The sequence below is a fragment of the Ornatilinea apprima genome, from assembly GCF_001306115.1.
Classification (GTDB): domain Bacteria; phylum Chloroflexota; class Anaerolineae; order Anaerolineales; family Anaerolineaceae; genus Ornatilinea; species Ornatilinea apprima.
The window spans coordinates 1-57,671 of record NZ_LGCL01000002.1 but is presented as its reverse complement, the minus strand read 5'-3'; the positions used below and the strand labels follow the sequence as shown (position 1 = coordinate 57,671).

At 50.3% G+C, this 57,671-nt stretch carries 58 protein-coding genes and 1 tRNA gene (1 of these 59 running past the window's edge); 27 read left to right on the top strand and 32 right to left on the bottom strand.

Annotated elements, in window-relative coordinates; translation table 11 throughout:
* The 4 genes in view from ADN00_RS00315 to ADN00_RS00300 are tightly spaced (at most 8 nt apart) and all read left to right on the top strand, a layout consistent with a single transcriptional unit that may run on beyond the window.
* Positions 1–482, top strand: partial view of a DEAD/DEAH box helicase gene (locus tag ADN00_RS00315; RefSeq protein ID WP_160317442.1) — the end only. 1,963 nt of this gene lie to the left of the window's left edge; only the last 482 of its 2,445 coding nucleotides appear in the window; its start codon lies beyond the left edge, outside the window; the stop codon is at positions 480–482.
* An 8-nt stretch (positions 483–490) separates the two neighbouring features.
* Positions 491–1,741 carry a ribonuclease H-like domain-containing protein gene (locus ADN00_RS00310; RefSeq protein WP_075060959.1) on the top strand — a complete coding sequence of 417 codons (1,251 nt, stop codon included), beginning with the start codon at positions 491–493 and terminating at the stop codon, positions 1,739–1,741.
* Positions 1,734–2,315, top strand: a complete 582-nt coding sequence (locus ADN00_RS00305; protein ID WP_075060958.1) for a class I SAM-dependent methyltransferase — start codon at positions 1,734–1,736, stop codon at positions 2,313–2,315. The genes ADN00_RS00310 and ADN00_RS00305 overlap by 8 nt, the downstream gene beginning before the upstream one ends.
* Positions 2,312–2,575, top strand: a complete 264-nt coding sequence (locus ADN00_RS00300; RefSeq protein WP_075060957.1) for a putative signal transducing protein — start codon at positions 2,312–2,314, stop codon at positions 2,573–2,575. The genes ADN00_RS00305 and ADN00_RS00300 overlap by 4 nt, the downstream gene beginning before the upstream one ends.
* Here the strand turns inward: ADN00_RS00300 and ADN00_RS00295 are convergent.
* The 10 genes from ADN00_RS00295 to ssnA form a co-directional block, all read right to left on the bottom strand.
* Positions 2,572–3,414 carry an aminotransferase class IV gene (locus ADN00_RS00295; RefSeq protein WP_075060956.1) on the bottom strand — a complete coding sequence of 281 codons (843 nt, stop codon included), beginning with the start codon at positions 3,412–3,414 and terminating at the stop codon, positions 2,572–2,574. The genes ADN00_RS00300 and ADN00_RS00295 overlap by 4 nt on opposite strands.
* A gap of 92 nt (positions 3,415–3,506) precedes the next feature.
* Positions 3,507–4,151, bottom strand: coding sequence for a nucleotidyltransferase family protein (locus tag ADN00_RS00290; RefSeq protein ID WP_075060955.1), 645 nt, complete (start codon positions 4,149–4,151; stop codon positions 3,507–3,509).
* 40 nt (positions 4,152–4,191) lie between these two features.
* Positions 4,192–6,411, bottom strand: a complete 2,220-nt coding sequence (locus ADN00_RS00285) for a xanthine dehydrogenase family protein molybdopterin-binding subunit (RefSeq protein WP_075060954.1) — start codon at positions 6,409–6,411, stop codon at positions 4,192–4,194.
* Positions 6,412–6,447: 36 nt separating this feature from the next.
* Entirely contained in the window at positions 6,448–6,813 is a 366-nt protein-coding gene (locus ADN00_RS00280) for a hypothetical protein (RefSeq protein ID WP_075060953.1), read from the bottom strand.
* On the bottom strand, positions 6,814–8,229 hold the full coding sequence (locus tag ADN00_RS19450) for an FAD binding domain-containing protein (protein WP_082389758.1): 1,416 nt from the start codon (positions 8,227–8,229) through the stop codon (positions 6,814–6,816).
* 162 nt (positions 8,230–8,391) lie between these two features.
* On the bottom strand, positions 8,392–9,390 hold the full coding sequence (locus tag ADN00_RS00260; protein WP_075060952.1) for an LLM class flavin-dependent oxidoreductase: 999 nt from the start codon (positions 9,388–9,390) through the stop codon (positions 8,392–8,394).
* A gap of 62 nt (positions 9,391–9,452) precedes the next feature.
* Positions 9,453–9,992 (bottom strand): 2'-5' RNA ligase family protein, encoded by a 540-nt coding sequence (locus ADN00_RS00255; RefSeq protein WP_082389757.1) that lies wholly within the window; start codon positions 9,990–9,992, stop codon positions 9,453–9,455.
* On the bottom strand, positions 9,989–10,759 hold the full coding sequence (gene cofE, locus ADN00_RS00250) for a coenzyme F420-0:L-glutamate ligase (RefSeq protein ID WP_075060950.1): 771 nt from the start codon (positions 10,757–10,759) through the stop codon (positions 9,989–9,991). Before cofE ends, ADN00_RS00255 begins: the two co-directional genes overlap by 4 nt.
* 57 nt (positions 10,760–10,816) lie before the next feature.
* A complete protein-coding gene (gene npdG, locus ADN00_RS00245) occupies positions 10,817–11,500 on the bottom strand; it encodes an NADPH-dependent F420 reductase (RefSeq protein ID WP_075060949.1) in 684 nt (227 codons plus the stop codon).
* Entirely contained in the window at positions 11,500–12,864 is a 1,365-nt protein-coding gene (gene ssnA / locus ADN00_RS00240) for a putative aminohydrolase SsnA (RefSeq protein WP_075060948.1), read from the bottom strand. The genes npdG and ssnA overlap by 1 nt, the downstream gene beginning before the upstream one ends.
* Positions 12,865–13,294: 430 nt before the next feature.
* On the opposite strand from ssnA, the gene ADN00_RS00235 reads away from it, so the two are divergent.
* From ADN00_RS00235 to ADN00_RS00200, 8 genes are all read left to right on the top strand, one after another.
* Positions 13,295–14,665 (top strand): dipeptidase, encoded by a 1,371-nt coding sequence (locus tag ADN00_RS00235; protein WP_075060947.1) that lies wholly within the window; start codon positions 13,295–13,297, stop codon positions 14,663–14,665.
* A gap of 22 nt (positions 14,666–14,687) precedes the next feature.
* Complete coding sequence (locus ADN00_RS00230; RefSeq protein ID WP_075060946.1) at positions 14,688–15,581, top strand: DUF1385 domain-containing protein; 894 nt, start codon at positions 14,688–14,690, stop codon at positions 15,579–15,581.
* A gap of 164 nt (positions 15,582–15,745) precedes the next feature.
* Positions 15,746–16,303, top strand: coding sequence for a helix-hairpin-helix domain-containing protein (locus ADN00_RS00225; RefSeq protein ID WP_075060945.1), 558 nt, complete (start codon positions 15,746–15,748; stop codon positions 16,301–16,303).
* 50 nt (positions 16,304–16,353) lie between these two features.
* On the top strand, positions 16,354–16,800 hold the full coding sequence (locus tag ADN00_RS00220; protein WP_075060944.1) for a GatB/YqeY domain-containing protein: 447 nt from the start codon (positions 16,354–16,356) through the stop codon (positions 16,798–16,800).
* A 109-nt stretch (positions 16,801–16,909) separates the two neighbouring features.
* Positions 16,910–18,979, top strand: a complete 2,070-nt coding sequence (locus ADN00_RS00215; RefSeq protein WP_152966194.1) for an HD family phosphohydrolase — start codon at positions 16,910–16,912, stop codon at positions 18,977–18,979.
* Complete coding sequence (gene ybeY, locus ADN00_RS00210; RefSeq protein ID WP_075060942.1) at positions 18,963–19,445, top strand: rRNA maturation RNase YbeY; 483 nt, start codon at positions 18,963–18,965, stop codon at positions 19,443–19,445. Before ADN00_RS00215 ends, ybeY begins: the two co-directional genes overlap by 17 nt.
* Complete coding sequence (locus ADN00_RS00205) at positions 19,438–19,815, top strand: diacylglycerol kinase family protein (RefSeq protein WP_075060941.1); 378 nt, start codon at positions 19,438–19,440, stop codon at positions 19,813–19,815. The genes ybeY and ADN00_RS00205 overlap by 8 nt, the downstream gene beginning before the upstream one ends.
* A gap of 21 nt (positions 19,816–19,836) precedes the next feature.
* Positions 19,837–20,685 carry a TIM barrel protein gene (locus ADN00_RS00200; RefSeq protein ID WP_075060940.1) on the top strand — a complete coding sequence of 283 codons (849 nt, stop codon included), beginning with the start codon at positions 19,837–19,839 and terminating at the stop codon, positions 20,683–20,685.
* 20 nt (positions 20,686–20,705) lie between these two features.
* On the opposite strand, the gene ADN00_RS00195 is transcribed toward ADN00_RS00200, so the two are convergent.
* Positions 20,706–21,362, bottom strand: coding sequence for a response regulator (locus ADN00_RS00195; protein WP_236691452.1), 657 nt, complete (start codon positions 21,360–21,362; stop codon positions 20,706–20,708).
* Between the two features lie 118 nt (positions 21,363–21,480).
* On the opposite strand from ADN00_RS00195, the gene ADN00_RS00190 reads away from it, so the two are divergent.
* Positions 21,481–22,038, top strand: coding sequence for a hypothetical protein (locus ADN00_RS00190; protein WP_075060939.1), 558 nt, complete (start codon positions 21,481–21,483; stop codon positions 22,036–22,038).
* Here the strand turns inward: ADN00_RS00190 and ADN00_RS00185 are convergent.
* Positions 21,971–22,762 (bottom strand): exodeoxyribonuclease III, encoded by a 792-nt coding sequence (locus ADN00_RS00185; RefSeq protein WP_075060938.1) that lies wholly within the window; start codon positions 22,760–22,762, stop codon positions 21,971–21,973. The genes ADN00_RS00190 and ADN00_RS00185 overlap by 68 nt on opposite strands.
* Before the next feature lie 68 nt (positions 22,763–22,830).
* On the opposite strand from ADN00_RS00185, the gene ADN00_RS00180 reads away from it, so the two are divergent.
* From ADN00_RS00180 to ADN00_RS00130, 11 genes are all read left to right on the top strand, one after another.
* Positions 22,831–23,226 (top strand): response regulator transcription factor, encoded by a 396-nt coding sequence (locus ADN00_RS00180; RefSeq protein WP_236691451.1) that lies wholly within the window; start codon positions 22,831–22,833, stop codon positions 23,224–23,226.
* Complete coding sequence (locus ADN00_RS00175) at positions 23,226–23,600, top strand: DUF192 domain-containing protein (protein WP_075060936.1); 375 nt, start codon at positions 23,226–23,228, stop codon at positions 23,598–23,600. Before ADN00_RS00180 ends, ADN00_RS00175 begins: the two co-directional genes overlap by 1 nt.
* Positions 23,572–24,975: a LysM peptidoglycan-binding domain-containing M23 family metallopeptidase gene (locus tag ADN00_RS00170; protein ID WP_075060935.1), complete on the top strand. Its 1,404-nt coding sequence runs from the start codon at positions 23,572–23,574 to the stop codon at positions 24,973–24,975. Before ADN00_RS00175 ends, ADN00_RS00170 begins: the two co-directional genes overlap by 29 nt.
* A 78-nt stretch (positions 24,976–25,053) precedes the next feature.
* Entirely contained in the window at positions 25,054–26,646 is a 1,593-nt protein-coding gene (locus ADN00_RS00165) for a hypothetical protein (protein ID WP_075060934.1), read from the top strand.
* Positions 26,647–26,648: 2 nt separating this feature from the next.
* Complete coding sequence (locus ADN00_RS00160) at positions 26,649–27,083, top strand: hypothetical protein (protein WP_075060933.1); 435 nt, start codon at positions 26,649–26,651, stop codon at positions 27,081–27,083.
* A gap of 7 nt (positions 27,084–27,090) precedes the next feature.
* Positions 27,091–27,163: transfer RNA gene (locus ADN00_RS00155), tRNA-Arg, on the top strand.
* A 167-nt stretch (positions 27,164–27,330) separates the two neighbouring features.
* Positions 27,331–27,756 carry an Hsp20/alpha crystallin family protein gene (locus ADN00_RS00150; protein WP_075060932.1) on the top strand — a complete coding sequence of 142 codons (426 nt, stop codon included), beginning with the start codon at positions 27,331–27,333 and terminating at the stop codon, positions 27,754–27,756.
* Positions 27,757–27,784: 28 nt separating this feature from the next.
* A complete protein-coding gene (gene lon / locus ADN00_RS00145) occupies positions 27,785–30,334 on the top strand; it encodes an endopeptidase La (protein ID WP_082389754.1) in 2,550 nt (849 codons plus the stop codon).
* A complete protein-coding gene (locus ADN00_RS00140; protein ID WP_075060931.1) occupies positions 30,309–30,665 on the top strand; it encodes a response regulator in 357 nt (118 codons plus the stop codon). The genes lon and ADN00_RS00140 overlap by 26 nt, the downstream gene beginning before the upstream one ends.
* Before the next feature lie 2 nt (positions 30,666–30,667).
* Positions 30,668–31,186: a MogA/MoaB family molybdenum cofactor biosynthesis protein gene (locus ADN00_RS00135; protein WP_075060930.1), complete on the top strand. Its 519-nt coding sequence runs from the start codon at positions 30,668–30,670 to the stop codon at positions 31,184–31,186.
* The gene (locus tag ADN00_RS00130) at positions 31,179–31,382 is read left to right on the top strand and encodes a CDGSH iron-sulfur domain-containing protein (protein WP_075060929.1); all 204 of its coding nucleotides are present in this window, start codon (positions 31,179–31,181) and stop codon (positions 31,380–31,382) included. Before ADN00_RS00135 ends, ADN00_RS00130 begins: the two co-directional genes overlap by 8 nt.
* A 20-nt stretch (positions 31,383–31,402) precedes the next feature.
* On the opposite strand, the gene ADN00_RS00125 is transcribed toward ADN00_RS00130, so the two are convergent.
* The 7 genes from ADN00_RS00125 to ADN00_RS00095 form a co-directional block, all read right to left on the bottom strand.
* Complete coding sequence (locus ADN00_RS00125) at positions 31,403–32,683, bottom strand: DUF58 domain-containing protein (RefSeq protein ID WP_075060928.1); 1,281 nt, start codon at positions 32,681–32,683, stop codon at positions 31,403–31,405.
* Between the two features lie 2 nt (positions 32,684–32,685).
* Positions 32,686–33,657 carry an AAA family ATPase gene (locus ADN00_RS00120; RefSeq protein WP_152966193.1) on the bottom strand — a complete coding sequence of 324 codons (972 nt, stop codon included), beginning with the start codon at positions 33,655–33,657 and terminating at the stop codon, positions 32,686–32,688.
* Between the two features lie 98 nt (positions 33,658–33,755).
* Positions 33,756–34,247 (bottom strand): pyridoxamine 5'-phosphate oxidase family protein, encoded by a 492-nt coding sequence (locus ADN00_RS00115; RefSeq protein ID WP_075060927.1) that lies wholly within the window; start codon positions 34,245–34,247, stop codon positions 33,756–33,758.
* Positions 34,248–34,302: 55 nt separating this feature from the next.
* Positions 34,303–36,648 carry a YfhO family protein gene (locus tag ADN00_RS00110; protein ID WP_075060926.1) on the bottom strand — a complete coding sequence of 782 codons (2,346 nt, stop codon included), beginning with the start codon at positions 36,646–36,648 and terminating at the stop codon, positions 34,303–34,305.
* 2 nt (positions 36,649–36,650) lie between these two features.
* Positions 36,651–38,255 (bottom strand): hypothetical protein, encoded by a 1,605-nt coding sequence (locus tag ADN00_RS00105; protein ID WP_075060925.1) that lies wholly within the window; start codon positions 38,253–38,255, stop codon positions 36,651–36,653.
* Entirely contained in the window at positions 38,245–40,362 is a 2,118-nt protein-coding gene (locus tag ADN00_RS00100; RefSeq protein WP_075060924.1) for a glycosyltransferase family protein, read from the bottom strand. Before ADN00_RS00100 ends, ADN00_RS00105 begins: the two co-directional genes overlap by 11 nt.
* On the bottom strand, positions 40,359–41,909 hold the full coding sequence (locus tag ADN00_RS00095) for a hypothetical protein (protein ID WP_075060923.1): 1,551 nt from the start codon (positions 41,907–41,909) through the stop codon (positions 40,359–40,361). The genes ADN00_RS00100 and ADN00_RS00095 overlap by 4 nt, the downstream gene beginning before the upstream one ends.
* Here ADN00_RS00095 and ADN00_RS00090 point away from each other — a divergent pair.
* Together ADN00_RS00090 and ADN00_RS00085 are read left to right on the top strand one after the other, a co-directional pair.
* Entirely contained in the window at positions 41,860–42,660 is an 801-nt protein-coding gene (locus ADN00_RS00090) for a zinc ribbon domain-containing protein (RefSeq protein WP_456238510.1), read from the top strand. The two genes, ADN00_RS00095 and ADN00_RS00090, sit on opposite strands and share 50 nt — an antisense overlap.
* 198 nt (positions 42,661–42,858) lie before the next feature.
* On the top strand, positions 42,859–45,150 hold the full coding sequence (locus ADN00_RS00085; protein ID WP_160317441.1) for a HEAT repeat domain-containing protein: 2,292 nt from the start codon (positions 42,859–42,861) through the stop codon (positions 45,148–45,150).
* Positions 45,151–45,173: 23 nt separating this feature from the next.
* On the opposite strand, the gene ADN00_RS00080 is transcribed toward ADN00_RS00085, so the two are convergent.
* The 12 genes from ADN00_RS00080 to ADN00_RS00025 all read right to left on the bottom strand — a co-directional run bounded on the left by ADN00_RS00080 (position 45,174) and on the right by ADN00_RS00025 (position 54,744).
* Positions 45,174–45,497: a DUF167 domain-containing protein gene (locus tag ADN00_RS00080; protein ID WP_075060920.1), complete on the bottom strand. Its 324-nt coding sequence runs from the start codon at positions 45,495–45,497 to the stop codon at positions 45,174–45,176.
* A 9-nt stretch (positions 45,498–45,506) separates the two neighbouring features.
* Complete coding sequence (locus tag ADN00_RS00075) at positions 45,507–45,770, bottom strand: YggT family protein (protein ID WP_075060919.1); 264 nt, start codon at positions 45,768–45,770, stop codon at positions 45,507–45,509.
* Positions 45,771–45,782: 12 nt separating this feature from the next.
* Entirely contained in the window at positions 45,783–46,508 is a 726-nt protein-coding gene (locus ADN00_RS00070; RefSeq protein WP_160317440.1) for a YggS family pyridoxal phosphate-dependent enzyme, read from the bottom strand.
* Positions 46,505–47,302 carry a peptidoglycan editing factor PgeF gene (gene pgeF, locus ADN00_RS00065; RefSeq protein WP_075060917.1) on the bottom strand — a complete coding sequence of 266 codons (798 nt, stop codon included), beginning with the start codon at positions 47,300–47,302 and terminating at the stop codon, positions 46,505–46,507. The genes ADN00_RS00070 and pgeF overlap by 4 nt, the downstream gene beginning before the upstream one ends.
* 1 nt (position 47,303) lies before the next feature.
* Positions 47,304–48,299, bottom strand: a complete 996-nt coding sequence (locus ADN00_RS00060; protein WP_075060916.1) for a DUF2085 domain-containing protein — start codon at positions 48,297–48,299, stop codon at positions 47,304–47,306.
* The gene (locus tag ADN00_RS00055) at positions 48,296–48,841 is read right to left on the bottom strand and encodes a TlpA family protein disulfide reductase (protein WP_075060915.1); all 546 of its coding nucleotides are present in this window, start codon (positions 48,839–48,841) and stop codon (positions 48,296–48,298) included. Before ADN00_RS00055 ends, ADN00_RS00060 begins: the two co-directional genes overlap by 4 nt.
* Before the next feature lies 1 nt (position 48,842).
* Positions 48,843–49,559, bottom strand: a complete 717-nt coding sequence (locus ADN00_RS00050; RefSeq protein WP_075060914.1) for a cytochrome c biogenesis CcdA family protein — start codon at positions 49,557–49,559, stop codon at positions 48,843–48,845.
* A 14-nt stretch (positions 49,560–49,573) separates the two neighbouring features.
* A complete protein-coding gene (locus ADN00_RS00045; RefSeq protein ID WP_075060913.1) occupies positions 49,574–50,656 on the bottom strand; it encodes a L,D-transpeptidase in 1,083 nt (360 codons plus the stop codon).
* A 62-nt stretch (positions 50,657–50,718) separates the two neighbouring features.
* Entirely contained in the window at positions 50,719–52,245 is a 1,527-nt protein-coding gene (gene hutH, locus ADN00_RS00040) for a histidine ammonia-lyase (protein ID WP_075060912.1), read from the bottom strand.
* Between the two features lie 11 nt (positions 52,246–52,256).
* Entirely contained in the window at positions 52,257–52,970 is a 714-nt protein-coding gene (locus tag ADN00_RS00035) for a diacylglycerol/polyprenol kinase family protein (protein WP_075060911.1), read from the bottom strand.
* Positions 52,971–52,978: 8 nt separating this feature from the next.
* Positions 52,979–53,434 (bottom strand): SsrA-binding protein SmpB, encoded by a 456-nt coding sequence (gene smpB, locus ADN00_RS00030; RefSeq protein WP_075060910.1) that lies wholly within the window; start codon positions 53,432–53,434, stop codon positions 52,979–52,981.
* A gap of 17 nt (positions 53,435–53,451) precedes the next feature.
* The gene (locus ADN00_RS00025) at positions 53,452–54,744 is read right to left on the bottom strand and encodes an MFS transporter (protein WP_075060909.1); all 1,293 of its coding nucleotides are present in this window, start codon (positions 54,742–54,744) and stop codon (positions 53,452–53,454) included.
* A 93-nt stretch (positions 54,745–54,837) separates the two neighbouring features.
* On the opposite strand from ADN00_RS00025, the gene ADN00_RS00020 reads away from it, so the two are divergent.
* Positions 54,838–55,557, top strand: a complete 720-nt coding sequence (locus tag ADN00_RS00020) for a hypothetical protein (protein WP_075060908.1) — start codon at positions 54,838–54,840, stop codon at positions 55,555–55,557.
* Positions 55,558–55,604: 47 nt separating this feature from the next.
* Here the strand turns inward: ADN00_RS00020 and typA are convergent, their stop codons facing one another.
* A complete protein-coding gene (typA, locus tag ADN00_RS00015) occupies positions 55,605–57,455 on the bottom strand; it encodes a translational GTPase TypA (RefSeq protein ID WP_075060907.1) in 1,851 nt (616 codons plus the stop codon).
* Positions 57,456–57,671 lie beyond the last annotated feature (216 nt).

Sequence of the window (57,671 nt, the reverse complement as noted above, 5' to 3'; positions counted from 1 at the left end):
TTTGCGGCGCCAAAGAAACCATCAGCAAGCATCATGTGCACCACAAAATTCCCTTTCGACGCTTTACAGACGCGCAGGCAGCCAACCAACTTGATAACCTCATCACGTTATGCCCGGCCTGTCACCGCCGCGCCGAAGTCAATGTGATGGTGAAATCGGGAATGAGTGGGCTAAAGTATGCTCTCCACCACCTTGCTCCGCTAGAAGTTCTTTGCGATTCCAATGACCTTGGGGTATTGTATGACCCCAACTGCCAATTCGCGGATGGATTGCCAACCATCATTTTTTACGATCAATTTCCCGATGGGGTTGGGCTTTCTGCCCAACTATATGACCAGTTCTATCCGCTCCTGCTGGCGGCTCAAGAAGTGATAACCAACTGTTCCTGCACGGAAGGCTGCCCGGCTTGTGTTGGGCCGCTCCTAACTGATGGCGAAAGCAGCAAAGCAGAAACGCTAGAGATATTGCATAAGCTACTATAATTGAGAACATGGAATCGATATCCGACAGACTAAAATCGCTGGGCGTTCAAAAGGGATTTGCAAAGAAAAGCGAATCACGCGATTCTCGCGCGCAACAAGGCCAACGAACACTTCAATCACTGCTGAATGGAGAAGTTCAGACCAATTTCTACGGTGAATCTCTTTCTATCAGAGAGGTATACCCACCAGAATACCGGCATGGTGTAACCAACCTTTCACATCCCATCGACACGGATGTGATTTGCAAGGTATCCCGGTTGGCATCAGACATCAATCTACAGTTGGATGAAATCCTGTTCCTGGATACAGAAACCAGCGGCCTGGGTGGCGGCACTGGAACCTTTGCATTTTTGATTGGCCTTGGGTTTTATACCGGGCAGGGATTTCAGGTGCAGCAGCTCTTTATGCGTGATCCATCAGAAGAACCCTCCATGCTGGCAGAATTGATCAAAATTACTACCAGATTCAAAGCAGTTCTGACTTATAATGGCAAATCCTTTGATATTCCCCTCTTGAACAACCGTTATATTCTCAACGGGCTAACCTCACCTTTCATCCAGTACCCCCATATTGATTTGCTGCAAATTACGCGTAAAATCTGGTCAAACCGGTTCGACAATCGTTCACTCGGCCATCTGGAAAACCAATTGCTCGGTTTTTTCCGCAGCGGAGAAGAGGTTCCCGGCTGGATGATTCCGCAAATCTACTTTGACTTCCTGGCCGATCATAATCCAATCCCACTCTCGGGCGTTTTCTATCACAACAAAATTGATATTCTCTCCCTGGCCGGGCTGACGCTGCTGGCCGGAGAAACGCTATCTTACCCAAACTCAACCGATATTCACCAACTAGACCAGTTGAGTGTGGCCAAAGTCTATCAAACCCTGGGCAGAACTGAAGAAGCCCTGTCTATCTACGATCAATGTATTCAGAAAGACCTGACACCACCGCAACAATTACAGGCGATCATGAACTCAGCCGAGATGTGTAAACGAGACAGAAAGTGGGACCTGGCCTTGCCGCTTTGGAAGGAAGCGTCGCGCTTGGGTTCCATTGAGGCTTGTATTGAAATAGCAAAATATCTGGAACATACCACTAAAGAATATGATGACGCGCTGGCCTGGACTGAGAAAGCCAGAATGCTCATTCTGAATCAAACCAGTTATTACTATCAACAGATGAAGCTGGCAGAAGTGGAAAAAAGAAGCCGGCGCATCCAACAAAAAACCCAACGCGAGAAATCCACCAACAATGACTGAAGCGGCAAAAAAGTGGAACCAACGGTATTCCGGCGAAATCCAGGAGGGGTTAAAAACTCCCCGCCAGTTGCTCCTGGATTATGAATACCTTCTGCCGCGCCGGGGGTACGTTTTAGATCTTGCAATGGGGCTGGGCGCCAATGCGGGCTATCTGCATCAACGCGGCCTGAACGTGGTTGGGGTAGACATTTCCACCACAGCTGCTCTCAACGCCCGGGAGTCTTTCTCTGACCTGCCTATTTTTGTCGCTGATCTCGAAAACTGGCGATTCACTACGACCTTCGACGTTATTCTCAATTTTTATTATTTCCAGCGGAATTTGGCCGCGCAATTCTCTTCCATGCTGAATCCCGGCGGATGGTTGTTGGTTGAGACATTGCATTGGGATATACTGGAGGTAAAGCCAGATATTAACCCCGATTACCTGGTGCAACCCCGCGAGCTGCTTGACCTTGCCTCTGGCTTTGATGTGCACCATTACTTTGAGGGTTGGATTCAGAACAGCGCAGGGCGCAAAAAATGGGTTGCTCAATTGGTGGCAAAAAAAAGAAATAACGGTGGGAGAAAATCATGACGACGTTCAACTATGTTGATGTATATGAAGCCCAGGGTTTTCTAGCCGCAGAAATGATCCGCTTATATTTGGAATCGGCGGGGATTGACGCGAAAGTTGCTCAAGAGAGCGCCGGTCTGGCAATAGGCCTGACCGTAGGCCCATTAGGGTTGGCAAAAGTCCTGGTGCGCGCTGATCAGGCAGATGAAGCCGTGCGTCTTATTATGGAGATGGAATCATCCACAAATGATCTGGTGGATGATTCTGATGAAGAACTTTAAATTTCTTCGTATTCCGAAACGATTCGTCTCTTTAGTAATTCTATTAATTTCTTTGTCACCACGCCCGGGATGCCGTTACGAATCGGCTGTTGGTCAATCTCCCGAATGGGCAGAACTAGACGGCTGGTGCTGGTGATAAAAGCCTCTTCAAGCCGCGGCAGTTCATCCACGCGGACAGGCTTGTAAACAATTTCAAATCCAAACTTCTGAGCTTCTTCAATCAACGCAGACCGGGTAATTCCCAATAAAACTCCTTCTTCAGCTGTGAATATTTTATTATCCAACACACCAAAAAAGTTGCTGGTTAACCCTTCTGTGATTTCGCCACTGCTGTTAACCATCAGAATTTCTTGCAAATCCTGATTTAGGCGGCTCTTCAATTCTTGTGAACGAATAATAAAGTCGGTCAGCTTCGCTTTAGGATTATCGCGCTCCAACAAAGTCGTTTCAGCACTAGCGCCAGTTTCATACAGCTCTTTTGCCGGTGTTACTAGCGGCTCATAAGATAGATAGATCAGACCTGGATTCTCTTGCAGGTCGAGGGTAATGCGAATGCGCAATTCCCTTGTCAATTCACGATGTACAATTTCGCGGATGGTTCCGCGTAATTTCTCATAATCAAGCTGGATTGGTTTACCGGCTAACGCGGCCGTCTCTTCCAGGCGCAGAAAATGATTTTCAAGCGAAACGATTTTGTAATGATCGTAAGTTCGAAAAGTTGTATAAGCCCCACCCGGCAGCAGCTTGGATATCTGATCCAGATTGGCGTCTGGTGAGATCGGAAGCTCACCTTCGGATAGAATCTCGTATTTACCGTTTAGTTTCCATACTTGTGCCATGATAATTGACTCCATTAATAATCGGAGATTATAGCATTGATTTTGTAGATAATTATGATGACAAGTTAAGAATATTTTTTGACTACACGCATTTATATTAAATTTGTTAAATCATCCAAATCCGCGCGCTGGTCAACATCATCAAAAACGTGTTCATCGGCCCACTGCACAAGCTTTACTTTCGCGCTCGCAAATAACGTCCGCGCACCTGCATCGCCTCGCAAACTCATTACTCGCGCAAACACTTCCCGATTGACCAAAACCGGATTCCTTAACTGGCCGTTGGACTGTGGAACAATAAAATCAAACCCGGCATCAAATTGTGCCAATAATTCGCGAATCAATACTGCCGGAAGCCTGGGTTGATCGCTCATCAGGATTATCGCCCCACCCACATCCACAGGCAGGTTGGCAAGTCCCATCCGGATCGAGGTGCTGATCCCTGAAGGCCAATCTGCATTGTAGTGAATGGTAATTGGATAGTTGCGCAGTAAAATCTCAATTTCATCATGATACGCTCCGGTGATCAGCAACACGGGCTCCAAGCCACATTCCAGCGCCTTCTCCACGATTCCCACCACAAGAGGCTTTCCCTGAAAAAGGGCTAGTTGCTTTGCGCCTCCAAATCGCGTTGCGCCTCCGGCAGCCAGGATAATTCCAGCAATCCGTATTTGAGTTCTTGGGGTTTGCACAGGCATAATCAAAAAAAGATCTTGTGATAGAAAATCAGGGCTCACCAGGCAACTGGTAAGCCCTGAAGCGTCTGATCATTCCCTCCTACTCAGGCAGCTTACCAAGCGCGGCAAGCATCCTTTCGGGTGTTACCGGAAAACGATCGACCCACACGCCCACAGCATCGTGAATCGCGGCCGTAACGGCTGGAGCAAGAGGCAGGAAGGGCATTTCAGCCATGCCCCGCGCTCCCCACGGCCCTGTGGGGTCCGGATATTCCAGAATTACGCTGTCCACCTGATCAGGGATATCCAGAATGGTGGGGATTAAATAAGTAGATAAGGTCTTGGTCAGCACCTGACCGCCCCGCTGAATAAAGTCCTCCAATACAGCATACCCTGCCGCCTGAACCACGCAGCCCTCAATTTGCCCTTTCACCAGATCCGGATTGATCGCTTTGCCCACATCGTCGGCGCAGATCACATTGATCAAATGAACATGCCCTGTTTCGATATCTACTTCCAGTTCGACCGCCTCTGCCACATACCCATAAGCGATATTGGGGAAAGATTTACCGGTCATTGGCTCAAAGGGGGTTGTTTTCCGCGCTAGATAACGATACGAGGCTTTTGCCGGGCGTTCTTCGTTTTTCCATTGTTTAAGCGCCTGGTTTGCCGCGCCGATAATGGAATTACCTGCCATCATAGTCAATCGTGAAGCAGAAGCGCTCCCTGAATTTAATGCCGTAGCGGTATCGGAATAATGTGTCTCAATCATTTCCACCGGCACGCCCAAAGCGGACGCGGCCATTTGCTTAAGAACGGTATGGCCGCCCTGCCCCACATCGGCGCCGGCATGGTAGAAAACCACTTTCTCAATTTCCGCATCACCATACAATTCAATGGTAGCCGAGCACTCTTCCTGAAAACCAAAACTGAAACCAATGTTCTTGAAAGCGCAGGCCAGCCCTCGCCCACGCCGCAGGTTGCTGCCTGCTGGCGCCGCCGGTGTTTCTGGCCGCCGCCAGCCTTGTTCGGTCATTTGCCAGCCGGCTTTTTCCGCGCAGACAGCCAGCACTTCGGGCATGCTCACGCCCTCCGGCAAAGCCGTACCTACAGTCAGAATGGAACCCTCTTTTACCACATTGCGTGCGCGCAACTCTACCGGGTCCATGCCCAGCATTTCTGCCAGTTTGCTCATCTGCTGCTCGGCGGCAAACGCGCCCTGCGGGCCGCCAAAACCCCGGAAGGCCGCGCTGGGAATGTTATTGGTGAAAACATTGTAACCGTCGATATTGGCATTTGGTATTTCATAGGGAGCGGTGCTATTGATCAGCGCATTGCCCATGACCGTGGTGGATGTATACGCGTATGCGCCCGCGTCCGCGTATAGTTTCACTTCCGCGGCGACGACTTTACCTTCTTTCGTCGCGCCCCATTTCGCGTGGATCCGATAGGGGTGTCGCTTGGCATGCCCGACGATTGATTCCTCGCGACTCCAAATGATCTTTACCGGGCGGTTAATCCCACGCTGTTGCAGCCGCCAGGCAGCCAGCGCCAAAACGATCTGGACCGACATATCTTCCCGGCCGCCAAACGCGCCGCCAATCGCAGGGTATATAACCCGCACCTGGTCAAGCGGGAGGTCTAATGCATGGGCAATCTCTTCCTGCTCTTCATGCGTCCATTGGCCAGAGACAACTACCGTTACCCGCCCCTCCTCATCGATATAAGAGAGGCCGGCTTCTGGCTGCAGGAAAGCGTGTTCTTGAGCAGGGGTTTCATAAACGCCTTCAACAATGACATCCGCCTGCTTGAAGGCTTCTTCGGCATTCCCATGCCGGATCTGAACATGATTCAAAATGTTCGAGCCGTGATCAGGGTGAATCAATTCTCCGTCTTCTTGTAATCCATCGTCAATAGAACTGATCACCGGTAAATCTTTGTACGTCACGCGAATCAGCTTTACAGCCCTGGCCGCAATCTCTTCTGTCTCCGCGACCACCAATGCAACCTGGTCTCCTATAAACCGAACCCGATCAGCATAGGGTTTCGTGGAACCCGGACCGCACAATACCGGCTGGTCAATGATAATTTGGCCATATTCATTAACCGGCACATCTTTGGCCGTAAAGACAGCAATCACACCTGGCTCCTGTTCCGCCTCAGATGTGTCAATTGCCTCAACAATCGCATGCGCGCGGTCAGAGAACAAAATCTTCATATAAGCCTGATCCGGAAGATTGATGTCGCCCGGATACATCGCTTCGCCTTTGACTTTCGATACCGAATCAATTTTCTGAACAGACTGTCCGATATAAGACATATCAGCTCCTGGAATGTGAATAAACAGGGTCAATGATTATCTGCGATATTTTCCGCCGCGGTAAGAGGTAGGCGGAACGTCTTTTGGCCCATATCGTGGAGGGCCAAAAATACCATAAAGAATAAAGGTGATAAACGAGAAAATCAAATACAAGAGAAACACCATTACCAAAGTCAGGATGATCTTGACATAGAGCAATGGGTCCCCCGTTGGCGCAATCAGATCGCGCGGAATTGCAACCCAGCCGTTCTGAGCATTGGCATCTATGAGAATTAAAGCCGCCGAATAAGCGATGACCGGCGTCAAGATCGCCAGCCCGAAGCCTACACCGCGCCAGATCGGGTGTGTTAATGTTCCCCTGGCAGGTCGGTTTTGTGAAGAGTAGTTATCATATTTTCCCATCTACCCTCCTTCAGCCTTTCGAGTAATCGTTCGTTCCACTGCGTCGATGATGCTGTAATACCCTGTGCATCGGCATAAATTGCCTGTGAAGGCCTGTTTGATCTGATCTTTGGAGGGCTGAGGCAATTCCTCCAATAAAACCGCAGCAGACATCAAAAATCCTGGTGTGCAGTAACCACACTGAACTGCGCCTGCTTCCACAAAAGCCTCCTGCACCGGGTGCAGCCCTGCCTCATTGGCCAACCCCTCCACTGTGCGAATCTCGGCCATGTGCGCGCGTGCTGCCGGCACCATACAGCTCATGACCGCCTTTCCATCCAGAATTACTGTACAGGCCCCGCACTCACCCTCCGCGCAGCCCTCCTTCGTTCCGGTAAGACCAACATCTTCTCGCAAGAGACGCAGCAAGGTTTTCTCGAACCCGGATTGAAGAGTATAATCTTTGCCGTTTACACGGGTCTGGATCACTCCTCCAGGGTATTCAACCTTTTCAGGCAAAGTGCTGACCAGGTCGCTTGCTTTCAAATACACCGGCTGATCCGGAATGGCAGATAAAAATCCTCCATCAGAAATCGCGGATAACGCCCGGCGGGTAATGACACGCGACATGGCTTTTCGATACGCAGCAGTCGAGCGCACATCACTGATCGGTTTTGCCACTTCCATCGCCAACCGGGCAGCCTCTTCAATCGTCTCTGAATCTAATACTTTTCCGACCAGATAATCTTCTGCTTGAGCCACTCGAATAATGGTAGGCGCCACTGCGCCCAAGCTGATCGCTGCGTGCGTCACCCGGTTCTGCTCAAAACCTGCAACCACCGCGACATTGACCAGCGATATCGCTTGCGCTTTTCGAAGAGCAAGCTTGATGAAATAGCCCTTATCGTTTTTCTTCAAGGATGGGATTTGAATTTCATATACAATCTCATCAGGCTTCAAAACTGTCTTGCGTACGCCCAGATAAAAATCTTTCAAGGCAACGGTTCGCTCACCATTTTTTGATTTCAAGACCAAGCTGGCATCGAGAGCCATCAGAGGGGTTATCGTGTCATTTGCAGGAGAAGCTGTAACTAGATTCCCCGCGATGGTGCCCCGATTGCGAATTTGAGGTGATCCAACTTCCCAGCATGCCTGAGCCAGCGGAAAGGCGTGCTCGCGAATGAGTTTTGAGGCGACACATTCATTATGAGTAACATTGGCACCAATATGAATGATGCCATCTTCATCCAGATCAATTTGGTCCATTCCAGGCACGCGAGAAATGTCAATCAAGGTCTGAACATCCTTTCGCGCCCCTCGTTCGATTTCTAAAATGATATCAGTGCCGCCCGCAACTACGCGTGCCTCATGCTGGTATTTGGCAAGTGCATCCAGAACTTCATCGATGTGAACAGCGCTGATGTATCGATTCCACATATGGCCTCCAGAAAATGGATAAGAGTTACAATCTCGATTTAATATAGTAGCTTAATCTATTGATTATGACAAATCAGAAATGAATGCCTATACGCAATTTTTCCAGCCGGCATTTCCAGACCACGAAAGACCAGAGATGCCGGCCGGACAGCATCGTTTTTATCAATTCTGGGCAAATGTGTCAATCAGCAGGCGAATATCACCGCCCGCGCTGTACAGGATGGGGCATGTACACCCGTTCTTTCGATATTCATTCACCTTGGTTCGGGCTTCCTCCGGTGTTCCCGAAGCGGTAATTCGCTCAATCAGCTCGTCAGATACAAAGTGTTTGGCTTTTTCAATTTGCTCGTGGGTCGCCGGCCACCCCAAAATGGATTGGATCTCAGCCACAACATCCATCGAAACATTAGACGCCTTGGCGATATGCGGTTGCTGGGCCAGATATTGGGTCAGCAACATGCGCGTCGCGTCATAAGCCTTATCATGATCGTGGTCGACGGAACACACAATCAACTGCGGGCGGTCAATATCCTCCAGCTTGCGCCCAGACCTGGCAGCCCCGATACTAAGTAGTTCCAGCGCTTTTTCGTTATAAGATGGCTCAACACAGTAATTCAGGACCACGCCATCTGCAATCTCCCCTGACAATTCCATCATTTTGTCGCCAGTCGCGCCAATCATCAGCGGAACATTGCGCGGCTCTCTGCGGCCATGCACCACATCTAATTCAATATCTTTCACATGCACAAATTCACCGTCATAAGATACCCGCTCCAAATTCAGCAATTTGCGCATCACCACAATCGTTTCATACATGGCACGCAAAGGTTTCTTCCGATCGATGCCAACATTGGCCGCAAGCGGGTCCCACCATGCACCAATCCCACAAATGATCCGATCAGGAGCCAGATCATCCAAGGTCAGGTATGTGGCTGCTAATAAACCAATATTGCGCGTCCAGTTGTTGATCACACCGGAGCCAATTTTGATCTTCTCGGTCACAGCTGCGTAAGCTGCCATCGGCACAATCGCATCCCGAACCAACCGGCTTTCCGCCTGCCAGACCGCCTCGAATCCACGCTTTTCGGCATATTTCACATACTCCAGGCCGTCGCGCAAATCGTGTGCGTCTTGCAAATAAAGTGCTACTCGTTCTGCCATATGATCCTCCGCTGGTATTTCAAGTAATCGTTTTCAAATCCGATGCACCTTGCTTGATTTGTCTACCCTGTGAAAGCATACTTCATTGCAACACCATATTGATCCAGGTTCTGATAAATGAGGCCAATTTCTTTCACGCTCAGCTTCATGGGACGAAACCGAAAAACAAGCTGACGCACCGTGCAGGCTAATCGCTCCACATCGTGCTCGTGATAAGCCAGGGTAATATGCGGAATCCATTGATCTGGTTCATAAAAAAGACTGGTTCCATTGGTTTTTTGTGAGATCGCCTGCCGCATTGTTTGGTGAAGCCGCACCAACGTCTTATCTTTTTGCAATCCCAAATACACAATGGGGTGGTCGCCAGTGAAAATTCCGATATCCACCACGTTCACTTCAAAAGGAGGGTAATTCTTAGCCGCAGCGATCAACGCCTGTTCCACCTCCCCGCTGAGGAGTGATTCGCCCACAAACCAGGAAAAATGAGGAATGGGAGAAATGGATATCCCATCCAAACTACAAACGCACTGTATCCAGTCCCACAATTCTCTTGTGCGATCATCGGTTTTTATATCAAACAGTGAGGCAATTGCATAAATCATCGAAATAGATCTTGGTCTTTCGATCGAATCAGTTCTTTCAAACTCGATGATTCCTTGAGTGGATAAGGGAATCCCTTTACAATCACCACAGGCGATTTTTCGTCGGCCTGTCCCATCATTAATGAAGCTGCGCCAGCCAGTTCGTCTGCCGCCGCGATGAGCGTATTTTGCAGCCGGTACCCATACATATCCTGCATGCCGCGCATATCCACAATTCCAGGAACACCAGCCAATCCGATGGTGATGCCAACCGTCCCATTTCGCCAGGCCCTGCCGTGCGAATCAATAATCAACACACCCACATTTACCCCAATCAACCGCCATACTTCGGCCCGAAACTCTCGCGCAGACTGGTCTGCGTCTTTGGGTAACAACAGATACCATAATTGGGGGTCTTTACCTTCACCCCTCACATTGGAATGGTCAATTCCCGCGTTCGCGCAGACAAATCCATTGCGGTGCTCCACGATGATCACGCCAGGCCGCATCCGCAGAACTTCCCGGCTTTCCTGCAAGATCAGCTCTACCAGCCGGGGATCTTTCTGCGCCACTTGTGCGACCTGAAGTGCCTGGTCACCAGCCTCAACATCCACCAGATTGACCAGGCGGCCTTCGGCTTTGGATACAATTTTTTGTGCCAGAACAAGAATATCGCCATCCTCAACCGGCACGTGATCAGCATCCATTGCCTCGAGAATCAGTTCCACCAGGTTGTCGCCAGGGTGAATTTCTGGCATGTTCCGCAGGGTTGTAAGGGTTAATGGCATGGTTTCCTGCTATCCAAATTCTTATAGGTGCCCAACCAACAACATTGGCTCAGTCAGCTATTTCAATGGAACGCCTGTGATGCGAATTCCGGAAGAGGTAACTCCATACCGTTTGTTAATTCCGATGAGAATAGAGGTCAGCCCTTCTACGACAACGGAATTTTCCAATGGGCCGGCATCCCACCCAATCAGACCGGCTTCCTTCACTAAAGCCAGGACTGTTTCTCGCGCCTCTTTGGAAGATCCGCATACCAGAATATCACAATCCACATCTTCGCCTTCCAAAAGATTCTCATACGATATATTTTGAAAAGCGGTCACTACCGCCACCCCTTCGCCCAAAACTTGCTGCGCCTCCAACCCGGCGGAACCCGCCGGCGGCATTTGCACGCGCGTAACCTTGGGCGGAACCAGCGGCACGGTTACATCAATCAGCGTTTTTCCCTGCAAATAAGGCTTCAAGTATTCCAGCATGCTTACATGGGCAGCAAAGGGCACCGTAAGAACAACAATATCACCCTCTTGGGCCGCTGCTGCGTTTTCCTTACCCACAACCACACCCACGCCATCAAGCAGCTCTCTCACTGCGGCAGCAGCTGTTTCGGCTTTTTCATTACTGCGCGATCCGATGATGATTTGGTAGCCTGCTTTCGCCCACCGGTAGGCCAGGCCTTTCCCTTCTTTTCCTGTTCCACCAATGATCGAAATCGTTTTGATGTTATCGAGAATGGGATCTTTCATCATGCCTCCAAGGTTTCTTGCGAGATAGTTACGAATCGCTTCCAAACATCTGGCGCGAACCCCAACGCTTCACGCGCAATCTTTTCTTCATCAATCCAAATCAATTGACGATTCTGCATTAAGAACTTGCCTGCCACCATCGTGGTGGTGATCATACTGGAGTGGAAACCAAATACAATATGCCAGGGCAGGTTTCCGGTGGTGAGAGGAGTGTAAGGATGATAATCCACAAAGATCAGGTCTGCCTGAGCGCCTGGCTCAATTTTCCCAATTTTGCCCACGTTGAACAGGTCAGTCGCCAGCTCAGCGTTGTTGTACACAGCCATTTGTTCGATCAATGAAGCCGGCATCCTGCGGGAATCGCGGTGCCACAACTTATGCACAAAATAAGTTGCCTTCCACTCTTCCCACATATCATTCGACATCCCATCATTTCCCAGTCCAAGGCGAACACCTGACCTAAGCATGCCTTCCACCTGAGCCATACCAACTGCATTGTTCATATTGGAGCGAGGCTGGTGCGTAACCCAGGTGCCCGTTTCTGCCAGGATATCAATCTCTTTTATATCTACATGTACGGCGTGCGCGACAATGCTGTTTCTTCCCAAAATCCCATGCTTCTGCAGCCGGTCAATCGTCCGTAAACCCGATTTCGTCAGGCTATCATATTCGTCAGCAGCATCTTCTGCCGCGTGAATGTGGAATCCTGCCCCCACATTATTTGCCCTCCGGCAGGCATCCAGGGTTTCTTCAGATAGGGTCAAACCTGCATGAAGCCCAAATAACGCGCTCAACCGCCCATCACCAGGGCGGGAGGACTGCACCTTTCGGATGAATCGCATATTTTCTTCCACGCCAGCCTTCATTCGTCCTTCACCGCCCCGGTCAGTAACCTCGTAGCAAAGCGCAGCGCGGATACCCGTTTCATCCACCACATCAGCAATGACATCCAATGAACCATCAATAAAGTTCGGGGATGCGTGGTGATCGATCAGAGTCGTCGTTCCATGCTTGATCGCATCCAAAATACAGACATACGCCGAAGCGCGCACGCTGTCTTCATCCAAAGCCTGGTCCAATCGAAACCACAATTTTTGTAGAATTTCGGTAAAGTCTTTCGGAGCAGCCCCCGGAATGGCCATCCCGCGCGCGTAGGCACCATAAAAATGAGTATGCGCGCAAATATTGCCCGGCATCACATATTGCCCTTTGGCGTCAACCAGTTCCTCTCCTGGATATTCTCGCAGCAGATCCTCAACAGGAGCAATCTTCTTAATCATATCTCCCTGAATCAAGATCGCCTGTCCATCCAATATTCGGTTCTCTTTTTCCCAGGTAATAATTTTACCGTTTTTGATAATCATCTCGTCTCCATTCATTACACCAGTTCAATCAAAAGGATGAAAAAGCCACTTATCCCCGGTAAGTGGCTCATTGAAGCTATCAGCAATGTAGCTCAACGGTAATGCATGGGAGTACGCGTTAGCATTCCGGATGAACGGTATTGCTAACCGCGAACAATTATTTAACAAGTCAACAAGTTGCTTATTTTTCGTCATAGGATCGGTGGATTACAGGAAGGCGGCACTTTTCACCGGAGATCATCCCCGGCGCCAGTCTCAGCACGGGCTGTGGCTGACCACCGAATCCAGATATAAAATTATTCTAGCATATTCAAATTCAAATTGCACAATTTATTTTAAGATAATTGTAAGACAAATTCAATTGTTCGCAATTATCTTCTTAATAACGTATAATCAGAAACGCAGTTTATCGAATGAACAGGAGCAAAAAATGTACGATCAAAGAAGCGCTGCCATCCAGCTTGCCGAAAGCCAACGACATCAAACCCTTGCTGACTTAAAAGAACTCGTCAAAATCCCTTCCATTTCCACCTCGCAAGAAAATTATCAAGATATGCTCAAAGCGGCAAATTGGATCGCCGCCTATTTATCAAAGATAGGTATGAAGAATGTGCAGCTCCTGCCTACCGCCGGAAATCCGGCCGTGTATGGAGAAGCAATTCTTGATTCCTCGTATCCGACTGTTTTGATTTACGGCCATTACGATGTTCAACCACCGGATCCGCTGGAGTTATGGAAATCAGACCCCTTTGATCCAGTACAAGACGGTGATTTGCTTTTTGGCCGTGGAACATCTGATATGAAGGGTCAAATACTGGCTTGTATTGCCGCAGTCGACGCCACCCTCAAAACCGGCGGATTAAAAGTCAATATCAAATTCATTGTCGAAGGTGAAGAGGAAATTGGCTCGCCAAATCTGGCTTCCGCAATTCGCGCCCATAAAGATCTGCTGGCCTGTGACTTTGTTCTCAACCCCGATACGGGCATGGTGGGAGAAAACATCCCCGCTATCACCTACGGGCTGCGCGGATTGTCTTACTTTGAAATTAAAGTAACCGGTCCCGACCACGACCTGCACTCAGGCCTGTTTGGCGGGATTGTGCATAACCCGGCGCAAGCCCTGGCAGAAGTGATCGCGGCCATGCACGACGAAAACGGCCGAGTAACCCTGCCCGGATTTTATGATGATGTGCGCGTGCTCGATGAAAAAGAACGCGCGGAATTATCCCGCCTGCCGGTCAGCGATGACGATTTTCTGCGCCAGACAGGCGCCCCCGCCCTGTGGGGTGAAAAAGGCTTCACTCCCGTGGAACGCCTGGGCGCACGCCCAACCCTAGAAGTGCATGGTTTGTATTCAGGGTTTATTGGCGAAGGCCAAAAAACCGTCTTACCCTCATACGCCATCGCAAAAATCTCTTCCCGCCTGGTACCCAACCAAGATCATGAAAAGGTCTACCAACAATTGCTGGCATTTCTCCAAGAGAAAATGCCCCCCACCGTCAAATGGGAAGCCAAGAAATTATCTGGTGGCGCACCTCTGCTGATCAACCCAGACCAGCCAGCAACCATCGCATTTGCTCACGCGCTTGAAACCGCCTTTCAAGTGAAACCTGTGTTCAAACTCGAAGGCGGCAGCGTCCCGGTTACGACGGATCTACAAGAAATCCTGGGTGTGCAATCCATTTTGACCGGTTTTGGTCTGCCAGAAGATAACATCCATTCTCCGAATGAAAGGCTGCACCTCCCAACTTTCTACAAGGGAATCGATACTATTGTTCATTTTCTTTACAATATAGGCTAAATACCTTACAGCAGGAAAAACGATGGACTCTCCCGAAAAACTCCCCTCGTATGGTGGGCAGGCTATCATTGAAGGTGTGATGATGCGCGGCCAAAACTCCGTGGCTGCTGCTATGCGCGCGCCAGATGGCTCAATCATTATTCAAGACGAGAACCTATCTGGTATTTACAAATCTGAGATTAGAAAAATCCCCCTCCTGCGCGGTCTCATTATTCTATGGGACGCGCTAGGGCTGGGCACTCGCTTTCTGACGGTATCAGCCAATGTTCAAACCGGTGAAGACGAGAAAATTGAGGGCGCTTCTCTTATTCTGACCCTGGTGGGCTCATTTGCGGTCGCCATCGCTCTATTCTTTTTGTTGCCAGCCGCCGCGGCAGAAGGGTTGCAGCGCTGGTTGGGATGGAGCGCATGGGTAAGTAACCTTGTTGAAGGCTTGGTCCGGCTGGTCATTCTGGTGGCTTACATCTGGGGCATTGGAAAAATGGAAGACATTCAGCGGGTGTTTGCCTACCACGGTGCAGAGCATAAAACCATCAACGCCTTTGAAGCAGGCGAGGATCTGACACCCGAGAATGTCAAAAAATACTCAGTTGAACACGCCCGCTGCGGGACCGCGTTCTTGCTGACCGTGGTGCTGTTCTCCATTATCATTTTCTCAGCGTTAGGCCCGCTTTCGCTGGCTTGGAGACTGGCCAGCCGCGTGCTTCTCATTCCAGTAGTGGCTGGTCTTGCCTATGAATACATCCGCTGGTCGGGAAAGCACCTCGATTCTCCGGTTGTTCAATGGTTAATCAAACCGAACCTGGCATTGCAGCACCTCACCACCCGCGAACCCTCGCTGGATATGATTGAGGTTGCCATTGCCGCTTTTAAGGCTATGGTCGCCAGAGAAAACGATCAAAAAGTATCTCTCTAGGATTAAAGTAATCGCTGCGTCTCCATTTCTGCTGTCAGCGGAAATGGAGATATTTTTTGTTTGCTTGCTTCATGCAAAAACCCGGCCAACCAGGACGGTCTTTTTGAAAAAAAAAATAATCGCTTCCTTGACACAAAATCGGCTGTGGATATACTGAATAAGGTATGGAATCTCAACCCACCAGCTATAAACCTTGGTCGCTCATCGCCATTGGCGTGCTGATTGGCTTGTTAAGCGCAGGCCTTATCCTTTTCGTCTCCAGTCCGCCGCTGAATGAGCCAGTTATTGTCTTGCCCACCTACACCGCCGAGCCAGTTTGGATTCATATTTCGGGCGCGGTAGCCAACCCCGGGGTGTATGCATTAGCCAGCCCATCCCGGCTGCAAGATGCCATTCAAGCCGCCGGTGGGCTCTCCCCACAAGCCGATCAGACAAAGATAAATCTGGCAAGCTTCATTTCAGATGGTCAGAAAATCATTGTCCCTCTGCAGGGAGAGAAGATCGAGACGTACACAGAAGATTCTAGCAGCACTCAAATTAACATCAACACCGCCAGCTATGAAGAAATTGAAGCCCTCCCCGGTATTGGGCCACAAAAAGCCAGTGATATTCTTAAGTACCGCGAAACCCACGGACCGTTTCAGTCCATTGACGATTTGCTGAAGGTCAATGGCATTGGAGAGAAAACACTCCAGCAAATTCGACCCTATATTACCTTATAGCAAAAAGCAATTCCGATCAAAATAAGTATAAAAAAGGTATAATTAAATCCATGAATAAGAAAGAAGAACTTGAACAAGCATTAAAACTGGCCATGAAAGCCGGCGATGATACGCGCAAACGCACCATCCGCATGGCCTTGTCGAATATCAAGCTGCAGGAAATCGAGAAAAGGGCCAGCCTCGATGACGCGACCATCATCTCTCTCCTGCAAAAAGAGATTAAGATGCGCAACGAGTCTATTGAAGGCGCAAAAAAACTCAACCGCACAGACTTGATCGACGCCAACCTGGACGAAATTCGTGTACTGGAAAGTTTCCTGCCTGCTCAGTTATCGGAAGACGATGTGCGCAAAATCGCGGAAGCTGTCATTAAAGAAATGAACGCTACCACGCCCGCGGAAATGGGCAAAGTCATGAAAGAGCTGCTGCCGCGGCTGCAGGGTCAAGCGCCAAATTCACTGGCCAGCCAGGTAGTGAAACAATTATTAAGTAATTGAGGTTAGATTGTCAAACATTCGGGGTAAAGCAGGCCAACTGTTAAAAACCCCTTATTCTCAGTTATTGCTGTTGATCGTAACAGGGCTGCTCTCTCTTGTGGCCCTGGTTATGCCTATTTCCATTCGCCCCTCAGAGTACTCGATTCGCGTTGGCGAAGTAGCACAGGAAGATATCCAGGCGCCGCGCACCATGTCGTATGTCAGTGATGTATTGAGCGAACAGGCCCGCCTGGAAGCTGAACACAATGTCGCCCCCATTTATAACGCCGCCGACCCTGCCATCGCCCGAAAACAAATTGAAAAACTGCGCATTTCCCTGAATTACATCAGTTCTGTTCGTGCCGATTCCTTCGCCAGTTACCAAAACAAGATCTCTGACCTCAAAGCAGTCAAAGATATTCGTGTCAACGAAGATATGGCCAAGAGAATCTTGGCCCTCTCCACTGAAAGATGGGAGATCATTCAAGGCGAGGCTCTCACTGTATTAGAACAGGTTATGCGCAACACCATTCGAGATGATCGGGTTTACGATTTTCAACGCAATGTCCCAACTTTGGTTAGTTTTTCTTTATCCTCAGACCAGGTTCAAATAGTATCTGAGTTGGTTATACCTTTTGTTACTCCCAACAGCCTTTACAACGAAGAACAGACTGAGGTTTCTCGCCAGGCCGCGCGCGATTCGGTTACACCGGTAACGCGCAAATACATCGCCGGTGAGTTGATCGTCCAGCGCGGTCAAATTATTACCCCTGCCATCTGGGAAGCCCTTTCTCAATTCGGGCTGGTCAGTCAGCAAGGGTATACCGAAAACCTGGTCGCCTCCTCGGTTTTAGTCGCTGTCATCTGCGTTTTCATTTTTCTTTACCTCACGCAAACTAAAAGCAATGTTCTGCAAGATCCCCGCAGTCTGCTGCTGATCTCCTTCAGTTTTTTGGTATTCCTCTACGCGTCTCGGTTTCTTATTCCTAACCGGACCGTTATGCCGTATTTATTTCCCCTGCCAGCGTTTGGTATAACGCTGGCCAGCCTTTTCAACATGGGTTTGGGAATGATCCTTACCCTGTTACTGAGTATTTTGGCCGCCTATGGTCTGCCTTATAGTCTGGACTTAACCCTCTTCTATGTCCTTTCCACCTTTTTTGGAATTTTTATTTTAGGCAAAGGCCGCCGTATCGCACACTTCTTTTGGGCTGGTGTGGCCATCTTTGGCGCGGGTTCCGCGGTCATCTTGGCGTATCGCCTTCCAGGCTTTGTAACTGACTGGATCGGAATCGCCACCCTGGTGGGTGCCGCTTTGTTTAACGGAATGGCATCTGCCAGCCTGGCTCTTTTACTGCAATATTTATTCTCGCAAGTATTAGGGAAAACAACTTCCCTTGAATTATTGGAAATTTCTCGGCCAGACCATCCGCTGCTTCAATTCATCTTGCAGAACGCGCCAGGCACCTACCAGCATAGCCTGATGGTTTCTAATTTAGGCGAGCAAGCCGCCAAAGCCATCAACGCGGATGCGTTGCTGGTCAGGGTAGGCGCGCTTCACCATGACGCGGGTAAAGCCCTTAATCCATCCTTCTTCATCGAAAATCAGGTCCACGACAATCTCAACCCACATGATGACCTTGATCCGCGTGTGAGCTCAGAGACGATTATCCGCCATGTAACCGAAGGCGTGCAGCTTGCCAGAAAATACCGCCTTCCACCCCGCATCCAGGATTTTATTCGCGAGCATCACGGAACATTGATCACACGCTACCAATATACGCAGGCACTCAAAGCCGCCAACGGAGACCCGTCACTGGTCAATGAAGATGATTTCCGCTACCCCGGCCCGCGTCCGCAATCTCGCGAGACCGGTATCATCATGCTGGCCGATGGCGTCGAAGCCCGCGCGCGGGCTGAACTTCCCAAAGACGATGATGAGATTCGCAGCCTGGTTTTTTCCAGCTTTGAATTCATCAAACAATCTGGGCAGCTCGATGATACCAATTTGACATTGCGGGACCTGAGCCTCATTGCCGAATCCTTCATTAACACCTTGAGAAACACATATCACCCTCGGATCAAGTATCCTGAAATGAAGAAGAAGCCGGCTGATTCAAACCTGAAACTGGAAGCCAGCCACCAGTCAGTAACCATTCCCATCAGTGAAAAGAGTCAAATGGATGAAACCTATCGTTAACCAGGTGATCGCGGAGCCTTTTCAGCCCCTCTTGCACAGTTTTCCATTTGAACCTGTCGTTCAAGCCGTGCTTGCGCAGCAAGGCATCAACAAACAGGTTGAGTTGTCCATTGTGATTGACGATGACGATTATTTACGGCAGTTGAATTTGGATTATCGCGGTATCGACGCCAGCACCGATGTTTTGTCATTTCCCTCAAACGAGCTAGACCCAGACAGCAACGCCGAATACATTGGGGATATCATCATCTCCTACCCCACTGCGCTGCGGCAAGCGGAAAATTCGGGCCATCACGTCAATAACGAGATCACTCTCCTCATCACACACGGCGTGCTGCATTTGTTAGGGTATGACCACGCCACCCCCGATGAAAAAGACCGCATGTGGAAAGCGCAGTCAGAAATCTTGAAATCTCTTTCTTGCGACCTGGGACGCGTTCCTGGTGAGGAAGCCGACCTTGGATGACTTCATTATCAGCCGCATAAAATCCTTCAAATACGCCTTTTCTGGATTGGGGTACGTCATCCGTACCCAGAAAAATGCCTGGATCCATGCGTTAGTTTCTGCATTAGTCATCAGCCTGGCCTTTTGGCTGCAGTGCTCTTCATTGGAATGGGCCGTGCTGATCTTATCCATCGGCATGGTGTGGATGGCTGAATTTATTAACACAGCTCTTGAAACAGCGGTGGACCTGGCTACCTCCAAATTTCACCCCCTGGCAAAAATTGGAAAAGACGTTGGCGCGGCTGCCGTGCTGATCGCGGCCAGCGCTGCCGCAGTGATCGGGGTTCTGATTTTAGGACCTCGCTTGATACCCTTTTTGCTTGCCCAATAGTAATTCCGCCAAGGAGAAGAAATGGCTGACCCTTTTCGTTTCGGAACGGTTGGTTCACCTATCGCGACACCCAAAAAACCCGGTGGGAGTGTAGGCGCTATCCAATACCTGAAAGAAATTGGCCTCTCCGCCCTGGAATTGGGCTGGGTTCGCGCCGTCCGCGTTACCGAAGCCACCTGTCAGGAAATCAAAGAGACCTCAACGCAATTAGATGTAGCTATCAGCATTCACGCACCCTATTTCATCAACCTGAATGCCAATGCCGATGAGTGGCCAAAATCTCGCCAGCGTCTGATGGATGCCGCGCACTATGGTTTTCTAGCGGGCGCTACCGATATAATTTTTCACCCCGGCTCTTACTTTTCCCAGCCCCCCGAGTCCGTGCTTGCAGTGGCCATACCGCGCCTCGCAGCCTGTATTCGCGAGCTGCGCGACCAGGGAAACCCGGTGATTTTACGACCCGAAACAATGGGAAAATCCGCCATGCTGGGTTCCCTGGAAGACACGCTGGAGATGAGCAAAACCGTTCAAGGCGTTGAACCCTGCCTGGATTTTGCGCATTTACACGCCCGGCCCGGAGATGGCTCTGTGAACACCTTTGCAGAATGGAAAGAAATACTCACGCAATACCAACAAGCACTGGGGGACGCCAGCCTTTCACGTCTGCATATTCACCTGTCGGGCATTGAGTATGGTGACAAGGGTGAAAAGAACCATCTTCCGCTTCAGGAGTCTGATTTGAACCTGGATGCTCTGTTGGATGCCCTCGCGGATATGCGCTGTGCCGGAAGGATTCTCTGCGAAAGCCCCATCATGGAAGAAGACGCCCTGCATATGCAAAACCTATGGAATCAAAAAACCGCCCGATAACCGGGCGGCTTTCGGTTTCTCTAAAGATAGTCTCGTAAATTATGCTCAACTGCATATGCAGCGGCTTCGGCGCGGTTGCTGACCCCCAGTTTCGAAAGGATGCTGCTCACATAATTGCGAACAGTTCCCTCGCCGAGGAATAACGCTTTCGCGATCTCACGGTTGGTTTTTCCTTCCGAAACCAGCAGCAGTACATGCCGCTCTTGTTGACTCAAATTCGCAAAAGCAGAAGCCTCTTCTTCCCGCACAGCGCGGCGCACTTCCTGAAATACGCGCTGCGTAACCGCCGTATCCAACAATGCCTCACCCCGCCCCACCGCTTCCAACGCGCGGATCAGGTCATCTCCCGCAATTTGCTTCAGCACATACCCAGACGCGCCTGCCCGGATCGCCGAAAACAACATTTCGTCTTCCGCGTACGAGGTCAGCATAACCACCCTGGTTTCAGGAAACTTGTGCGTGATTTCTTCACATGCCTCAATACCCGATGCGCCCGGCAACCGAATGTCCATTAACACAATATCCGGCCTAAGTCTTTCTACCTGCTCAACGGCTTCTTTGGCGTTAACAGCCTCCCCCACCACGTCAAACTGAGAGTGGTGGCCGAGAAGGGCTTTAAGGCCTAAACGAACTACTTCATGGTCATCAACCAGCAAAATACGTTGTTTGGCCAGCACGAATGGATGTCCTCCGCTCCTTAAAGTTAACTGCCTTGCGAAAAGATTGTTCAACAGAATAAACCAAAGTATACTTGTTTGGTAGCATTATACTCCAGAAATGAGAAACCATTTCACGATGATTGAATCTTCTCACACCCCAAAATACCTTCAAAAGCACCAATTTCAAGGCCAGAGCAACGACTGTGGGCCCTATTGCACTGCCATTTTGCTCAATTACATGCAAAAAACCGACATCCGCGGTGAGCAGTTGGGCGAACTCATGAATAAAATTGCCTGGAAAGGGCTTTTCCCAGTGATTCAGCGCATTAAGAATTGGGCGACCTTTCCGTGGGGAGTGTGCGAACAATTCGGCGCCCATGGGGTAAAAGCCCGCTGGCGCTTATTCACCCGGCCCGAAATCCTTCTCTCCAATCTGGTGCGCAACATTCACACGATCCTGATCATAGGCGAACTGCGCCCCAAACCGTGGGCACATTACCTCATCCTCTCCGCTTATGATGCCCAAAAAGGCTGGGGGTTTATCAACTCTGCCCTATCCAGCCCCAAGGTTGATTGGATTCCCGAGGCCAAATTCGAGCGCATGTGGCGCGCCTATGGACGCATCTCTATTTCAATTGAGCCAGTTTCTCCGCGTCCAGATGAAGAATTACCGGACAGTGATCCGAACCATTAACTTCATCCAAAATCACCACATCATTCGTGGCTGAAAAGACGGCCTCATTCATTAGGAAATAATCCAACCGCCAGCCAATATTGCGCTTCCGCGCCTGAAACCGGTAGGTCCACCAGGTATATTTCACCGTCTCGGGGTGCAGTCTCCGATAGGCATCAATAAACCCTTTCGACAAATACTCGCTAACCGCTTCACGCTCCTCAGGCAAAAATCCAGAAGTATTCTGGTTTTCTTTGGGATTAGCCAAGTCCATCTCTTGGTGCGCTGTGTTGAAATCCCAAGTGATAATGATACTTTTTTGCTTGTCGAACAACGCCTGGCACTCCGCCAGCAAAGACGCATAGAAATCAAGTTTATAGGCTACACGGTCATGTCCGCGCTGACCATTCGGAAAATAAATGTTGTAAAGATAAACTGAACCAAACCGGTGACGGATCACGCGCCCCTCGTCATTAAAACGCTCATCATCCAGCCCAAATTTCACCTCATCGGCCGGTGTCTTTGTAAGCGTCAGCACGCCGCTGTAACCCGGCTTTTGGGCTGAATTCCAGATGGGTTGGTAACCATACGTGGAAAAATCTACCTCAACTTGAGATTCAAAAGCTTTCACCTCTTGCAAACAAACCACATCGGGGGAATAGATGCTGAGCCAGTCCAAGAAACCATTGCGGATGGCGGCGCGAATCCCATTAACATTCCAGGTTGCAATTTGAAATTCATTCATGATTTTTCTTAATCCTGTGGCTATGGTAAACTAATATGGAACAGGGTTGGTTATACAAGGAGAATGGTGTGAGCGCAGATACGCACGCCAAAATATTATACATTGAAGATGACCAGGAAATGATCGATCTGGTCAGTCTCATCCTCAGCCGGCGCGGTTACGAAGTAAAAGGAGCGCAGGGCGGCCGTAATGGACTCGAAGCCATCCGCAACGAATCCTTTGACTTGGTATTATTGGACCTGATGATGCCTGATCTTGATGGGTGGGATTTGTATCACATCCTCAAGTCTGATGAAAAAACCAGAGACGTACCCGTTATTGTGATCACCGCCAAATCCCAACCGATTGATAAAGTATTAGGGCTTTATATCGCCAAAGTTGAAGACTACATCAGCAAGCCATTCCACCCTAATGAGCTAGTCGCCAGCGTTGAGAAAGTTTTGTCCATTACACCTCTGACTTGATGACGCCAACATTAAAAATCACCAACCGCTCAAAACCAGAATCCCCTCCCCTGTTCGCAGCAGATTGCTCGTCGTTCTGGGCAAAATTTCGGGGCCTCATGCTGCAAAAAGAGATTGCCCCGTACGCAGCCATCATCTTTCGCGATCCATCCGAAAGCCGTATTAACGCGGCCATCCATATGCTGTTCATGAATTTTGACATCGCTGTGATTTGGGTCAACCACCAAAATCGGGTGGCAGACGTGCAACTTGCGCGAGCCTGGCGATTATTCTATATGCCAGCTTCGCCAGCTTGTATTACAATAGAAACGAATTCCTCCCGTTTTGGAGACTTTACTATAGGTGATGAAATATCCATTGAACCGATTGAATAAAACTATCTCCGCAATCATTCTCAGCATCATCATTTTGGGAGCCAGTCTCTCTCAAAATGTTTCGGCGCAAGAGATACCCGTGTATCCAACCTACATCGTCCAAAGCGGTGATACTCTTGGCAGTATTGCCAGCCTTTTTGGTGTTACCCTTCAAGAGCTTATTAATTTCAATAACCTAACCGACCCAAACCAACTGGCAGTCGGTGATGTATTGAAAGTTCCTGCGTTTGAAGGCATCGGAGACACACTTACAATACAAACGGTCGGGTTGGGTGAAAACCTTCCATCCTTAGCCATCAAATACGGCGTCAGCCAGGAACAGATCATTTTACTTAACCGCCTGACCAGCCCCACAGAAATCTACGCTGGCACCCAGTTAATCTTACCCATTGTGGACCAGGCTCCTTCGGCTATTCGCGTCACACCACTTGCCGGCAGCCAATCCGTTTTCGGCTGGAGCGCGGCGCAAGCCCAAAACCCGTGGTCCATATCTCACATCAATGCCATCCCGAATCCGGAAAGGATTGTTCCCGGGCAGTCTCTTTTTGCGAATAGTAACGAAACATCTGCTATCACCAGTTTTTCTACCAACATCAAATCCATCAACATCACACCGCTTCCCTTGCAGCAAGGGGTCACTACCAGCATCGAAATCCAAACAACAGCGCCCGTCGAAATATCGGGGAAGCTGGGATCGCACGATTTGCATTTCTTCCCAACAGGAGACAATCAGTACACCGCCCTGCAAGGCATCGAAGCCACTATTGATCCGGGGTTGTACGATTTTTCCATTTCATCAACAGACAACTCCATTCACTTCAACCAGCCTGTTCTTTTGGTGGATATCAATTACGGCCAGGGGGCGCCGCTGGATGTCGATCCACGTCTGATCGATCCGACCGTAACAGAACCTGAAGAGAAATTGGTGCGCCAAATCACCGGCGTCATCACCCCCGAAAAATACTGGGATGGACAATTTGTCTATCCCATTGATGAACCTTGTGTCAGCGCCGGGTATGGCAGCGACCGCGAGTATAACGGTGGAGTTCTCAAATATTATCACACAGGAATTGATTTCGCCGTTTGCGCCAACAACCTCAACATTTACGCCCCTGCGGGTGGAAAAGTGGTTTTCGCGGGGCCCCTGGAAGTGCGTGGAAACGCCGTTATACTCGATCATGGACAAGGCATCTTTTCTGGTTTTTGGCACCAATCTGAAATCATGGTGTCTGTGGGGGATTTTTTATCTCCCGGCCAGCAAATTGGACTGATTGGGACCACTGGGCGATCAACCGGGCCGCACTTGCATTGGGAAGTGTGGGTAAATGGTGTTCAGGTCAACCCGTATGATTGGGTGGTTAACGTCTATCCATGATATGGATGTCCAAAAAATCTTGTGAGAATGAAAAGCTAAGGTATAATTATTTTTTGGAAATACTCAACAGACAAAGTGATGCGCATCATGAATCAACCAGGAATACGAGCGGATTATTGGGAAAAATTCACCTTCACCGAGAGTGATTTAGATTTTCTCTATAATCATCTCCTAGAAATTGAAACACCTCTGACCACCAGCGAACTGCTCTCCGCATTGATCGACGAACGAATTCGGATTGAAAAAGAGCAGCTCCTGAGCACGAATCGCCCCAATGGAAGGGTTTACCAACCTGCAGGCGCATACCAGGTGGGAGAAAATTTGCTATTCCCGGCCAAAGGCTGGAAAAAGGGCAAAGTAACATCCATTCGAGAAGGAAACAATCCAGAAATATCTGAATTTTCCGTAATTCGGGTGGCATTTGAAAATGGCGACCAAATGGAATTCGCCTCTAATTTGTCCGACCATATCCTTAACCGGCCAATAGAAATAAACACCGACGACCCCTTACTGACACGAAATTCGGTCTTGAGTAATTACAAGAAATTGCTTTCTGATCGTATGAAACAAGCGCTGGAAAGCAATGAGGAACTGGTACAAATCGCTGGCCGGTGGTTCCCGCGCGCGCTTTTGGTGGACGTTAATATGGGTTATCTTAACCTCGCCGAAGCAGTACTCGAAATGGCGGACGGTGGACCGCTCACAACTGAGCAAATCTTGGAGCAGATTGACCTGCCAACAGACACCAACCAGAAATTGACCGAGTTTTCCTTGAACTACGCACTTCAGGAAGATCCACGCTTCGACGAAGTTGGGCCTTCGGGAGAGACACTGTGGTTCTTATACCGCATGGAGCCTGAAGAGGTTAAACAACCCCCGCTCTTCTTAAAATATTCACCGGTGCAATATGATAAAGACCAGGTTCAAGATTTAATCAGCATGCTCGGTAATGATGTGTTCGATGAACTAGAAGAAACCTGCAGCACCTGTGGCGATGATAATAAAGTAACCCTGACATTAATTTACCCACATTGGCAGTCGGGCACGCTGCCGCTGTCTGATCAATTCCAACAACTTTTTCCAACCGCCTACGAAGCTCCCCGCGTGACCTTTACATTTGTAGATGGAGCCACTGGGAAAAAATTCAGCGGATGGGTGGTTCGCAAAGAAAAATATGTATCCGGCCTGAAAGAATGGTACAGCGAACACGGCGTTATTCCCGGCAGTCTGATTTTCCTTTCACCAGGAAAAATGCCCGGAGAGGTTGTTATCACCACCGATAACCGCCGCACAACCCGCGATTGGGTTCGTTGCGCATTGGTCAATTCAGAAAGTCAGTTAACGTTTTCGATGCTCAAGCAGGTCATTTCAAGTGGCTTCGACGACCGCATGGTTGTGTACATTCCCGATGAAGCCGCGATTGCAAAATTGTGGTCAGAGGGAAAAAACTTGCGTGGTTCATTGGAAAAACAGCTGTTCAACATCCTGCATGAACTTTCCAAATTGATTCCGCAGGGGCATGTACATGCTCAAGAACTGTACGCATCCATCAATGTTCTCCGTCGTTGCCCACCAGGCCCCATTCTCTCGGTATTGATCAACCATCCTAGAATTACCCACCTCGGTGATTTGTATTTCCGCATGAATGACACTACTGAGGAAGGTGCGTGAGCATGAGTGATGACACAAAATTCAGCCTCATAAGACCCACGCTCAACACTGCTTTTCACATAGATTTTGATTGGTGGAAAAACCATGATAATAACTGGCGTGTTCACCTATACAGTTGTCTATGCGAAGAGCACCAAAAGATGTATACCAACACCAATGAAGAAAGCTGTGTGGATTGGATTGACCCGGAAACAGCGGAAGTACATTCAGTGGATGGCTTGCAGAAAGTGTTGATCTCACATTGCGCCCGACAGGCCGGATTTATCACGTTACAAACGACCCTGGTGGAATCTGTATTTCGAACCTTGCTGGCTAACGGAAATGTTCCCATGAACTCCATTCAGTTAGCAGAAGTCACCGGAAAGACGGCTAACACCATCTTACAAACGCTGACGGGCATGCGAGTATATAAAGGCATACGCCCAGTTAGCTCATAACCTATTCGCCCCTGTAGCTCAATGGACAGAGCAGCGGCCTTCTAAGCCGTTGGTTGTGGGTTCGACTCCCGCCAGGGGCGCTCATGTTTTAATTCACGTTCAGTCCAATCAGATATTGGTATTAGTTGGTGTTCACTGCGAATAAACCTGGTGCACATCGTGGGCATCCGCCACAGATTAACGGTAAAATTTATGTATATTCACCAAACGCTCCTTCATTTCAAACGAAATGGAAGAGAGGAATACAATGATCCTGATTAAAACAAGAATCACATCAAAACCTTCCCCAGAAACGACGATCACCGAATCGTTCTATTTTTCTTCCTCGGCAAACCGCTGGGAGCAAAACCTGCCGACAACGTGGACACCCCCGGTAGACATTTTTGAAATCGATGATAAATATATCATTCGCATGGAAATCGCCGGGATGAATGAAGAAGACTTTACCATCATTCTCGAAAAGAACTTACTGTCCATTCGTGGAATCCGGAAAGACCCTGAACTGAAACGCGCGTTTCACCAAATGGAAATCCACTATGGAGAATTTCACTTTGAAATAGCGTTTTCAGCGCTGATCGCGTACGAAGAAGTCACCGCTACATACGAGAATGGTTTCCTGGATATCGCCTTGCCAAAAGCTCAACCCAGGCAAATTAACATACAAAATGATTAATGCTCCTTTTCGACCAAATAACGAACCTATGAAAGATCATACAAACTTGTCAGACGATTTTGAACTGTTTTTAGATGATGACCTTGACGCAGAACAAAAAGACGATCAGGAAGATCACAACATAGATGACCTCGAAGCCTCGATCAGATCCTCTCTGCCCAAATCGCTGCCGGTTCTACCATTAAGGGGGCTGGTTGCATACCCGCAAACAGCGATCCCGCTGACAATCGGTCAGCCACGCTCCATCAAGCTGGTGGATGAAGTTGTCGCGGGAGACCGGATCATCGCGCTGGTCGCATCCAAGAATCCCGATCTTGAAAACCCAGGGCCAGATGATCTTTATGATATTGGAACTGTGGCAAAAATCTCGCGCCTTTTCCGCGCTCCCGATGGCACCATTAGAATTCTGGTTCATGGTATTTTGCGCTGCAAAATTGGCGCGTTTTCACAAGAAGAGCCTTACCTGCTCGCCGAAGTAACTGCCATTCCAGAGACAATTGAAACGGGAATTGAGATCGAGGCGTTTGCGCGAAATGTTCGTGATCAGTTCACCCGCATTGCCGAGATGATCCCTTCGGTTCCCCGAGAGTTGGTTACGTCAGTTTCCTTGATTGAGGATCCGCTTCAGGTCGCCTACGTCATCGCCAACTTTCAACGGATTGACCTTGAAGATGCGCAAAAAATCCTGGTTATCGATTCGGTGATGGAAAAATTGCGCAGCCTGACTGCAATTCTGGCCAGAGAGAGCCAGGTCTTAGAGCTGGGTCAGAAAATTCAAAACGAAGCCCGCTCTGAAATTGACAAAGTTCAACGAGAATATTACCTGCGCGAGCAACTCAAAGCCATCCAGCGTGAGCTGGGAGAAGGCGATGAACAGACTGCTGAAATCGAAGAGTTCCGCGAAAAAATTGAGTCGGCCCAAATGCCCGAAGAAGCCAAAAAACTAGCCACCCGCGAATTGGACCGCCTGGCTAAATTGCCAACCGCCGCCGCAGAATATGGTGTAATCCGCACCTTTTTGGATTGGCTGGTTTCGATCCCCTGGTCAAAAAAGACCGATGATAACCTGGAAATTGACCACGCCCGCACGATCTTGAATGAAGACCACTACGGGTTGGATGATGTAAAAGAAAGAATCCTGGAATTTCTCGCTGTGCGCAAACTTCGTCTGGAGCGCGCTGAACAATTCAAGCAAGAAGAATATTCTGACTTGATGCGCCGCGAACGCGAAGGCGTTATCCTTTGTTTCATTGGCCCTCCTGGCGTTGGAAAAACCTCTTTAGGCCGCTCCATTGCGCGGGCGATGGGCCGAAAATTCATCCGCCTATCTCTGGGTGGCGTGCGCGACGAGGCAGAAATCCGCGGTCATCGCCGCACCTACATCGGCGCGATGCCCGGCCGGATCATTTCCGCGCTGCGCAGGGTTGAATCCATCAATCCGGTGTTTATGCTCGACGAAATCGACAAACTCGCTTCCGATTTCCGTGGAGATCCTGCTTCAGCTTTGCTTGAAGTCCTGGATCCCGAGCAGAACAACGAATTCCGCGACAACTATATTGAAGTTGGCTTGGACCTTTCTCAGGTGATGTTCATCACAACTGCCAACCAACTGGAAACCATTCCAGCTCCCTTGCTGGATCGTATGGAAATTATCCGTTTGGCCGGTTACACAGAGCAAGAAAAACTGGCTATTGCCCGCCAGTATCTCATTCCCCGCCAGCTTCGAGAAAACGGGCTGCTTGAACATGAAGTTACCTTTGAAGATGATGCCATTTCATTTGTCATCCGCCGGCACACACGAGAAGCCGGTGTGCGAAATCTGGAAAGAGAAATCGGCGCGATCTGCCGTAAAGTGGCAACGAATATCTCCGAACACAAACTGGAGCAGGCGAAAATCACACCTGAACTGGCGCAAGAATATCTTGGGCGGCCAAAATACTTTGAAAATTCCGAAGTGCAGACTCGCACCAAATTGCCCGGTGTTGCCACTGGCCTGGCCTGGACCCCTGTAGGTGGAGATGTTTTATTCATTGAAGCCACCCGTATGGCAGGCTCGAAAGGGTTTCAGGTTACAGGTTCAATTGGGAAAGTCATGCAAGAGTCGGCCCAAGCTGCGCTTTCCTATGTCCGCTCCCACGCAGCCGAATATCAAATCGACCCGGATTTTTACACCTCAACCGACATCCACCTCCATATCCCTGCGGGTGCCCAGCCCAAAGACGGTCCATCCGCCGGCGTAACCATTGTTACCGCCTTAGTCTCCTTGCTCACAGATCGCTGTGTAAAATCCAACATCGGTATGACGGGCGAAATCACCCTGCGCGGGCAGGTGCTGCCCATCGGCGGCGTGAAAGAAAAGGTTTTGGCAGCTCATCGAGCCGGATTGGATACCATTTTCTTGCCGCGCGAGAATGAACCTGATCTTGAAGATATTCCAGATGAAATGAAAAAGCAGATGAAGTTTATCATGGTCGATACCATCAATGAAATCATTGCGCAGGCGCTGGAAGAGAAACCTCATACTTGTGAAGACACATCACAGGAGGATTCGGATGTCCAAAAAAATCTTGCTGGTTGAAGATGACCGCACCATGCTGAACCTGCTGAAAACCCTTCTTCAAATTGAAGGATTCGAGGTGGTGGTGATTGACGAAAAATCAGACACCGATCTATTCAGCATTTTGCAGGCCGAAAGACCAGACATAGTGCTCATGGATGTGTTGTTAAAATTTAGTAATGGACTGGATCTGACCCAATCCATTCGTAATATGGAAGATTTCAATTCAATGAAAATCATCCTCACATCCGGCATCGATTATAAACATCAAGCAAAAAATGCCGGTGCAGATTACTTTCTTCAAAAACCCTACATGCCCGATATCCTTATTCATTTGCTCAAGGAAATATAAACATGCCAGCCGTTGCCATCCTCACCATTTCCGACCGCTCCTCACGCGGCGAGCGACCTGACCTCTCAGGGCCGGCGCTGATTGAAGAAGTTACTCGCCTGGGCTGGCAGGTAGCGGATTATTCCATTGTTGCAGATGACGCGGAAAAAATCAAAGCCTACTTGATCGAATGGTGTGATAAACATGTGGTGCAAATGATCCTCACCACCGGTGGAACTGGCTTTGCACCACGAGATGTCACGCCCGAAGCCACGCTGGCAGTCATCGAACGCAGCGCGCCTGGCCTGGCTGAATATATGCGAATGAAAAGCTTTGAAAAAACCCCTCACGCAATGCTTTCTCGGGCTGTGGCGGGCATTCGTAAAGCAACCCTGATCGTCAACCTCCCGGGCAGTCCCAAAGCCGCAGTTGAAAATTTCAACTTTGTTTCCCCGGTCCTTCCGCATGCGTTTCAGCTTCTGGCAGAAGACGCCTCATCAGAACAGGGCCATATATTTACGCCTGGAGATAAAAATGGCTGAACATTCTACCGAAGAGAAAAATGGTTACCTGAAAACCTGGGTTACCCTTCACCCTGGAGAAAAAGTATCTCTATGCCGGTGTTTCAAATCAAAAAAGTTTCCCCTCTGCGATGGCACCCATAAACTGGAAGGAACGCATGGGCCAGTCTCCATTCAGGTAACGCCCTGCGAGGAAGATAAGAAACAAACCGATTAGAAAAATGGTGGGGTTACCAGTTAAACCGCCTGGCTGAAACCGTTTTCCAAAGATGATTGCAAATCATCATTGCAGCGCACCACTGCGCAAGGAACACCCCGCGCGCGGATCATTGTTACCAGGCGCGAGCTATCACCCTCCATCTCAAAACTGGCAGGCTCCAGCAAAATGACCACGGGTTTCAAGCTTCTGCGGATCAGTGAATCAACTGAAAGCAACACCTGATCACCGACCGAAGCGGTAATCAACACCACAGTGCTGCCTTTCACCAAATGTGGCGCCTGGCTCTCTACAAGTGCGAACAACGGCATCTTCCCGAGACAGTCTACTAACGCCAGTATCTCCAATATTTTCCCCAATTGTCTTTCGCCACGCTCTGCGGGTAAAGTGATAAACCGTTGTCCTGCCGCACAAAAACCCACAGCCCGCTGATTTCGTATCCAGTACTTGGCTACCGAGGCCGCCAGGCTGGCAGCATATTCAAAACTATCCTCAGGCAATTTGAAATCCTGCTGAGTCTTCCAAAACCAGAACTGCTCTTTCTCCTTCTCCGTTCTCTCCGCGATGCAATGGTGAGTACCTCGCTGAGCGTCCAAAAATATCCACGCATCCGCCTGTGGATCTTTTTCAAATTCTTTTACCATCAACCGCTCGCGCCGCGCGGTGGTCGGCCAATGGATGCGGTTCAGAGAGTCGCCGGGGGCGTATTCACGAACCCCGGCAGCATGGGGAGTTACTTCCAGTGTCTTTTGGCGGAAGACCCGGCCGCCTTGCAAATATCCAGGCGGAAACGGAAACCAGCGCAGGTCAACAATATAAGGCAGCACCAGAACACTTTGGGTGGAAGCAAATTCAACTTCAGCCTCAAAAAGCCCAAACGGATCACCGGCCGCCAGACGAGTTGGCCCCAGGTGATAATTTCCGCGCTGCCGTAACAAGGAATAGCTGGAAAAGTTGCGCAGCTCATGTTTGCCAATCTTTGATAGAACGCGGGACGTCAACGTACCAGGAAAAGTAGAACAGTCGCGGACTTCAAGCCAGGGTTTTCGGAAATACCCGCTATTGGATATTTCGATTCGCTCTTCCAGAATTTTTCCCAGCTCTAATCTCTGTTCTCGCGCACTACGCGAGAAACGTAAAGAGGCCACCGAGACCCTGGCCAAAACCATGCTGACTAAAATCAACAGAATTCCCAGGAAGATCGTGCGCAAAAAGAGACTGGAACGCGTCCACATGTACCCTGCGGTAACCGCGGCCAGCAGAGCCAGCACCACCCAAAAAGTCCTGGTGACCTTGATCATCATCAATTCTTGGAGAAATCACCGCCAGGAACCGGAAGCGATTTTAATACCTCGCTAATGATCAAACTGGCCGAGATATCTCGCAGGCGTGCTGAAGGATCAACCACCATACGGTGACCCAGTACCGGCTCGGCAAGGGCTTTTACGTCATCCGGCAAAACAAAGTCTCGCCCCAAAATAGCTGCTCTAGCTTGGCTGGATCGGAATAAGTACAGGCTCCCTCTTGGGCTGGAGCCCAGGTATACATCCGCGCTCTCGCGGGTGGCGCGAACAACTTCTACAATATATCGCTTGATACCGGGAGCTGCGTAAACCTTGCGGATTTCTTGCTGCATTTTAAGAACCTCTTCAATGCTAATCATCGCTTCCAGAGACTGGATGGGATGTTTTAGTTGCTGCAGCTCCAGAACGCGAATTTCATCCATTAACCCCGGATAGCCCAGCTTTACTTTCATCAAGAAACGGTCCAACTGCGCTTCTGGCAGCGGAAAGGTTCCTTCGTATTCAATTGGATTCTGAGTTGCCATCACCATAAAGGGCTCTGGTAGCAGGTAGGTCGTGCCGTCTACCGTGATTTGCCGTTCCTCCATTGCTTCCAACAAGGCCGCCTGGGTTTTTGGAGTGGCGCGGTTGATTTCATCCGCCAGGACGATTTGAGCCATTAATGGGCCAGGGCGAAATTCAAAGTCGCGGGAAACCTGATTGAAAATGGATACACCCGTTACATCGCTGGGCAGCATATCCGGGGTGAATTGGATGCGCCGAAAACTACACCCCAATGATTTTGCCAGGCTGCGCGCCAGCATAGTTTTTCCCACCCCCGGCACGTCTTCAATCAGCAGATGACCCTGGCTGAGCAGACCGATCACAACCAGCTGCAAGGTTTCGCTTTTTCCAACGATCACTTTTTCAAGGTTGGTTTTAAGAGTCTCAGAAAATTCTTGAACTTTGGATATGTCAACCAGGTTTTCCATGCATCGCTCCAGATTCTCCAAATGGTATTCTCAACAAAAGAATAGGACAATCATCTTCTACTCAATCCGGCAACAGAACCGGGCCTTGCCCTGAAACTTCAGAATTCCTTGTTATTGACCAGTTCGATCGCCTCTTTGCCCGTTACATGGTCCATCTCAATTTCCACAACATTCAAGTTGTTCCACCCCTTTTGGATTACTTTTTCGCCTTCGACTTCCAGTCCGGGTGAATATTTGCGTACCAATAGCATCAGAGCGTGTTTCTTTACAACTCCATCCTCCACTATTTTGGCTTTGCCAAATGCGATAACACTTCGAAAAAAAGAGGTGAATTTTTCGGCAGCGATTTCGTCTCGCTCGATGACGCAGAACGACACCTTATTGTTTCTTTGAATGCCATCCAGCTTATGCCCGGTTTTGGCGCAATGAAAATAGATTTTTCCATTTTCATACACGTAATTCAACGGAACCGTATAAGGATAATCCTCATCACCGGTTACACCTAATACCCCAACCAGACCGGTCTCTAAAATTCGTTCGCTTATCTCGTTCGGCAGTTGTTGTTTTTTTCGGCGCATTTCACGAAACATAATTTCTCCAAACTTTTCGAGTAGATGGAAACGGGCAGCCCAAGCTACACCTGGTTCAAACGCTGACAGAATCACCATGTTTTCGCTTGTTGCTGAAGAAAACAGCAGCGAAAATTCCCAGCGAAAGCAAAGTCATCACCCATCCGGCGCGGAAAGAATCCGGTTGATACCTAAATTCTACCCGATGTTGACCGGCTGGGGCTTGAATTCCCATGAAAACACCATCTGCCGGGTATATTTTTGCCGCCAATCCATCCACACTGGCAGTCCAACCGGGGAAATAACTTTCCGCCGCCACCAGGTAGCCATCTTGCTCACACTCATAGTCAATGGTGAACTGGTTCCAAGAGCGATCAAAAGCCAATATCTTAAACGCAAAGGGCTGGTCAAAAGCTGCTGTGCTGGTAAGATGGACATCCTCCGGCACTTCAAACACCACAACCGAGGCGTCCGTCGCATGCTCCTTTACCTTGGCCAGCGCCTCTGCTGCACTCCTAGCCTCCAGAACACTGGCAGTCATTCGCACATCGGGGAATGAAGATACCAGTCCTACAGGCTGAATCTGCACATCCTCCTGACCCGCGTCGCGAACCAACTGGTGGGTCACACCCATCCGCGCCCAATCCGCTTCAAGCGCACGATCATCTTCTCCCGCCAAATGGTCCATCCAGGCCTGGTAGCGCATCGAAACCAGTGGATCAAAGTTGGATACGGAGCTGTAACCCAATAGCAAATTCGTGTTCGCGATCGGCACACGAAAAACATTTTCTGATGGCTCAAGAAAGCGGAAATCCTGAAAACGGTAAAAACGCTTGTGACGCAGCCACTGCTCATCTTGCGCGGAGATGTAAAGCCGTCCATTCGTGCCCCCCGATCCGCTGGCAGTAAAAGAGAACGTCAGCTCGCCCATCGTGATAGTCGGAGCAGACCCAATTTGCGCAAGCCACAAATCAATCACCAGTGAACCCACCACAGCCATTTCCCAGCGTTTTCTAGCCAGTGTATCATTCGCAGGCTGGTACAGGGTCAAGAAACCGATTCCGGTAGCTGTCAGCCCCGCCAGTGCAGTGGAACGAAAGAAAGTCGGGCTGATGTCTTCCAACAGCACCCATCCCGCAAGCGACCCAATGCTGACCGCCACACACCCCGCCGTAGCCAAGCGAGTCCAATAAAGACCCCTGCCGCTGGGGCAGGTCCATCCTCTATCGGCATACAGCGAACCAATGAACACCAGCAGGAAAATGGCAAGCACCATCATGCGGGTAGGGGCGTGAAACATATCGATGCTGGGGATGTGCTGGTACAGCCAGGGGTAAATCGGCGTGAATTTTCCCATTGCGAAAATAGCTGTCAAGAAAATGCCAACCCAACCCGCCACCCGGCCAGGTATTACTGGCTGCTTTCGGCCAGGCAAAGCCACCAGAGCGAGAACCGCCATACTGAGCGGTAGAATCCCAATATAAACGGCATCCTCCCAAAAGCTCGCGTACCCCCAGTAATCACCAGAGCCCGGATTGCCAAAGAAGTTCGGCGCCAGCAAGGTGATCCAACGCCAGGGCCAGAATGAATAAGCTGCCGCGGTTTCAAAATCCACGGCTGAAGCGCGCTGGGACTGGAGAAGGTATTCCGCGGTTGGAATCAACTGGATCGCCGCGAGCGCCCCGCCGAGCAATCCCGAAAAGATATACTGGATGATGGAACGGATTCGATTCTGCCGGTGCGCAATTCCACCAGCCACAATCCATGCGCCCGCGAACCACAAGAAGTACCAGCTCAATTGAGCGTGGCCTGCCAGCAGCATCAGCGCGATGACCAGGGTCAGCTTCAGGTGCACCCAACCAGCACGCGGATTGATGGCTGGCTGTAAAAACGGAGTGGCCAGGTCTGAAGCATAGTTTACCAGCCAGGGCAGCCAGGCCGCCGTCCAAAGGATGGGAAAGACCCCCTGCCGCGCAATGAAGAATCCACAGGCACTGAAGGCAAGCGCGCCAATGCCTTGAACCAGCTGGCTGCCGCAGTGTTTTTCCAAGAGTTTCACCATCCCCAACCCGGCAATGAAAAAATGAACCAAATTAACTAGAGTGTGCGCCCAGGCCATCCATTGCACGCCCCCTACCCACGCGAATAAATAAATCACCCAGGTAGGTGGATAAAAGAATGCCAGTTGGTAATTCGCGAGCAGTGGAGTGCCCATCCCGCTCGAAGAATTCCACAAAGGCAGCGCTCCTTGTGAGATCGCGTCAACTGCGGCTGCCCGCCACGGGTAAAACTGCAAGACCGGCAGCCCCCAATAGAAAACCCGCCCCGTCACCAGTACCGGCAGGTAAAAAATCGCGGCAAACACGAATAACGCCAGCAGTGGCAGTTGGTAACGTTTAATTTCTCGTTGGATCCAATTCATTCTTATTTGCCTACACGCATGATCTGAAAATTACCTGTGGACAAAATTTCTTCCAATTGCCTGTTTGCGCCGCTTTCGTATGGGAAATCCCCGTAATTGGCTTCATCCCAAATTACAAAGTCCACATTGAATTCTTCAATCAATCGCCAACCCTCTTCCTGGCTCACTGGCTGGAAGAACATCTCAACACGCGGGGCGATCTCATCATAATGAATGCTTTCCGGCCCATGCCCCACCAGCACCCTCGCTGGCACCCAGGCTGGCAGTGGATTGGAAATACCTTCGTCCGCTAAAAAAATTGTATCAGATGGCAGGTTCAGCGCCTGCAGCGCTTCAAATAATGCCACCTCATCAGCAGACCGAAACGCCGGCAGCGCCGGATTTATTGCCGTAAACACAGTCCCAAGCCAGAAAATTGTCGTGCTCAGGAAACCTGTCCCAACCAAAGCCAGCGTAGCGTTGCGTGGAAAGCGCGGGTGGTCTTTCAAAAACAGCATCGTTAAAACCACAAGGCACATCCAAATTCCTTCTGGCAGACGTCGCTGTAACTGGTGCGGGGCGTACGCCAGTAGAGGGAAACAGAGCAGCCATACTACCAGATACAATCGGCTTGCCCATTGCTCTCCCGTCTGCCGCAGCCAGGTCCACGCCCCGGCCAGCGCAAAAGGCAGCAAGAGACCAAACGCTAGTAAATAATCTCCGAACGGAGGCGAAAGTATAATGTTCTGGCTTTCCCAGCCCTTCAAAACCGGGTCTGTGGCAAAGCGGATCATATTGTAGAGCACAACCGGCGAAGAGATCAGCGCTGCCAGGCCGGCGCGCATAGACACCTTTTTTCGGACAGCCAGGTCATGCTTCTTTACCATCATCGTCCAACCAAAAACAGAAACACAAAAAGCCGCCAGTACAGCCCAGGCAGCCGCCGTGGTCAGCGGCTGAAACAGCCCCACCAGCATCAGTCCTATTCCGGCTTTCACGCCCTGTTGAACCGACGGCTTATTTGTGGTCAGGATTGATTGAATACTGATAAGCAGGAATCCGCGCGCGAACAACAAATGTGGCAGCCCCATCAACATCAGAAATCCAAAACTTTCCGGAGAATACAGTTCAAGTGGCAGATCGCCCCCCCATAATCGTTCCGCACCTGCCAGGTATAACCACCCCAACCCGCCCCCCAAAGTTGCCAGCATCAATCCCCAGCGGATCAATCCTTCATCATCTCCGAGAAAAAAACGGAGAAAACGATCCAGCGACCACACCAAAAAGATAATACCGCCCACCCGCAGCCAATGGAACATGGCAATCAATTGATCGTGCAGTCCGGGGGGGGCAGCCAGCTTTCCCAAAAGATAGTATGGGAAAAAAGCGAATGTCCCCGATTGTGGGTAAGCCGTATACGGTGTGGTGAACAGCCAATCGCCTGCAAAACCGCGCAGCATTTTCGCGATATACGAGTTACCGTCTTGCACGCCAAACAAAAACCCGGTGAAAACCCAGTCTTCTCCCGCGCTCAATTCAGCCAAAATAGTTGGCAGGCTGGTTAAAAAAATCAAAAACAAGGTAAACCCCAGAACCCACTTGCGGTGTGATGTGTTTTTAAGCGGCATGGTTTAGTTTCCACATGAGGATAAAAATAATAATGAGCGTCAGCATGTTGATTGCCAAAGCGATATACAAATCGATGGGTACCAATCTGAAAACAACCTGGTGCTGCCCTTGTTCCAACTGCACGCTGCGCAGCAGTGAGTGTGCCGTCTCCACTTCCACCGGCGCGCCATCCACCCACGCCTTCCAGCCAGGGTAAGCAATTTCCGAGAGCACCAATCTGCCCGGCCCTTCCGCCGCCACCGCGAGCTGATTGGGACTGGCATTGATTTCCTGAACGCCCTTCTCCTCACCGTCGTTCGTTTCAACCCAGGCGCGCGGCTTTCCATACGGATTCTGATACAAAAACTTCTCTCCGCCGCAGTCCAATTGGTAAGGTTCCAACGCCAGGATGGCAAAGTCTGACACCACAGTTCCCACATTCAGCAGACCCAGTTTTTTCAGGTCAGGAGTATAGGCCTGGTTATCCGTCTGGACGTCTCCAGTAGCGAATGGGGGTATGGTAACACTGTACCCTTGCGAGGGCACGCCGCTGGCAGCTTCCATAAATTTCGCGTATTCGATCAATTGCAGCGGATCCACCCCATCCGCCAACTCAAGACCATTTTCAGCAGCAATCTGCTGTGGAACGCTATACGAAGGCGAATAAATCCGCGTGGCAGTGTCATTCATACAACGGAGAAGCCCCTTCGAATCCCCTATCGCTTCCGCAGTCTTCACCCATTGAATCTGCGAAAAACCGGTAACACCACTGTTCACCACCGCCAGCGTCACCATAAGCACGCCAAACCAGTTTTGACTCAGCTTTCCAGCCAAAAAACCCATCAGCAACGCAGAGAATCCCAGCACGCTGACCGCGCCAAAAACCATCTCCACATTCAATCGGCCGCCAATCACACTCACCCCAGCGGCGAGAGCCAAACAAAACGCGCAAAGGATAACGAAATACAATTTTAAAGCGGGTAACAATTTGAGGCGGTTCAAAAACACCTGCTGGGTAACCAGGCCAACCAGAATCGCAGTCGCCAGCCCCATCAGAAAAATCATCCGCGATGGCACCCTTAACAGATCTGCTCCTGGCAGGCGGTAAAATATCGGCGCGAGGATGAAGTTTTTACCCAGTGCGAATAAAACCGCGAACAAACTCACATAACTCCAAAAGGCAATCCAGCGGTTTCGCCTCAAAGCAATCATGAATGGAATAATGCAGACCAACAGCGCGCCAGGGTACAAAAGCCACTCCGCGTAGCCGCCAAAATCGGGCATAACCAGCCCCAGCAGCCGTAATGGTTCAATCGAGAGGGTCAGGCGGTCTTCCATCGTCATCAGGCTGCGTGTGGACAGGTTTGAATACGTCAGCAGCGGCAGCCAAACCGGCGCGGAAAGCCCCGCGCACAAGCCAATATGCATCAAACCATATCTAACCCAGCGTCTGGCAAGTGAAAAAGTTGGTCTTTCCTCTTCTGCATTGAAGAACCGCATCAAAACATAAGCAAAATACAATACCGCCGCGAAAGCTGCCCAGCGAATATCTGCCAGCGCGATGATCCCCAGCACAATCCCCGGTGATACCAAAACCAAGCGCGAGCGGCCGCTTTTTGCGGTGTCAGCCAGCGCGTCCAGCACCACCAGCAGCCAGGGCGTCCAATACACAGCATTAACCAGGGTAACATGCCCGGCCGCATAATGGCCAAACAGCTTTGGAAAGAAAGCAAATAGAACCCCTGCCAGGCCGGCAGCCGCAGTTTGGCACCCCTGGCGTCTGAGAAACACAAACACGCCCCACCCGCCCCAAAGCAGGTGCAGCACAAACAAGAAATGAAACGCAAACGGAAATGGCAGAATGAGAGCCAGCCAGTTAGGCAAGTACCACAACCCTGAAAGAGGGTTCGCGTAAAAGGGATACCCCGATAAAATATGCCCAGACCAGAGTGGAAATTGTCCGAATTCCAGCAGCGATCTGCGCAGAAAAACCAAATTGGGGTAATGCGAGATCAATAAATCCGAAAACCTGGACTGAGCCGGGAAAGCGACCACGCCGGATACTGGCAGCGAAATCAAAACGGCAAGCGTCAGGCTGGCGAAAGCAATCAATGTACTCTTTTTCATGGTGTTAATCCAGCCGCGATGATCTTGACTTCTTCGTTTTCAAAAACCAGCTCGCCCATCTGCGACGGATCCGCGCCTTCTCCCGCCATCTTTTGCTCGCGCGGCCCCCAGAAGAAATAAGACGCCCCGTATTGCTGGCTGAAAGCCTCCAGGCTTTCTGGTGATTGGTCGGCAGTAAAGACACCTTCCACAACTTCAGCCACCGATTCATAATCGGGGGTCTCGAAGGGATGCCCAAGGATCACCCTCCGGCCTGTCAGCGCGGGGATGACCAGCCCAATCTCTTCTGAAGATGCGAAAACCGCCTCCTGTGGTGTATGCGCGACAATCCATTCCATCGCCTCCGTCTCACCGGTAGAAAGATACAATTTGGGGCTAACGCTCAGCGCACCAAACAGACCAACAACTATCAGCAGCAGATGAGTTGGAATCGAAAGGCCAAACAGCAAGCCAAATCCACGCCGGATAGGCCATTGGTACTTCTCGAATAACCACACCAGCCCTTCCAGCCCCAGGATCGCCACCGGAATATAGAACCCAGACAAAAATCGCCGTTGTATGCTGATGGGCGTGTAAGCCAACAATAGAGCGCTGATCACCCAAAGCCACACCAGCCGCTGTGGATTCTTTCCAAAATTTCGCATGCCAGAAGCCAACCCCACGATGATCAACACGATTGCCGGGCTGAGCGAGAGAAAAACATCCCACCACACCGGCGTAGGTGTGATATTTTGTGCATTCCATTGGCGCAAAAACGGGTCACTCACCACCTGCCAGTATTGAAAGAGCAGACAGCCTCCTCCAGGAATCAAAGCAAGAAGCGGAATTCCCTTGCGGGCATCCTTTTGAAAGAACGCCTCCAGCACCCAATCAACCGCAAGAGGAATCACCACAGAGACATATCCGAAAGGTAAAACAATGCTTAACCCAAGCCCAGCCAGCCCTAACAGCACCAGCACGCTTCTCTTCCCAGTTTTCTGAGCCAGCAAGATCATCTGAAGCATCAAACCCATCCCCAATGGGAAATGCGGGTTGGACAGCATCGCAAAGAATGGGTACATTTCCGCCACCCAGAAATCAGCCGGTAAATAGCCGGTAACAAATAGCACCCAGCCCATCCCAGAACCAAACACCAGCAATAAAAAAGCGAGCGTCTGTTTGCGCTCATCTGGAAAGTACAAACCAGCAAATTTCCAAAGCGAATACAAAAGGAATAAACTCGCGCCAACCCGAGAGGCATGAAAAACCCACACCGCCGGCAAACCCGTCCAACGCGTAAGGTGCCCCAGGAAGAGGTAAAAACTGAAGAGAAACACACCATTCACCGGTCCGGCTGTGTACGGCAGGCGGAAAAGCCAGCTTCCCTGCCGGCCCTGTTCCATTTTTGCCAGGTAAGAAAGCCCATCCTTCGGATTAAATAAAAAACCCAAAAAAGTGTGAGTATTTCCCCCGCTGAACGCCCCCACGAGATAAGGCAAGACCATCAGACTGACCGCGATGATCAGTGCTGCTTTGATAAATGGCTGTACCGTACGCCTGGTTTCCATAGCATGCATTCCTTGCTTTATTATATTTACATCGTCTATAATCGCTAGTATGGATATCACTGCGCACTTATTTCAACTCCAGGAAATTGATAACAAAATTCAACGCTTTCGAGCGCGAATGGAAGAAATCGAGCGAGTGCTCAACGCCGATTCTCGCCTGCAAAAAGCAGCCCTCAACGTTGAGAAATCGAAAAAGGAAATTCACCTTGCCCAGGTTTCCATCCGCGGCATTGAAGAAACCATCCGGGAAATCAACGTAAAGATCGAGATCAGTGAAAAGAATCTCTACGGAGGCTCTGTTCGTAATCCAAAAGAACTGCAAGACCTTCAAAACGAGATCGCCTCGCTTAAACGACAACGGTCCAACCTGGAAGACAACCAGCTCGCCGAAATGATCCGCTTTGAGGAATTGGAAATGCAGTCGCAAGCTGATCAAGCCCAATACAGTGAAATTTTGACGCTGGTAACTTCCGAATCCTCAGCTCTGGCCGGGGAAAAAACTGCCTCCTTGGCCACCGTTGAACGCCTCTTGGTGGAAAGAGCTGGCCTTTTGCATTCGATCCCAGCCGAGTCGTTACGGCTTTATGAAGATTTGTGCAAAAGTAAAAAAGGACGCGCAATAGCCAAAATCGACGAAGATAGCTGCAGCGAATGTGGCGCGCCGATCCGCCCCTCCCTCATCCAGGCCGCTCGATCCAGGCTGACACTGGCCTATTGCCCCTCCTGCGGACGCATTCTATTTGCTGGTTAGCCCATGCTGCAATTTCCATCTATCTCCTTCAGCCCGTTTTCTTTTTGGCTAGGTTTTCTTGCCGGCGCATTATTTTGGTGGCTTTTTTCCTCTGCCAGGAAAATCGTTCCTGATGTAAATAAATGGATCAAGCTGCAAATCGAAGCCATCAATCGCCGGCGAAACGCTGGTTTAGAACATCAGATACGCAGCCAATTTTTGAACTGGGCTCAACAGCAGCACCTGACAGCGAATTTATGCGCGTTGGACCAAATCGCCATCGAACCGCGATTCATATTCCCGACCATTGACCCAGAAACCGGTGGCGGTGGTCATTTCTCTTCCCTCACCAACCAATTATTGCCTGTCTTTCTGGACTGTCCGGAAATCTACGCGCAGTTCAATATCGATACACTGGACCCCCTGGTAGCGATTTGTAATGGTGCAAACCTGGTTATCACCGCCCAGTCTGGCATGGGCAAGACATTTGCCCTGGCATGGATGACCTCTCGGCTAATTAGCCGGGAAGAAGATACACCCGGCTCTGCTCGCCTGCCTCTCAGCTTTCATATTCTAGATCTAAATCCTGAAAAGTTTAATCTGGAGAATCCAGCGGCAAACCTTGTTCTTGCCCTTTCCAATTTGCTGCCATCGGAAAAAACACAAAAACTGGAACGATTCGTCAACGCTCTCCTTAAAGAGAATCGAGTTGTGCTTCTTCTGGATGGGTTGGATGAGCTCGCTCCCGAGGCACACCAAAAAACAACTGCTTGGTTGTCTGTGCTTTTACAGGCATATCCCCAGCTTCAGATGATTACTACCGGCACGCCTACCTACCTGGGTGATCTTCCAGGCCTTGGCTTCCAACCTGTTCTTCTTTCCAGTTGGAGTTACGCCGAGCGCAATCGTTATTATTCAAAATGGCGCGACCTATGGCAGGAAAATTACGCCACGAGCGGCTCTGCAACCGCGGTAGACGACCGGCTGATCATGGGCTGGTTGTTCAACGATAAGCGCCGCTTTACACCGCTGGAATGGTGTCTGATGGTTTGGGCGGCTTTTGACGGCTTGGTTCTGGGAGAAAGCCCAACCAGCTATCTTGAAGGGCTTCTGGACCGCGTCGTGCCACACAATATTCCGGTCAGGTCGCTATCCTACCTATCTCTTGAATTGATTCAATCCCAAAAATTATCGCTTCCTTACCGCTCTGCCGCGGCTTTATTGGCGAAATACCGGCCATCCACCGCTCCCGCCGCAGAGGCTTTCGAGGAAATTGAATCAGCCCCCGAGCAACGATCTGGATTGAAGCGCAAAAAGAAGATATCTTCCCGCGATCAGGCAATGAGCGACCTTTTGGAATCGGGACTGCTGAACGAACACGCAGGCGAACAGGTCCGCTTTAGCAATCCGCTTTTGATGGGGTATCTGGCCAGCCTCCTGCCAGAATCCGCGGCGATTATTGAACAATCCACATTCGATTGGCCGGCTCACGAAATCGCCGTGCGCTTTATCATCGCCCGCGATGCCGCCCAGGGATGGGTGAGTAAAACCATCCAATCGCAAAAGGACATTCTTCAAACGGGCATACACAAGGTTAGCCGCGCCATACCCTATTCCAGCCTCACTTCCACCTGGCGGTCCAGCTTTATGCGCGATCTGGTCAGCAAGCTGCATGATGAATCGATTCCTTCACTGCTGCGTTTACGGCTGATCAATTGCTTGCTGATAGCCAACGATCCATCGCTCGCCTTGCTTTTCAAGCAACTCTATGCATCGCGGTCCGCATTCATCCGCTTTTCAGCCGTTTTGGCGGCCGGCTCGCTGGGTTTAACCACCTTAATTAACGAAACCCGTCAGCTATTAAATGATGAAATCACCGAAGTTCAAATGGCAGCCTGCTTAGCCCTTGGCGCGATGGATACCCCACAGACGCAGCGATTAATTGAATCCTGCCTCTCCTCCGGAACGGAAGAAGTCCAACAAGTCGCTGCCGAGATCCTGTCCAAAGACAGCAAAGACGGGCACGAAATTCTTAAAGTCGCGGCTACAAGCGAGAATCTATTGGTTCGCCGCGCGGCAGTGATGGGTTTATGCAAAATCAAAGAGGAGTGGGCGCAAAAAATTTTACAAAAACTATCCATTGAAGATGGTCAATGGGTAGTACGCAGTATCGCAGGACACGCGCTGGAATACACGCAGCACCCCGAAAGACAGGCCCCCATGCCTTTCACCAAACCCGAAAACACCGAATGGCTGATCCAGTATGCCAGCCGGCAGGGCATGGGCGTTCCGGTGGGACAATTAGCGATTGATCTCATGGTCGATGTGCTGCGCAGGGGAAAACCCGAAGAAAAGATTTTGGCACTTCGCGCGCTTCCCCAATATCCCCAAAACCGGGTGCTTGAAGAGATTGCCCAGGTATTTAAGAAAGAACAAGGCCCGGTTCAAGAAGCGGCATACCAAGCCTTGCTGCAGAATTATTCCATTTTTCAAAAAACCGGTATGTCCTGACCGCCACCTGCAGAGAGAAAGGATTAATCCTTCTTCACACCCAGAGCGAGAGAAATCCGCGCCTGCAGATCTTTGGCATCCATGTCCTCAATCGTTACCAGCTTGTTGCGGCCAGTTTCTCCAGCAACAATATCAATCCGCGATTCCGACACCGATAACACTTCTGCTAGAAATTGAATCAACACTTTGTTTGCTCGGCCTTCCAGCGGCGGAGCTGTCAGGCGAATTTTTAGCGTCCCATCATCAAGAATTTCAACAATCTCGTTTTTCTTTGAGCGCGGTGTAACACGCACGGTCAATGCGACTCCTGTTTTTCCATCCTTGAATTTTGGGCTGTTTGATTTCATCGCTTCAACCTAAATGAAAGTTTGCAGAATAGCTACCAATAGATATTCCAAAACCTGGATAATAATTAACAAGATCAGCGGACTGAAGTCAATCATTTTAACCGGAGGCACAAGCCTTCGGATGGGATCCAGGATCGGATCAACAATTTTTGAAATCGTCGCTCGCACCGGGTGGTACGGCGACAGAATATAAGACAGAATGACTTCTGCCAATATCAACAAAATTAGAATTTGCGCAATAACACGAACCAGAACAATCAAAATTTCTACCATTTTTTCCTCAACCTAAGAATAATGCCGCGGCCCAACGATTGCGGTTCCAACCCGCACAAAGGTTGCACCTTCTTCAATTGCAACCGTGTAATCCACGCTGGTTCCCATTGATAAAGCCGACCAATCAAGCATCGGATAATCCCGCCGTAAATCGTCTCTCAACCGGCGCAAACGAAGAAAATAAGGCCGTGCCAGCTCTGCATCCTCAAACAAAGGAGGCATGCACATCAGCCCGCGGATTCTCAAATTTGGCAGCTTGCTGATCGCTTCAATATCTGCATAAAAACTGTTCAGTTCAGAAGAGCTGGACACCCCCCACCCATGCTTTGTCTCCTCTTCACCTACGTTACACTCCAGCAGAACATCCATCTTTCGGCCAGCTTCTTCTAAATGCCTGTCTAATTTCCTCGCCAGAGACAAACTGTCTAACGATTGCAAATAATGAAAATGTTCGGCAACCAGTTTCGATTTCCGGCTTTGCAGATGTCCAATCATGTGCCACGAAAGGGTCTCCGGGATGTTCAGGTGAGGGATCTTTTCAGTGGTTTCTTCGGGGTAGTTCTCTCCCAATACACGCGCGCCGGCGTCGATCACCGCCTGCACAACCTCAACCGGTTGTGCTTTGGTAACCACCACCAGGGTAACATCACCAGCGTCCCGGCCACATCGAGCGGCAGCCTTTTCAATTTTCTCTTGAACAGCCTGTATTCGGGCGTGAATATCATTCGATAGACTCATTTTCCCCATACCTCGCCCAGGGCAATCAACGCGCCATATCTCCCGGTAGCGCCATTCTCGGCGCGGTGAGAGTACCAGCGGGTTGTATCACTCGCCGTAGATATCCCGGCAACCTCGATTTCGTGGACACCGCACGCACGCAGTACAATGGAATTTGCTTCCCAAAGGTTTAGGTACATTTTACCATTTTCACACCGAATTAATCTACCTGCCTGTTCGCCAAAAGCATGCCGGAAGCGTTCGGCCACATCTTCGCCCACCTCATAATCATCCGGCCCGATTGAAGGGCCAATTCCCGCCAGAATATCACCCGGCTGGCAGCCATACCGCTGCGCCATTGCCTCAACAGCGACCCTCGCGGCCAACTTGACCGTGCCCTGCCAGCCCGCGTGTACCAATCCGATGACATTCTTTCGTGGATCGTAAAGCATAATCGGCACGCAATCCGCAAATCGCATAAATAAAGTGAGTTCCGGCCGGTCTGTGATGATGATATCCGCTTTCTCATGCACGCCGTCCAGTGGTCTGGGCGCCTCTGGGAAGATCACGTGCACGCCATGAACCTGCCAGGTATCGAAGATCGATTCCACGGGGCGTCCCACACAATCAAATATGCGCCGACGGTTCTCTATCACATTCTCCCGTCTGTCACCTGTTGTGCCCCCCAGATTCAGCGAGTGCCAAGGCGCAGGGCTGATTCCTCCCTTTCGGGTAAACAATCCGTGAGTAAGGTTTGCACCAGCGAAAAGATCAAATTGAAAAAATTCCAGATTCTCTGCTTGCTTCAGGGTCATATCAACGATTAGCTTTCTGGGTTTGTTTGAGCACTTCCATTTTTTGCCCCAGAATCTTGCGGGTTTCTAGCATGGTCTCTTCAATCATCGGGTACATAAACCAGGCCGTTGTGATACCAAACAGAAGCCCGGTTACCGAACGCAAAAGAGGCGTGCTTTCTCGAATAATCATCCAGCTTGGAAAAAAGCTTTTCGCCAGGCTGGGTAGTTGAGAGCTTCCATCAATCCCAATCGGCACCAACCCAAACAATACCCATAGATACCACTTCAACCCCGGAATTTTCCTGCCCGTCAGGGCAAAAATGACTCCAAACAGAAAAATCCCGCCGTAAATGGCGATATCTCGCTGGCAAAAAGCAACTTTATAGCCTACCATCTCATTTCCAACAAAGCGTCGCGCAGCATTGAGATCAATCGTCTCCGCTTGGGTCAACTCTTCGTAGCTGATTACGCCTTCGATGCCCGCCAGCTCACGTGGATAATAGGCCTGCTCACCAAACAGGAACCACGAACGGAAAGAGAGCTGATGACACAACGGGCTGTAAACTGCGTAAATCACTCTTGCCGGGCCGGTGAGGCCCTGCTTCATCATCACCGGAGCCAGAAATGGCAGACCCACAAATAGCAATACCAGCGCATTCAGCACCAGCATATACTGCTTGGAAAACCAATAAGAGAACCGGTCCGCGCCGCTGACGCGCCTTCCCCGCTCCACACGCTTGATGTATTCCGCATCGTCTTGATAGTATTTCACCCGGTCTTGCGCGGAGCGAAGGGTAACTTCCAAATCCTGGCGGTTGAAAGGTGGCCGCAAGGTATAGGGGCCAACCTTGATCAGCGGCGTTGATCCATGCATCTCTTTTCGAAGTGTTTCATCCGTGTCAATATCGATGGTCACAACCTGATGCTCAACCGTGCTTTGCAGGGAATCCAGATCAGCTTTCAGTTGGTCAAGGGTTATGTCGTCTTGATGAGTATAGATGGTTACAGTGATCACTGGTCAATCCCCATTTTCTCTAAATAACCGTCCATCAATTCAGGCGTCAGCAGCCCAATGTGCTTTGCCGCTAAAACTCCATTCTGATCAATGAACAGCGTTGTGGGCAGCGCCCGAACAAGAAACTGCCTTACAATCTGGTTATCGCTATCCAAGTATACTCCAAAGGTTACTCCCATCCGCTTCACAAAAGCAGAAACGTCATTGTCGCTTTCACCCGAGTTGATCCCAATGAATGTAACTTCCCCCTGCAGTTGATTGGCATACTCCTCAAACATGGGCATTTCGGCCTCACAGGGGCCGCACCAGGTGGCAAAAAAATTGATCACCATCGGTTTCCCCAAAAACGCATCAATCGCGGTCTTTTCTCCTTCCAGATCCACCAGATCAAAACTCTGAATGGGAAAAGTGGACTGGGTTATACTTGCCTGAGCCGGAATGATCGCGTCTCCCCCCTCATCATGAAAATCGAGGAAAGGCACCATCACCAACAGCAAAAGAAAACCACCAAAAAGCAGCCCTTGTTTGAGCTTTAAAGACATATCAGTAATTAATCCCTAATAAATTACCAAACCCGGCCAGTTTTTCAAACAAGCCAAAAAACAGCAAAACACCCACTACAATCATCAAGTAACCAGACAGTCTTTGGACCGTAACCATCCAATGGCGCCGGCTTTTGAAAAAACTCAACAAGGCATCAAATCCAGCCGCCATCAACAAGAATGGCACCGCCATCCCCGCTGAATAAAAGAGCAGCAAAAAGATACCCTGCGATATCGAACCTTCGGCAAGAGCCAGTGTCAGAATAAAACCCAAAACCGGCCCCACACACGGCGCCCAACCGGCTGAAAAGAACACCCCCATCAAAAAAGACCGCACCAGTGGATTTGCATTTTTTGTTGAGACTCGCAGCCGCAAATCATACTCCAACCAATCTATATGAAGCAAGCCAGATAAATGCAGGCCAAATAGTATGACAACAATCCCACCAATTTTCGCCAACCAGGTTTGAAAATCATACATCCATTGCCCGGCGGCCGAGATGGGAATGCTGACCAGCACGAACAGAGCAGTGAATCCCAACACAAACAAGACTCCGTTCAAAAACACGCGAAAGCGCGAAGTCGATTCTGGCGAGTCGGCGCTAACACCCGGGCTGGCCCCCAGGTATCCCAAATAAGCGGGCATCAGTGAAAACACGCACGGCGAGAAGAAAGAGCCTAAACCCGCCAAAAAAGCAATGCCTAACGTTACTTCCATTCGGCTGTGTCCTATCAGGCTTCTATGACGTCAACAATCGTCCCGCCCTTGCCGGTCAAGTCCACATCACCCGGATCATAGGGCACATGCGGAGAAGTCCAGCGGAAAATCCATTTGGCGTCTTCCGGGCGCGCGTTGACGCAGCCGTGAGAACGGGCATCGCCAAAAGCGTTATGCCAGAAAGTGGAATGGATCGCCGCGCCATTCGGGTCAAACAAAACCGACCAGGGAATGCCTGGCGTGTCGTACCCGGCTCCCGTAGCTCCACCCGCCATGTGGATGGAGATCGACTTGCGCCAGGGCAAGTGCTCACCCAACGGGGTCGCCCACTTATCCACAACATTTCCCTGCGCGTCGTATTTGGCTCCGGTCGATACGGTGCAGAAATAAACTTCGTCTTTCCCCTCATAACACGAAAGCACCTGATGATTCAGGTCCACAACCACGCGCTTGTCGGCCGCGTCCGGATGAATAGGAGACAGTTCCTCCTCGGTAATCGGCCGGAAAGCCTCTGCCGCCGCCCAAAAAATATCACCGCAGTTGCCATACAGTTCATTGACGCGGTAGAGCACCTGCCCCTGTGAATTGGTGACGATATCATCAATCCACATCACCTGGCTGTAATACAGGCGCGGGCGTGATACTTCCTGCAGCCACGGAGAGCAGGCCGGCCGGTCCAGGTAGAGGTCCACATAAGGCACCGTAACCTCTGCCCACATTCCTTTTCCCAGACTGGATAAGGGGAGTTCTGTCAAGGGTACGTTGGGAAGGTTTTTTACCGGCTGAATGTTCGCAGCGTATAAATATCCTTTCGGAGTTTCCACCCAACGGTTAACCCGCGCAAACATGGCTGCTTCGCCAATCACTTCTCGATTCCAGACAACTAGGCTGTCCTCGTACAGGCGCTCCACTTCCGGGCTGCCGCTGTATGGCCTGGCGCGCAAGCTGATCCAACCGCCAGTGCAATTGCGCCCTAACAACTCACCCTCTGGAAATTCGCTTTGAAATTTCACCCGGTCCAACCACGGCCGAAAAGCCAGGGCGCCCAGGCCCAACGCGCTCAGTTTTAAGAAATCTCTTCGACTCAGATTCTGCATTGTTTTTTCCATACCGACTAAGATAATCTGTTTTATCGCAATTGTCAATCAAACTTATTTGGTTATTCAAAATCCCGTTTAATGATCATTTGCTTTACGCGATCAATCTCCGGCCCCCACCAGGCATCGCCGGGCTGGTAAGGTACTTCCTGGCGGATTTTTCGGTAAGCCGCATAGGTTCCTTGCCCCAACCGCCGCTCCGGGATTTGTCGCAGGCGCAAATCCAACGCGCGAGCCGCTGTATACAATTCAATTGCCAGAACATGAGTCGTGTTTTGAAGTATCAGGCGGGTGTGCCGCGCTGCTGTCATCGAATTTGCGTTGTGATCTTCCTGCTCGGCCGATGTCGGCAGAGAATGTACCGAATCCGGCGAAGCCAGTGTCTGGTTTTCCAACACCAGCGAAGCCGCCGTGTATTGGGGGATCATCATCCCCGAATTCAAGCCAGCCGCCTCGATGTTATCCACCAGCATGGGGGGCAGTCCGTAGTTCAATTTGCTGTCCGTCAACCGAAAAATCCGCCGCTCCGAGATGGAAGCCAGCTCAGAAATAGCCACGCCCAAATAATCCATTGCCATCCCCACCGGCTCCCCGTGAAAATTTCCACCGGATAATACTTCCTCATCGCTAAAGATCAGAGGATTATCCGTAGCCGCATTGATCTCCCGCTCAACCACTTTTTGAACGAACTCCAACGTATCGCGCGCAGCCCCCTGCACCTGCGGGGCGCAGCGCAAAGAATAAGCGTCTTGAATTCGACCCGATGCGTCGACCAGGTGGCTGCCTTTGGTCAGCGAGCGCACGCGCTCGGCAACCGCCATCTGACCCGTGTGCCCGCGCACCGCGTGCAGGCGCTCATCAAAAGCCGCTGAACAGCCCAACACCGCTTCAAGAGACATGGAAAGTGAGACATCCCCCACCTTCAGCAGGTAATCCGCGTCTTCAACCGCCAGCGCGGCCAGCGCCGCGCTCACCGTAGCGCCATTATTCAGCGCCAGCCCTTCTTTCGCGCCCAACACCAGCCGCTCAATCCCGGCCGCCTGCATCGCGGCTTTTCCGCTCATCAGTTTTCCCTGGTACCATGCTTGCCCAGAATCTTCTTCACGGTCGGCATCATCCGTGGTAAACACCAGCGCCAGATGCGAAAGCGGGCACAAGTCACCGGAAGAGCCAAGCGAGCCTTGCGACGGAACAACCGGAGTCACTCCGCTGTTCAGCATGTTAACCAACGTTTCAACGATTTCCAGCCGGACGCCAGAAAACCCTTTTGCCAGCGTATTGGCACGCACCAGCATGGCCGCCCGCACCACTTCATCCGGCAAAGGCTCCCCAGCACCCACCGAGTGACTCAGAATGAGATTCCGGCTTAATCTCGCGGATGCCCGGTTGGGAATCATCTGGTCCGCAAAAATACCAAACCCCGTATTAATTCCATAAACAGCCCGGTCAATTTTCAATAAATTTTCTAAGCGCCGCCGCGATTCGCAAACCTGCCGCTTACCCTCTTCAGAGATTTGCACCGGCTCGAACTCTCTTGCTACACGAATAACATCCGCGCTCGTCAGGTGATACCCATCAATTTGAACCATTTCTGATCCTTTCAAAAGGGCAACAGCAGGTGTCCCAACAAAACCGCGACCGCTGGGACAGTCAAGTTATCAATATCCGAGAACGGCAAAGATTCCACCATCATTCCCGCCAGAGCGATCACGGTAATTGCCGGTAAATAGTTCACCAGGTCGCCGGGCAAAAAACCGCTTGCCTGGTACACCACGCCGACTCCCACAGACATCAGCCAGCCGCCCGCGAACATCGCCAGCGTCCCGGCCACGCTTTTCTTTCTTGCCCACGGAATTGCCGCGCTCTTGATTCGCTTTCCGACAATATCCGCCAGCCCATCTCCACCACACAGCAGCATCAAAGCCACAATACCAATCAGCGAATCGCGCCAATAGACCAGGGTCAGCACCACAAACACAATTCCATAAAACAACGGCCCGCGCAGAATTTCTTCGCGCTGCCCCGTGCGAGACATGGCATCCACCGCCGCCTGATCCTTAACCACTCCCAAGCCCACCAGGGCGAATTGAACGGTGATGGCCAGGGGAATCAGAGCTGCCAGAAAACGCGAGGTCAAGGTATCGGGGAAGAGCAGCCAGCATAAAACAAAAATCGGGCCGGTTCCCATGTGGATCAATTTTCGGCTGAGCGGCCCGCTAATGAAACCACGATGCGCTAAAAAATCATTCACCCGCAGCCAGATCAATGCCGCTGCAAATGTTACTCCAAACGCGATCCAGATGTTGTTCAGCATAAATAGGGTTAATCCTTGATGTTGAATTTTCGGTTCAAGTCTCTTTCAGCGTCGCGCTTGGCAATATCCTGGCGCTTATCGTACAACTTCTTGCCTTTGGCAATGGCAATCTCAACTTTTGCACGCCCGTCCTTCAGATAGACCTGAACCGGGATCACGGTGACACCCTTTTGGCGCACCGCGTTCCAGATCCCACGGATTTCTTTGCGGTGCAGCAGCAGCCGGCGCGGGCGCAGCGGATCGTGATTGAAGCGGTTAGCCATCTCGTAAGGCGCGATATGCGCGTTTACCAGCCACGCCTCTTTTCCATCATCGATTCGCACATAGGCCTCACCCAGGCTCATCTGACCGGCGCGAATAGATTTGATCTCGCTTCCCATTAAAGCGATGCCCGCTTCATAAGTTTCCAGGAGGAAAAATTCAAAATTGGCTTTGCGATTTCTGGATACGATTTTAATTCCCATGCCGGTATTTTAACACACTACCCTTTCCAAAGGATCAAAAGCCCCGCCAATATGCGCCCTGCCCCAAACAGTAGGAGTGATTGCGGCAGTCCAATCATCTCTGAGATTGGCCCTCCCAGTGTTGAGCCAACAAGAATGGCCGCATTCAAGAAAATGTTATACCACGCAAAATGCGCCGGGCGGTCTTCAGCGGGAACACGCTCCAGTAAATAATTAATAATTGTCCCTCCGGCCAGCGACCAGGCCAGCCCACCTAAAAACGAAGCCGAAATGAAATATACGGCTTCTTTGCTTGCCAGCAGCAGCAGCGGATATGCGCCCATCAAACCTACTCCCAAGCCCAAAGCCGCCTGGTTCCCAATTTTGGAAGTAATCTGTGAAAGCTGCGTGGAGCCTAAAAACATGGCCAGATAGAAAACAGCCATACCCACACTGATCCACTGATCAGAGAAATCGAGCACATTCACCATCTGAATCGGAAAGATTGGCGCTGGCAAATATTGGAAAAGATGAAATAAAAATACCAGAAACATTACCCGAAAAAATCGGCCGGATAATAGATCAAAATGAAACGATTGGGAAAGCTTGTTAATCCGTGTTCGCACATCCCCGCGCATCCGGATGCGTGTAATTCTCTTTTCTTCCTCAACAGAGCGGGCCGCGATCAATTCGGGTTTGGAAGGCTCAATCGACTTAATAAACTTCAAATGAACCGAACTTAGCAAAGAACCAAACAAACCGATTCCAAATAGAATTTGGTAGTTTAAGGGAAACTGAATCTCTTCCAACATCCACCCGCACAGCAAAGTCGTCAGGGTTGTCGTGACCGCAAAAACCGCGTTTCGAATCCCCGCCACATGCCCACGATATTTCAGAGGAACAGCCTCAGCAAAAAAAGCGTTGAACCCGATTGCCAGCGCAACACCGGGAATACTCATCACCAGGGTAATTAAAATCAGAATCCAGATTTCAACCTCTGGGGCAAACAACCACGGCAAAGGGATGAAGAGAAGATAAAACACTCGGTTAATCACACTGGACTTAAAGACTGCCTCGCCCAGATGCTGCTTTTCCAGCCATGCACCCGTCGGAATCGTAAACGCCAGGTTGATAATTGCTGGGACAGACGTAATCAAACCAATCTGAAAGCTGCTCGCCCCCAAGTGTGCGGCATACACGGCAATAAAAGTCAGAATGCTGCCATTCAGTATGCCATACCAGCCTGTATCAAAATAAAGGTGCAGGAAGTTGGATTTATATTCCTGCGGCACGAAGGTGGAAGAACGAAATATGGCGCGGATTGTGTTCATCAGAAAAGGAAGCAGAGATCGCTATAGGGTAAAATATCCTCAGATTATATCAACAATACCCACGCCTTAGTGAAAATGAGGATAAAAAGTACCATGAAAGACCGCTCGATTTTTGACACCTTACTGATTATCGCCCGCCCGGCTGCGGGCAAGAGCGAGGTTATCCATTACCTCAAACAGACGCCCTTAACCGACCGGATTAACCGATTCCATATCGGCCAGTTTTCTGAGATTGATGACTTCCCGATGCTGTGGACCTGGTTCGAAGAAGATGACATTCTCGAAAAAATGGGCAAACCCCGCCTTCATTCTGATTCAGACGGCTACTTCTTGCACCCATACTTGTGGGACCTGCTGATCGAACGCATCTGCCTCGATTATGCAAAGCGTAAACGCGATCAGGCCGGTGAACAGTCAGAAACGATCTTGATCGAGTTCTCGCGCGGCAGCCAGCATGGCGGCTATCGCTCGGCTTTTCGACATCTCTCTGATGCCGTTTTAGAAAACCTGGCCATTCTGTATATCGATGTACCCTTTGAGGAATCACTTCGCAAAAACCGCCGCCGTTTTAACCCAAACAGACCAGATTCCATCTTGGAGCACGGCTTATCCGACGAGAAATTAGTTACGCTCTATGAAAAAATTGATTGGTTCGAACTCCTCGATCACCCCACCCATATCGTGATTAATGGTCGCCGGGTGCCCTATGTGATCATGAACAACTTCGATGATGTAACCACGCAGGGAGGAGAAGCATTAGGGCAGCGATTGCAAGACGCCTTGTGCCAGTTGTGGCGCCTGAGCATGGAATAAAAAACAGCCTCCCGAACTTATCAAACCGGGAGGTTGTTATTCTTCCTTTATTCGCTCATCAGCTCTTTTGTGCGCTTTTCAGTCTTTCCGCGCTCTTCCGTGTTCAGTATCTTCTTGCGAATCCGGAAATTGAGGGGAGTTACTTCAAGAAGTTCGTCTTCAGCCAGATATTCAATCGCCTCATCCAGGCTCATCAGCCGCGGCGGGGTCAGCCGGACTTCGATATCTTTATTCGCTTGACGCATATTGGTCAGGTGTTTCTTCTTGCAGACATTCACAGCCAGGTCTTCACCGCGCTGTGTTTCACCTACCACCATGCCTTCATAAACGGGCACGCCAGCGCCAATGAATAAGGTCCCGCGTTCTTCGGCGTTTTTCAAGCCATACGTCGAGCTATCCCCAGTCTCCCAAGCCACAATCGAACCCGTGGATCGCGAAGAAATCTGCGGCGCGAGCTTGTCGTAACCCGCAAAAATGGTGTTCATCACGCCCATTCCACGAGTCGCCGTAAGGAACTGATAACGGAAACCCAGTAGACCTCGTGTTGGCACTCGATAGGTCACATGCACAGTATTATCGGGATTGTTGACCATATCCAACATAACACCTTTGCGCACGCCCAGCATTTCGACCACAACCCCCACGGTATCATTGGAAGTCTCAATGTGCACTTCTTCATACGGCTCCAGATACTCGCCGTCATCGCCCTTGATGAAAATCGCCTCTGGCTTCGAAACCTGAAACTCATACCCTTCGCGGCGCATGGTTTCAATCAGGATCGCTAGGTGAAGCTCTCCACGGCCAGAAACAATGAAGGTATCCGCCGAATCTGTTTCTTCCACCCGCAAAGCCACGTTATTGCGTAGCTCGCTAAATAAACGCTCACGCAATTTTCGCGATGTGCTCCATTTTCCTTCTCGCCCCGCGAACGGCGATGTGTTCACCGCGAAGGTCATCCGCACCGTCGGCTCTTCCACATGGATGGGGGGCAGCGAAATCGGGTTTTCCGCATCAGCCAACGTTTCTCCAATCGCCACGCTTTCCAACCCGGCCACACACACAATATCACCCGCCTGAGCCTCTTCGACTTCTTTGCGCTCCAGTCCCTGGTAAACATACAGGTAGCGGATTTGATCATTGTATACCTGCCCATCCAGCCCCATGCGGCAGATTCGTTGCCCAACCTTCATTGAACCGGCAAAAATTCGTCCAACCGCCGTCACACCTTTGTACTCATCGTAGCCAAGGTTTGCCACCAGCATTTGTAAAGGCTCGTCAGGGCGCACATCAGGCGCCGGCACTTTCTCAATGATCGTTTTGAACAACGGCTCAAGGTTGCCCTCCAGATCAGAAGTCAAACCGGCTCGACCTTCGATTCCATTCGCGTAAACCACCGGAAAATCAGCCTGCTCCTCGGTGGCGCCCAGTTCAATAAACAGATCAAAGGTCATATTCAACGCCCGGTCCGGGTCTGCGTCGCGGCGATCCATTTTATTGATCACCACAACAGCCCGGTGCCCCATCTCAAGGGCTTTCTTCAGCACAAAACGAGTCTGCGGCATGGGGCCTTCCGCCGCGTCTACCAGCAGCAGCACCCCATCCACCATATTCATTACGCGCTCAACCTCGCCACCAAAATCGGCGTGGCCGGGTGTGTCGACAATATTGATCTTGATCAGTTCCCTTGTATCAGGGTGAGGAAGAGAAATTGCGGTATTCTTGGATAAAATGGTGATCCCACGCTCGCGTTCGAGATCATTGGAATCCATCACCCGCACCATCACTTGTTGGTTTTCACGGAAAACCTTGGCCTGTTTCAACATTGCGTCAACCAGAGTTGTTTTACCGTGATCAACATGGGCGATAATGGCGATATTGCGAACATCATTGCGTTTCATAAAAACTACATCTCCAACCGGTTAAATAACCATCTAGTGCTATTTCAAAAATCAAACACCCAATTATAATCCACTCTTTCAGTTTTTTAGTTACTGTATCGAATATCCATAGATCTGGAAAAGAGAGAGCTCAGCGGCCATAGATTGCCTTATGGAGTGCAATGGCCCAAGGCCTGTTTTGATGAGGGCCTTTGAAGACTGGCATTGAGCATTGGA

Excerpts from the sequence above, each read along its gene's own strand:
- ADN00_RS00235 (WP_075060947.1), top strand. The coding sequence starts at position 13,295 with ATGTACGATCAAAGAAGCGCTGCCATCCAGCTTGCCGAAAGCCAACGA.
- ADN00_RS00300 (WP_075060957.1), top strand. The coding sequence starts at position 2,312 with ATGACGACGTTCAACTATGTTGATGTATATGAAGCCCAGGGTTTTCTA.
- ADN00_RS00045 (WP_075060913.1), bottom strand. The coding sequence starts at position 50,656 with ATGCAGAATCTGAGTCGAAGAGATTTCTTAAAACTGAGCGCGTTGGGC.
- ybeY (WP_075060942.1), top strand. The coding sequence starts at position 18,963 with ATGAAACCTATCGTTAACCAGGTGATCGCGGAGCCTTTTCAGCCCCTC.
- ADN00_RS19450 (WP_082389758.1), bottom strand. The coding sequence starts at position 8,229 with ATGTGGAATCGATACATCAGCGCTGTTCACATCGATGAAGTTCTGGAT.
- ADN00_RS00110 (WP_075060926.1), bottom strand. The coding sequence starts at position 36,648 with ATGAATTGGATCCAACGAGAAATTAAACGTTACCAACTGCCACTGCTG.
- ADN00_RS00150 (WP_075060932.1), top strand. The coding sequence starts at position 27,331 with ATGATCCTGATTAAAACAAGAATCACATCAAAACCTTCCCCAGAAACG.
- ADN00_RS00115 (WP_075060927.1), bottom strand. The coding sequence starts at position 34,247 with ATGTTTCGTGAAATGCGCCGAAAAAAACAACAACTGCCGAACGAGATA.
- ADN00_RS00170 (WP_075060935.1), top strand. The coding sequence starts at position 23,572 with ATGAAATATCCATTGAACCGATTGAATAAAACTATCTCCGCAATCATT.
- ADN00_RS00225 (WP_075060945.1), top strand. The coding sequence starts at position 15,746 with ATGGAATCTCAACCCACCAGCTATAAACCTTGGTCGCTCATCGCCATT.
- ADN00_RS00185 (WP_075060938.1), bottom strand. The coding sequence starts at position 22,762 with ATGAATGAATTTCAAATTGCAACCTGGAATGTTAATGGGATTCGCGCC.
- ADN00_RS00220 (WP_075060944.1), top strand. The coding sequence starts at position 16,354 with ATGAATAAGAAAGAAGAACTTGAACAAGCATTAAAACTGGCCATGAAA.
- ADN00_RS00200 (WP_075060940.1), top strand. The coding sequence starts at position 19,837 with ATGGCTGACCCTTTTCGTTTCGGAACGGTTGGTTCACCTATCGCGACA.
- ADN00_RS00105 (WP_075060925.1), bottom strand. The coding sequence starts at position 38,255 with ATGCCGCTTAAAAACACATCACACCGCAAGTGGGTTCTGGGGTTTACC.
- ADN00_RS00125 (WP_075060928.1), bottom strand. The coding sequence starts at position 32,683 with ATGATCAAGGTCACCAGGACTTTTTGGGTGGTGCTGGCTCTGCTGGCC.
- smpB (WP_075060910.1), bottom strand. The coding sequence starts at position 53,434 with ATGGGAATTAAAATCGTATCCAGAAATCGCAAAGCCAATTTTGAATTT.
- ADN00_RS00135 (WP_075060930.1), top strand. The coding sequence starts at position 30,668 with ATGCCAGCCGTTGCCATCCTCACCATTTCCGACCGCTCCTCACGCGGC.
- cofE (WP_075060950.1), bottom strand. The coding sequence starts at position 10,759 with ATGCCATTAACCCTTACAACCCTGCGGAACATGCCAGAAATTCACCCT.
- ADN00_RS00025 (WP_075060909.1), bottom strand. The coding sequence starts at position 54,744 with ATGAACACAATCCGCGCCATATTTCGTTCTTCCACCTTCGTGCCGCAG.
- ADN00_RS00295 (WP_075060956.1), bottom strand. The coding sequence starts at position 3,414 with ATGGCACAAGTATGGAAACTAAACGGTAAATACGAGATTCTATCCGAA.
- pgeF (WP_075060917.1), bottom strand. The coding sequence starts at position 47,302 with ATGACCCTGAAGCAAGCAGAGAATCTGGAATTTTTTCAATTTGATCTT.
- ADN00_RS00120 (WP_152966193.1), bottom strand. The coding sequence starts at position 33,657 with ATGGAAAACCTGGTTGACATATCCAAAGTTCAAGAATTTTCTGAGACT.
- ADN00_RS00285 (WP_075060954.1), bottom strand. The coding sequence starts at position 6,411 with ATGTCTTATATCGGACAGTCTGTTCAGAAAATTGATTCGGTATCGAAA.
- ADN00_RS00160 (WP_075060933.1), top strand. The coding sequence starts at position 26,649 with ATGAGTGATGACACAAAATTCAGCCTCATAAGACCCACGCTCAACACT.
- ADN00_RS00050 (WP_075060914.1), bottom strand. The coding sequence starts at position 49,559 with ATGGAAGTAACGTTAGGCATTGCTTTTTTGGCGGGTTTAGGCTCTTTC.
- npdG (WP_075060949.1), bottom strand. The coding sequence starts at position 11,500 with ATGAAAGATCCCATTCTCGATAACATCAAAACGATTTCGATCATTGGT.
- ADN00_RS00310 (WP_075060959.1), top strand. The coding sequence starts at position 491 with ATGGAATCGATATCCGACAGACTAAAATCGCTGGGCGTTCAAAAGGGA.
- hutH (WP_075060912.1), bottom strand. The coding sequence starts at position 52,245 with ATGGTTCAAATTGATGGGTATCACCTGACGAGCGCGGATGTTATTCGT.
- ADN00_RS00055 (WP_075060915.1), bottom strand. The coding sequence starts at position 48,841 with ATGTCTTTAAAGCTCAAACAAGGGCTGCTTTTTGGTGGTTTTCTTTTG.
- ADN00_RS00260 (WP_075060952.1), bottom strand. The coding sequence starts at position 9,390 with ATGGCAGAACGAGTAGCACTTTATTTGCAAGACGCACACGATTTGCGC.
- lon (WP_082389754.1), top strand. The coding sequence starts at position 27,785 with ATGAAAGATCATACAAACTTGTCAGACGATTTTGAACTGTTTTTAGAT.
- ADN00_RS00020 (WP_075060908.1), top strand. The coding sequence starts at position 54,838 with ATGAAAGACCGCTCGATTTTTGACACCTTACTGATTATCGCCCGCCCG.
- ADN00_RS00140 (WP_075060931.1), top strand. The coding sequence starts at position 30,309 with ATGTCCAAAAAAATCTTGCTGGTTGAAGATGACCGCACCATGCTGAAC.
- ADN00_RS00280 (WP_075060953.1), bottom strand. The coding sequence starts at position 6,813 with ATGGGAAAATATGATAACTACTCTTCACAAAACCGACCTGCCAGGGGA.
- ADN00_RS00095 (WP_075060923.1), bottom strand. The coding sequence starts at position 41,909 with ATGGAAACCAGGCGTACGGTACAGCCATTTATCAAAGCAGCACTGATC.
- ADN00_RS00080 (WP_075060920.1), bottom strand. The coding sequence starts at position 45,497 with ATGAAATCAAACAGCCCAAAATTCAAGGATGGAAAAACAGGAGTCGCA.
- ADN00_RS00130 (WP_075060929.1), top strand. The coding sequence starts at position 31,179 with ATGGCTGAACATTCTACCGAAGAGAAAAATGGTTACCTGAAAACCTGG.
- ADN00_RS00215 (WP_152966194.1), top strand. The coding sequence starts at position 16,910 with ATGCCTATTTCCATTCGCCCCTCAGAGTACTCGATTCGCGTTGGCGAA.
- ADN00_RS00070 (WP_160317440.1), bottom strand. The coding sequence starts at position 46,508 with ATGAGTCTATCGAATGATATTCACGCCCGAATACAGGCTGTTCAAGAG.
- ADN00_RS00165 (WP_075060934.1), top strand. The coding sequence starts at position 25,054 with ATGCGCATCATGAATCAACCAGGAATACGAGCGGATTATTGGGAAAAA.
- ADN00_RS00035 (WP_075060911.1), bottom strand. The coding sequence starts at position 52,970 with ATGCTGAACAACATCTGGATCGCGTTTGGAGTAACATTTGCAGCGGCA.
- ADN00_RS00100 (WP_075060924.1), bottom strand. The coding sequence starts at position 40,362 with ATGAAAAAGAGTACATTGATTGCTTTCGCCAGCCTGACGCTTGCCGTT.
- ADN00_RS00230 (WP_075060946.1), top strand. The coding sequence starts at position 14,688 with ATGGACTCTCCCGAAAAACTCCCCTCGTATGGTGGGCAGGCTATCATT.
- ADN00_RS00255 (WP_082389757.1), bottom strand. The coding sequence starts at position 9,992 with ATGATTTATGCAATTGCCTCACTGTTTGATATAAAAACCGATGATCGC.
- ADN00_RS00190 (WP_075060939.1), top strand. The coding sequence starts at position 21,481 with ATGATTGAATCTTCTCACACCCCAAAATACCTTCAAAAGCACCAATTT.
- ADN00_RS00305 (WP_075060958.1), top strand. The coding sequence starts at position 1,734 with ATGACTGAAGCGGCAAAAAAGTGGAACCAACGGTATTCCGGCGAAATC.
- typA (WP_075060907.1), bottom strand. The coding sequence starts at position 57,455 with ATGAAACGCAATGATGTTCGCAATATCGCCATTATCGCCCATGTTGAT.
- ADN00_RS00175 (WP_075060936.1), top strand. The coding sequence starts at position 23,226 with ATGACGCCAACATTAAAAATCACCAACCGCTCAAAACCAGAATCCCCT.
- ADN00_RS00090 (WP_456238510.1), top strand. The coding sequence starts at position 41,860 with ATGATCAGTGCTGCTTTGATAAATGGCTGTACCGTACGCCTGGTTTCC.
- ADN00_RS00075 (WP_075060919.1), bottom strand. The coding sequence starts at position 45,770 with ATGGTAGAAATTTTGATTGTTCTGGTTCGTGTTATTGCGCAAATTCTA.
- ssnA (WP_075060948.1), bottom strand. The coding sequence starts at position 12,864 with ATGATTATCAAAAACGGTAAAATTATTACCTGGGAAAAAGAGAACCGA.